At 66.9% G+C, this 44,431-nt stretch carries 39 protein-coding genes; 29 read left to right on the forward strand and 10 right to left on the reverse strand.

Features of this window, described 5'->3' with window-relative positions; genetic code table 11:
- Positions 1 to 414: polysaccharide biosynthesis/export family protein (locus EK403_RS16225; RefSeq protein ID WP_206659566.1), on the reverse strand; the 414-nt coding region annotated here is incomplete at its 3' end.
- A gap of 327 nt (positions 415 to 741) precedes the next feature.
- Here EK403_RS16225 and EK403_RS16230 point away from each other — a divergent pair.
- The 4 genes from EK403_RS16230 to EK403_RS16245 all read left to right on the forward strand — a co-directional run bounded on the left by EK403_RS16230 (position 742) and on the right by EK403_RS16245 (position 5,159).
- Positions 742 to 1,725: a UDP-glucuronic acid decarboxylase family protein gene (locus EK403_RS16230; protein WP_128778517.1), complete on the forward strand. Its 984-nt coding sequence runs from the start codon at positions 742 to 744 to the stop codon at positions 1,723 to 1,725.
- Positions 1,722 to 2,513, forward strand: coding sequence for a WecB/TagA/CpsF family glycosyltransferase (locus EK403_RS16235; protein ID WP_128778518.1), 792 nt, complete (start codon positions 1,722 to 1,724; stop codon positions 2,511 to 2,513). The genes EK403_RS16230 and EK403_RS16235 overlap by 4 nt, the downstream gene beginning before the upstream one ends.
- Before the next feature lie 76 nt (positions 2,514 to 2,589).
- Positions 2,590 to 3,597 (forward strand): NAD-dependent epimerase/dehydratase family protein, encoded by a 1,008-nt coding sequence (locus EK403_RS16240; RefSeq protein WP_128778519.1) that lies wholly within the window; start codon positions 2,590 to 2,592, stop codon positions 3,595 to 3,597.
- 71 nt (positions 3,598 to 3,668) lie between these two features.
- Positions 3,669 to 5,159 carry a sugar transferase gene (locus EK403_RS16245; protein ID WP_128778520.1) on the forward strand — a complete coding sequence of 497 codons (1,491 nt, stop codon included), beginning with the start codon at positions 3,669 to 3,671 and terminating at the stop codon, positions 5,157 to 5,159.
- Positions 5,160 to 5,189: 30 nt separating this feature from the next.
- Here EK403_RS16245 and EK403_RS16250 read toward each other — a convergent pair whose 3' ends face one another.
- Positions 5,190 to 6,656, reverse strand: a complete 1,467-nt coding sequence (locus EK403_RS16250) for a DegT/DnrJ/EryC1/StrS family aminotransferase (RefSeq protein ID WP_245479741.1) — start codon at positions 6,654 to 6,656, stop codon at positions 5,190 to 5,192.
- Between the two features lie 153 nt (positions 6,657 to 6,809).
- Here EK403_RS16250 and EK403_RS16255 point away from each other — a divergent pair, with 153 nt between their 5' ends.
- The 3 genes from EK403_RS16255 to EK403_RS16265 all read left to right on the forward strand — a co-directional run bounded on the left by EK403_RS16255 (position 6,810) and on the right by EK403_RS16265 (position 12,826).
- A complete protein-coding gene (locus tag EK403_RS16255) occupies positions 6,810 to 9,929 on the forward strand; it encodes a CheR family methyltransferase (protein WP_128778521.1) in 3,120 nt (1,039 codons plus the stop codon).
- A gap of 735 nt (positions 9,930 to 10,664) precedes the next feature.
- Positions 10,665 to 11,024: a hypothetical protein gene (locus tag EK403_RS16260; RefSeq protein WP_128778522.1), complete on the forward strand. Its 360-nt coding sequence runs from the start codon at positions 10,665 to 10,667 to the stop codon at positions 11,022 to 11,024.
- Positions 11,025 to 11,665: 641 nt separating this feature from the next.
- Positions 11,666 to 12,826 carry an acyltransferase family protein gene (locus EK403_RS16265; RefSeq protein ID WP_128778523.1) on the forward strand — a complete coding sequence of 387 codons (1,161 nt, stop codon included), beginning with the start codon at positions 11,666 to 11,668 and terminating at the stop codon, positions 12,824 to 12,826.
- A gap of 205 nt (positions 12,827 to 13,031) precedes the next feature.
- Here the strand turns inward: EK403_RS16265 and EK403_RS16270 are convergent, their stop codons facing one another.
- The 3 genes from EK403_RS16270 to EK403_RS16280 all read right to left on the reverse strand — a co-directional run bounded on the left by EK403_RS16270 (position 13,032) and on the right by EK403_RS16280 (position 15,813).
- The gene (locus EK403_RS16270) at positions 13,032 to 13,787 is read right to left on the reverse strand and encodes an SDR family NAD(P)-dependent oxidoreductase (protein ID WP_128778524.1); all 756 of its coding nucleotides are present in this window, start codon (positions 13,785 to 13,787) and stop codon (positions 13,032 to 13,034) included.
- Between the two features lie 50 nt (positions 13,788 to 13,837).
- The gene (locus EK403_RS16275; protein ID WP_128778525.1) at positions 13,838 to 14,617 is read right to left on the reverse strand and encodes an IclR family transcriptional regulator; all 780 of its coding nucleotides are present in this window, start codon (positions 14,615 to 14,617) and stop codon (positions 13,838 to 13,840) included.
- 62 nt (positions 14,618 to 14,679) lie between these two features.
- Entirely contained in the window at positions 14,680 to 15,813 is a 1,134-nt protein-coding gene (locus EK403_RS16280; protein WP_128778526.1) for a mandelate racemase/muconate lactonizing enzyme family protein, read from the reverse strand.
- Positions 15,814 to 15,987: 174 nt separating this feature from the next.
- Here EK403_RS16280 and EK403_RS16285 point away from each other — a divergent pair, with 174 nt between their 5' ends.
- The 10 genes from EK403_RS16285 (at position 15,988) to EK403_RS16330 (ending at position 24,448) form a co-directional block, all read left to right on the forward strand.
- A complete protein-coding gene (locus EK403_RS16285; protein WP_128778527.1) occupies positions 15,988 to 16,941 on the forward strand; it encodes a tripartite tricarboxylate transporter substrate binding protein in 954 nt (317 codons plus the stop codon).
- Between the two features lie 33 nt (positions 16,942 to 16,974).
- Positions 16,975 to 17,505, forward strand: a complete 531-nt coding sequence (locus EK403_RS16290; protein WP_128778528.1) for a tripartite tricarboxylate transporter TctB family protein — start codon at positions 16,975 to 16,977, stop codon at positions 17,503 to 17,505.
- 15 nt (positions 17,506 to 17,520) lie between these two features.
- Positions 17,521 to 19,047, forward strand: coding sequence for a tripartite tricarboxylate transporter permease (locus tag EK403_RS16295; protein WP_128778529.1), 1,527 nt, complete (start codon positions 17,521 to 17,523; stop codon positions 19,045 to 19,047).
- Positions 19,048 to 19,239: 192 nt separating this feature from the next.
- Complete coding sequence (locus EK403_RS16300; RefSeq protein WP_128778530.1) at positions 19,240 to 20,316, forward strand: amidohydrolase family protein; 1,077 nt, start codon at positions 19,240 to 19,242, stop codon at positions 20,314 to 20,316.
- Positions 20,317 to 20,320: 4 nt separating this feature from the next.
- On the forward strand, positions 20,321 to 20,686 hold the full coding sequence (locus tag EK403_RS16305; protein WP_128778531.1) for a Rieske (2Fe-2S) protein: 366 nt from the start codon (positions 20,321 to 20,323) through the stop codon (positions 20,684 to 20,686).
- Positions 20,683 to 21,729 carry a 2Fe-2S iron-sulfur cluster-binding protein gene (locus tag EK403_RS16310; RefSeq protein WP_128778532.1) on the forward strand — a complete coding sequence of 349 codons (1,047 nt, stop codon included), beginning with the start codon at positions 20,683 to 20,685 and terminating at the stop codon, positions 21,727 to 21,729. The genes EK403_RS16305 and EK403_RS16310 overlap by 4 nt, the downstream gene beginning before the upstream one ends.
- Positions 21,713 to 22,042 carry a Rieske (2Fe-2S) protein gene (locus tag EK403_RS16315; protein ID WP_128778533.1) on the forward strand — a complete coding sequence of 110 codons (330 nt, stop codon included), beginning with the start codon at positions 21,713 to 21,715 and terminating at the stop codon, positions 22,040 to 22,042. Before EK403_RS16310 ends, EK403_RS16315 begins: the two co-directional genes overlap by 17 nt.
- A gap of 10 nt (positions 22,043 to 22,052) precedes the next feature.
- The gene (locus EK403_RS16320) at positions 22,053 to 23,042 is read left to right on the forward strand and encodes a quinone oxidoreductase family protein (RefSeq protein ID WP_128778534.1); all 990 of its coding nucleotides are present in this window, start codon (positions 22,053 to 22,055) and stop codon (positions 23,040 to 23,042) included.
- A 24-nt stretch (positions 23,043 to 23,066) separates the two neighbouring features.
- Entirely contained in the window at positions 23,067 to 23,699 is a 633-nt protein-coding gene (locus tag EK403_RS16325; protein ID WP_245479742.1) for a glutathione S-transferase family protein, read from the forward strand.
- Positions 23,700 to 23,704: 5 nt separating this feature from the next.
- Entirely contained in the window at positions 23,705 to 24,448 is a 744-nt protein-coding gene (locus tag EK403_RS16330; protein ID WP_245479743.1) for a sulfite exporter TauE/SafE family protein, read from the forward strand.
- A 105-nt stretch (positions 24,449 to 24,553) separates the two neighbouring features.
- Here the strand turns inward: EK403_RS16330 and EK403_RS16335 are convergent, their stop codons facing one another.
- Positions 24,554 to 26,266: an ABC transporter ATP-binding protein gene (locus EK403_RS16335; RefSeq protein WP_128778535.1), complete on the reverse strand. Its 1,713-nt coding sequence runs from the start codon at positions 26,264 to 26,266 to the stop codon at positions 24,554 to 24,556.
- 113 nt (positions 26,267 to 26,379) lie between these two features.
- On the opposite strand from EK403_RS16335, the gene EK403_RS16340 reads away from it, so the two are divergent.
- Entirely contained in the window at positions 26,380 to 27,171 is a 792-nt protein-coding gene (locus tag EK403_RS16340; RefSeq protein WP_128778536.1) for an ATP-binding cassette domain-containing protein, read from the forward strand.
- A gap of 21 nt (positions 27,172 to 27,192) precedes the next feature.
- On the opposite strand, the gene EK403_RS16345 is transcribed toward EK403_RS16340, so the two are convergent.
- Complete coding sequence (locus tag EK403_RS16345) at positions 27,193 to 28,053, reverse strand: helix-turn-helix transcriptional regulator (protein ID WP_164919639.1); 861 nt, start codon at positions 28,051 to 28,053, stop codon at positions 27,193 to 27,195.
- A gap of 228 nt (positions 28,054 to 28,281) precedes the next feature.
- Here EK403_RS16345 and EK403_RS16350 point away from each other — a divergent pair, with 228 nt between their 5' ends.
- The 3 genes from EK403_RS16350 to fhuB are packed head-to-tail and all read left to right on the forward strand — an operon-like array spanning position 28,282 to position 33,402.
- A complete protein-coding gene (locus EK403_RS16350; RefSeq protein WP_245479744.1) occupies positions 28,282 to 30,543 on the forward strand; it encodes a TonB-dependent siderophore receptor in 2,262 nt (753 codons plus the stop codon).
- A gap of 5 nt (positions 30,544 to 30,548) precedes the next feature.
- Positions 30,549 to 31,466 (forward strand): ABC transporter substrate-binding protein, encoded by a 918-nt coding sequence (locus tag EK403_RS16355; protein WP_128778559.1) that lies wholly within the window; start codon positions 30,549 to 30,551, stop codon positions 31,464 to 31,466.
- The gene (gene fhuB, locus EK403_RS16360) at positions 31,459 to 33,402 is read left to right on the forward strand and encodes a Fe(3+)-hydroxamate ABC transporter permease FhuB (protein ID WP_128778538.1); all 1,944 of its coding nucleotides are present in this window, start codon (positions 31,459 to 31,461) and stop codon (positions 33,400 to 33,402) included. The genes EK403_RS16355 and fhuB overlap by 8 nt, the downstream gene beginning before the upstream one ends.
- Positions 33,403 to 33,447: 45 nt before the next feature.
- Here the strand turns inward: fhuB and EK403_RS16365 are convergent, their stop codons facing one another.
- Complete coding sequence (locus EK403_RS16365; RefSeq protein WP_128778539.1) at positions 33,448 to 34,338, reverse strand: LysR family transcriptional regulator; 891 nt, start codon at positions 34,336 to 34,338, stop codon at positions 33,448 to 33,450.
- Between the two features lie 303 nt (positions 34,339 to 34,641).
- On the opposite strand from EK403_RS16365, the gene EK403_RS16370 reads away from it, so the two are divergent.
- The 6 genes from EK403_RS16370 (at position 34,642) to EK403_RS16395 (ending at position 40,574) form a co-directional block, all read left to right on the forward strand.
- Positions 34,642 to 36,036 carry an MFS transporter gene (locus EK403_RS16370; protein WP_128778540.1) on the forward strand — a complete coding sequence of 465 codons (1,395 nt, stop codon included), beginning with the start codon at positions 34,642 to 34,644 and terminating at the stop codon, positions 36,034 to 36,036.
- A 238-nt stretch (positions 36,037 to 36,274) separates the two neighbouring features.
- Entirely contained in the window at positions 36,275 to 37,441 is a 1,167-nt protein-coding gene (locus EK403_RS16375) for an LLM class flavin-dependent oxidoreductase (RefSeq protein WP_128778541.1), read from the forward strand.
- Between the two features lie 5 nt (positions 37,442 to 37,446).
- Entirely contained in the window at positions 37,447 to 37,998 is a 552-nt protein-coding gene (locus tag EK403_RS16380; RefSeq protein WP_128778542.1) for a flavin reductase family protein, read from the forward strand.
- A 163-nt stretch (positions 37,999 to 38,161) separates the two neighbouring features.
- Entirely contained in the window at positions 38,162 to 38,665 is a 504-nt protein-coding gene (locus tag EK403_RS16385) for a flavin reductase family protein (RefSeq protein ID WP_128778543.1), read from the forward strand.
- An 8-nt stretch (positions 38,666 to 38,673) separates the two neighbouring features.
- Positions 38,674 to 39,861 (forward strand): CaiB/BaiF CoA transferase family protein, encoded by a 1,188-nt coding sequence (locus EK403_RS16390; protein ID WP_245479746.1) that lies wholly within the window; start codon positions 38,674 to 38,676, stop codon positions 39,859 to 39,861.
- Positions 39,828 to 40,574, forward strand: a complete 747-nt coding sequence (locus EK403_RS16395; RefSeq protein WP_128778544.1) for an enoyl-CoA hydratase/isomerase family protein — start codon at positions 39,828 to 39,830, stop codon at positions 40,572 to 40,574. Before EK403_RS16390 ends, EK403_RS16395 begins: the two co-directional genes overlap by 34 nt.
- Before the next feature lie 21 nt (positions 40,575 to 40,595).
- On the opposite strand, the gene EK403_RS16400 is transcribed toward EK403_RS16395, so the two are convergent.
- Both EK403_RS16400 and EK403_RS16405 read right to left on the reverse strand, forming a co-directional pair.
- Positions 40,596 to 41,012, reverse strand: coding sequence for an aconitase X swivel domain-containing protein (locus EK403_RS16400; protein ID WP_128778545.1), 417 nt, complete (start codon positions 41,010 to 41,012; stop codon positions 40,596 to 40,598).
- Positions 41,012 to 42,259 (reverse strand): aconitase X, encoded by a 1,248-nt coding sequence (locus EK403_RS16405; RefSeq protein ID WP_128778546.1) that lies wholly within the window; start codon positions 42,257 to 42,259, stop codon positions 41,012 to 41,014. The genes EK403_RS16400 and EK403_RS16405 overlap by 1 nt, the downstream gene beginning before the upstream one ends.
- Before the next feature lie 214 nt (positions 42,260 to 42,473).
- Between EK403_RS16405 and EK403_RS16410 the strand changes: the two genes are divergently transcribed.
- Both EK403_RS16410 and EK403_RS16415 read left to right on the forward strand, forming a co-directional pair.
- Positions 42,474 to 43,451, forward strand: a complete 978-nt coding sequence (locus EK403_RS16410) for a Bug family tripartite tricarboxylate transporter substrate binding protein (protein WP_128778547.1) — start codon at positions 42,474 to 42,476, stop codon at positions 43,449 to 43,451.
- A gap of 80 nt (positions 43,452 to 43,531) precedes the next feature.
- On the forward strand, positions 43,532 to 44,383 hold the full coding sequence (locus EK403_RS16415) for a GntR family transcriptional regulator (RefSeq protein ID WP_164919640.1): 852 nt from the start codon (positions 43,532 to 43,534) through the stop codon (positions 44,381 to 44,383).
- Positions 44,384 to 44,431: the final 48 nt, after the last annotated feature.

Here is a 44,431-nt window from a genome sequence, read left to right on the forward strand (position 1 = left end):
GCCATAGCGGAAGGGATAGCTTCCGGGCGTGCGCACCCCGCCCATGACGTAGACCGGCCGGAACTCGACGATCCGCACGGTCACGATGGGCCGCTCGAGATAGCCTTGGCTGAGCTGGCCGGTGATCAACTTCTCGGCTTCGAGCGGCGTCCGATCGCGCAGATCGATCGCGCCCAGAAGCGGCAGACCCACGCCGCCGCCGTCGCTGACCAGCACGTCGCCGGACAGCTCCGTCTGACCGAGCACCACGACGCTGATCCGGTCGCCCGGAGCCAGACGGTAGGGCGCGGACGCGGTCTGCGCCCTCGCCTGACCGGGAAAGACGGTCGCTGCGGGGGCCGCCAGCATGACGGCGGCCGCAAACGCCGCCATCGGCCTCGTCGCGCCATTCAGGCGATGTCGCTCCCGTGTCATCGATCCTCCGTCGGCCGGACGGAGCGCGCGGTCGCGGCCGGACGATCCGGCCCGACCGGGCGCCGCCCGTTCGCGAGGGAAAGACTAATTCTGCCGACGCGATCGGCCCCGCGCCCATCGGGAAGGCGGCGGCGCGCTTTGGGATTACTCCAAAGCTCTCAGACGGGACGAGCCGGGCAGGTCTGTCCGGCGTCCAGGACCAAACGGCGCGACGGGGAGGGGTAATTCGAGCGTCTTCGCCGGCGAGGCGCGACTGTCCGCATGAGCAATTGAGGCGCGCCGGCCCGCATGCGCCTGCTTCAGTCCTAATCGACGTGGAGCCGTGCCATGCAGAAGCGCATTCTCGTCACCGGCGGCGCCGGCTTCATTGGCTCGCATCTGTGCGGGCGGCTGCTGGGCGAGGGACACGACGTCCTGTGCGTCGACAATTTCTTCACGGGCTCGCGCCGCAACGTGCAGCCTTACATGCAGTCGAGCCCCGGCTTCGAGCTGCTGCGGCACGACATCACCCTGCCGCTCCATGTCGAGGTCGACGAGATCTACAATCTCGCCTGCCCGGCCTCGCCCATCCATTACCAGCACGACCCGGTCCAGACGATCAAGACGAGCGTTCTCGGCGCCATTCACATGCTCGGACTGGCGAAGCGCCTGCGCTGTCGGATCCTCCAGAGCTCAACCAGCGAGGTCTATGGCGATCCCGAGATCCATCCGCAGACCGAGGACTATCGCGGCCGCGTCAGCGTCTTCGGGCCGCGCGCCTGCTACGATGAAGGCAAGCGCTGCGCCGAAACGCTGTTCTTCGACTATCGCCGCCAGCACCATCTGGCCGTGCGCGTCGCGCGCATCTTCAACACCTACGGCCCGAACATGCATCCGAACGACGGCCGGGTGGTGTCGAACTTCATCGTCCAGGCGCTCAGGAACGAGCCGATCACGATCTATGGCGAGGGCGAGCAGACCCGCTCGTTCTGCTATGTGGACGACCTCGTCGAGGGCCTCATGCGCCTGATGAACGTGCCGGGCGACGTGCCCTTGCCGGTCAATATCGGCAACCCGACCGAGATCACCATCGGCGAACTCGCGCGGCTCGTCATTGACCTCACGGGCTCGCGCTCGCAGATCGTCCGCCGGCCGCTGCCGGAAGACGATCCGACGAGGAGGCGTCCCGATATCGAGCGGGCGCGCGAATTGCTCAAATGGCGGCCGAAGGTGTCGCTCGAAGACGGCCTCGAGCACACCATCGCCTATTTCGACCGGCTGATCGCCGGACAGGCGGACCCGGTCCTGCCCTTGCCGAGCCTCGCGACATGACGCCCGCACGCGTCGACCTGCTGGGCGTGCATGTCAGCCTCATCCGCATGGACGACGCGGTCGACGCCATGGCGAGCTGGATCGCGGAGCGGAGCCGGCGCTACGTCTGCATCACCGGCGTCCATGGCGTGATCGAGAGCCGGCGCGACCGATTCCTGCAGGCGCTGCACAATCGCGCCGACATGGTGACGCCGGACGGGATGCCTCTGGTGTGGCTCGCCCGGCGCCTCGGCCACGACCACATCGAACGGGTCTACGGCCCCGATCTCATGCTCGCGCTGACCGCGCTCTCGCCGGCGCGCGGCTACCGCCACTTCTACTATGGCGGCGCGCCCGGCGTCGCGGAGCGGCTTCGCGACCGCCTGAGCGAAGCGCATCCCGGCCTCCAGGTCGTGGGCCTGATCTCGCCTCCGTTTCGGGAGCTCAGCGCCGAGGAGGACGAGGAGACGGTGCGCACGATCAACGAAGCGCGTCCGGACATCCTGTGGGTCGGCCTCAGCACGCCCAAGCAGGAACGCTGGATGGCGGCGCATCGCGAACGCATCGAGGCGCCTGTGATGGTCGGCGTCGGCGCGGCGTTCGATTTCCTCGCGGGCGTCAAGAGCCAGGCGCCGGAATGGATGCGGAAGCGCGGCCTCGAATGGCTGTTCCGGCTCTGCTCGGAACCCCGCCGCCTGTGGCGTCGCTACCTTCACATCGTGCCCGCCTTCCTGGTTCTGGCGGCCGCCCGTCTGGCGTCCGCCAAGATCGGCCGGCAGAGCCAAAGGGAGGACCCCCGAGCGGCTTGAGTTACCCCCATATAGTATTGGAGCCCTCATCACCTCCTGAATATGCTGCTATTTGCTCTATATACGGGAGATAACGATGAGTAAAAAGCGAGCACTGGTGACGGGGGCCGGCGGTTTTATCGGTCATCATCTCGTCAAATACCTCGTTAAAAAAGATTATTGGGTGCATGGCGTCGACATCAAGGCGCCTGAATACGAAGCCTCGGCGGCCGACAAATTCACCGTCTGCGACCTTCGTCTCGCAGAGAACTGCCGAGCCGTGATCGGCGGCGTTGACGAAGTCTACCACCTCGCGGCCGACATGGGCGGCATCGGCTACATCAGCGGCTCGCACGCCGAAATCTCGATCAACAACACGCTGATCAACGCCCATATGATCCACGCGGCGCGCGAGGCGAAGATCCCGCGCTTCCTGTTCTCGTCTTCCGCCTGCGTCTACCCGATGTACCTCCAGCATGAGCCGGACGTGACGCCGCTGAAGGAGGAGGACGCCTTCCCGGCCGAACCGGAGGAGGGCTACGGCCTCGAGAAACTCTTCATGGAGAAGCTGTGCCAGTACTTCCATGAGGATTATGGGATCGAGACCCGCTCGGTCCGGTTCCACAACGTCTACGGCCCGCTCGGAACCTATGACGGCGGTCGGGAGAAAGCGCCGGCGGCAATTTGCCGAAAGGTCGCCGGCGTGAAGGACGGCGACACGATCGAGATCTGGGGCGACGGCAAGCAGACCCGATCGTTCATGTATATCGACGACTGCGTCGAGGGCATCTACCGCATCATGCAGTCGGACCACGCCGCGCCGCTTAATCTCGGCACGGATGAACTCGTCAGCGTCGATCAGCTGGTCGACATCGTCGCCGGCGTCGCGGGCAAGACGGTCGTGAAGACCCACGACGTCTCCAAGCCGCAGGGCGTGCGCGGCCGCAACAGCGACAATTCGCGGCTGCGGTCCGTGCTCGGCTGGGAACCCAAGACGCTGCTGCGCGACGGCCTCGTCTCGACCTACGCCTGGATCGAGGCCTGCGTCTCGCAGGACGCCGAGCGCGGCGCGCCGCCGGCTACGCCCGCCATCGCGGCCGAATAGCGGTCCCGGATCCGCCTGGCCGCATCCATCGCGGCCGGGCGCCCCCATCCTGATCAGGTCCGGAGCCCCTCATGGACATCGCTTCGCAGCGACTGGCCATCCCGCCGACCGCCGCTCCTCTCACGACGTCGGTCGCGGCGCTCGCCGCAGGAGATGGGCTGGCTCGGGCGCGCGCGATCGCGGCGCGAGCCGGGCGGCGCGCGGCCGTGTTCACAGCCCTCGTGGCCGGCGACCTTGCGATCGCCTTAAGCTGCGAAGCCGCCGCGCTTCGACTCCTGCCTGCGCTCGGCTTGTCGGAGGCGTCGGAGGCGCTCCCGATCCCGGCCGCCGGCTGCCTGGCGGCGTTCCTTGCGCTCAACCTCTACGCCGAATGGGGACTCGATCCGGTCGCCCGGCTGAGGCTGCGCGGCGTCGGCATCGCGCTGTTCGCCTGCGTCAGCCTGACGGTCGCGGCCGGCGGCGGATCGTTCTCGCTCTGGGTCGCGCTCGAGGTGGCGTGCGTCGGCCTATTGATGTTCGTGGTCGGACATTATGGCGAGGAGCTTCTTCGCGGGCTGCTCAAGACGCGGTGGTGGTGGGGCGTTCCGACCGCCTTGATCGGAGCTGGCCCCGCAAGCCGCGACCTCGCGCTCGCGCTTCTCGCCCATCCGGAGTTCGGACTGCGGCCGATCGGGCTCATCGGCGCGCCCGACGGCGCGGACCCGGCGTTCCCGCTTCCTTTGCTCGGCGACCTCGGCGACGCCCCCCGGCTTTGCCGCAGCGTCGACGTCGCGATCGCGCCGGCGAGCGAGAACGGACATGGCGCGCACGCAGACCTGCTGCGCCTTCCGTTCCGCCATGTCGTCATCTCACACGGCGTAGGTCCAGGCTCGATCTCCTGCCCGCGGATCCGCGCTCTCTACGGCGCGATCGGCTTCGACGTCCGCCGCGACATCTATCGACGCTCAAGCCTCGCGCTAAAGCGGGGACTCGACTGCCTGATGGTGGCGCCGATGCTGCTCGCGGCGGCGCCCATCGTCCTGATCCTTGCGATCGCGATCAAGAGTCTGAGCCCCGGGCCCGTCTTCTTCCGGCAGGTCCGCGTCGGGCGAAACGGCAGGACGTTCAGCGTGCTGAAGCTGCGGACGATGTATGTCGACGCCGAACGCAGGCTTCAGGAGCACCTCCTTCTGCACCCGGAAGCGCAGATCGAATGGTCGCGTTTCTTCAAGCTGCGCGACGACCCGCGCACACTTCCCGGCATCGGCGCCTTCATGCGCCGCACGAGCCTCGACGAGCTGCCGCAGCTCCTCAACGTCGCGCTGGGACAGATGAGCTTGGTCGGACCCCGGCCGTTTCCGGACTACCATCTTCAGAGTTTTGACAAGGAGTTCCAGGAGCTGAGGTCAAGCGTGCCCCCCGGCCTCACCGGCTTTTGGCAAATCTCGTCGCGCAGCGACGGCGATCTGGCCGTCCAACAGATGCAGGACTCGTTCTACATCACGAACTGGTCGCTTTGGTTCGATCTTTACATCATCTTCCGCACGCCGCTTGCCGTACTTGGCGCGAAAGGCGCCCGCTGATCCGGCGCAGCCACACATCCTGGGCTCATCTCACAGTCCGCGACGCGCCGTCTCGATCGCTGACTTGAGCGCGACGGCGACGCGTCTCTGCAATCGTTCGGACATGGTGGCGAACAGCGGCAGCCGAAGGCAATGACCCGCCGTATTTCTTCCAGCCGGCGAGGCCCACGGGTCCGCCGCATGGGCGTAGGTCTCGCCAAGATCGACGCGCGGCGTGACGAAATGGCCCGTCGTCACGCCATGCGCCTTCATGGCTGTCACGACGACGGCGAGCGAGACGTCCTCAGGCAGGCGCACGCAGTAACCTTGCCAGTTCGATTGCGCCCAGGCCTGTTCGTCGGGACATACGACCTCTAGGTCAGCCAGGAACACTTTGTATCGCGCCGCGAGCGTGCGCCGGGCGATGACGACGGCGTCAAGCCGGCGCAATTGCTCTCGTCCGATCGCCGCCTGCAGATCGGTGAGGCGATAATTGTAACCGGACCAGCGCTGCGTCTCGACCGGCGGCGCGCCGACCACGTCCTCGACGCCGTCTTCTGCGCCAACGGCGTGTCCGCGCAACAAGCGAAAGAGGCGGTCCCATGCCGACCTCGCCGTCGTCAGCATGCCTCCTTCCCCAGTGGTCAGAACTTGCTGGAGATTGAAAGAGAAGCAGGCGATGTCGCCATGCGGCCGTCCGACCAGCTCCCAGTCACTGTCGATGAGGATTTTCGAGCCGAACGCGCATGCCGCGTCCTCGATGACCAGTATGCCGGCGGCTCGAGCCATCGGCAGAATGCGCGGAAGATCGCAGGGCATGCCCATCTGATGCACGCAAAGGATCGCTCGCGTCCGGGGCGTCAGGGCTGCGGCGAGAGCAGTCGGATCCATGTTGCATGTGGGCTCGGTTTCGACGAACACCGGCTGGCCTCCGCACATCCGGATCGTGTTCGCGCAAGCGATGTGGGTCTCGCCTGGCAGGACGACTTCGTCCCCCGGCGTGATCCCCGCGGCCAGAAGCGCCAGGTGGAGCGCAGCCGTGCAGTTGGCGACGGCGCATGCGTGCAGCGCCCCGACGCGTTCCGCGAACTCGCGCTCGAACGCCGCCACTTCGCCGCCCTGCGGCAGCCAGTTTGAGCGGATGACGCCGGCGGCGGCCGACGCTTCGGCGCTGCCGAGGAGCGGCCGGCTCACCGGAATGATCGACGGTGAATGTCGGATGCCGGGCCCTCCCCCTGGAAGGAGCGGTGGGAAGCTACGATCGTCCCTCATGGCGAGCCGGCGAGACCACGTCTCGACGTAGCGCGGGGCGCTGGCCGTCACGGCCTTCCTAGAGAGAGAACGGATCGCGTCGTCGGCACAAGACCGGCAAATGGCGATTGAGGGAGTAGCGCCTTTTGAGCGGCGATCTCCCATGATCCCATGAGCGCCGATCGACGCGATGTGGGCCTCGCCCGCCCGGTGGCGCATGGCCGCGCGGGATCCGACGCTCGCCCGGCCGCGGCTGGCCAGTCCCATTGTCCCAAGCGCGCGGTAGTTCTACGTTGGTACGCGACTTAGCGGACGCTTCCGGCCTTTGGCGTTCCTCGGCCGCGAGCGGCCCTAGACGACCATCTACAGGTCGATCAGGTCCCGCCCATCCGCAGTTTTTTGGCGGCCGGGAGTCGGATCATGGCGTCAGAAGCGCACCTTTTTCCGATCGCGGGCATCGGCGCGTCGGCTGGAGGCGTGGAAGCGCTGCAGGAGTTCTTCGAGGGGATGCCGGTCGACACAGGCGTCGGCTTCGTCGTCGTCACGCATCTCAGCCCCGACCACGAAAGCTTGCTTCACGAGATCATCGCGCGCCGCACGTCGATGCCCGTCCATGTCGCGACAAACGCCGCGGAGGTGCTCCCCGACAACGTCTACGTTCTTCCCGCCGGCGCCTTCCTCGGTTTCCGCGCGGGTCGCCTCCAGCTCCGGACGCCGGCGAACGGCGAACGGGAGCGCCGGCCGATAGACATTTTTCTATGCGAACTCGCTAAGGACCGAAGGGACTGCGCGGTCGGCGTCATCCTGTCCGGCGGGGACGCCGATGGCGCGCTCGGCGTAAAGGCGATCAAGGAACATGGCGGCCTGACGATGGCCCAGATCGTGACCGGCAGCGCCCACGACTATTCCGAGATGCCGGAGAGCGCGATCCTGACGGGCATGATCGACCTCGCTGTTCCGGTCGGAGAGATGGGTGGAAGGATCGCCGAGTTCAGCCGCAGCTTTGCGGCGGTCGAAAGCCTCGCCGCCGCCGGCGAGTCCGGTCAGGAAGACGGAGGCGAATCCCCGCGGAGCGAGATCTGCGCTCTCCTGAGAAGTCAGACGGGACACGATTTCAGCGGCTACAAACCGAAGACGTTCCTGCGGCGCGTCCAGCGGCGCATGCAGGTGACGCATCTCGAAGCGCTGCCGGAATATGTCGAACTGCTCCGCAAGGAGCCGAAGGAGGTTTCAGCGCTCTTCCGCGACCTTCTCATCAGCGTGACGAACTTCTTCCGCGACCCGGAAGCATTCGAGGCGCTGGGCAAGGCGGTGATCCCGAAGCTGTTCGAGGGCCGTGGGGCCGACGACGCCATCAGGGTCTGGGCGCCAGGCTGCGCCACCGGCGAGGAGGTCTACTCGATCGCGATGCTGATGCGCGAGCACATGGATGGCCTGCGCAACGTGGCGCGCGTGCAGATCTTCGCGACCGACATCGACGAACGGGCGCTCGCCGTGGCGCGGGCCGCGCGCTATCCGTGCGCCCTGCTGGAGGGCGTTTCAGAGAAACGGCGTAACCGCTTCTTCGCGCGTGACGGCGCCAGCTTCGTGGTTTCCAAGGACGTCCGGGACCTCTGCATTTTCTCGCCCCACAGCGTGCTCCGGGATCCCCCGTTCTCCCATATCGACTTGGTGTCGTGCCGCAATCTGCTGATCTACTTCGGGTCCGACGCGCAAAAGCAGGTGATCCCGACCTTCCGATATTCGCTTCGCACTGGCGGCTATCTGTTTCTCGGATCGTCCGAGAACGTCGCGCAATTCAAGGAGCTGTTCGCGCCGGTCGACAAGAAGAACAGAATCTTCCGGACGCGGGACGACGGCGCTTCGGTCCCGCGGCCGAATTTGCCTGGGCTCTACTGGCCGTCTCAGGTGTCGGCGAGATCGCCGCGCACGCTCCCGCCGGGGCTATCGCCGCTGCGCCAAACCGTGGACGCCTGGGTGATCGAGCACCACTCGCCGCCACATGTCGTGGTGAACCAGGATGGCGACATCGTTCATTTCTCAACGCGCACCGGAAAGTATTTTGAGGCCCCGGCCGGGGCGCCCATTCGCCAGCTCATTCCGATGGCGCGAAAAGGTCTTCGTCTCGCCCTTCGCGCCATCTGTCAGGAAGCCGCCAACAGCAACGAGCAGGCGCGACGCGACGGCGTCGAGTTCGAGAGCGACAACGGTCGCGTCCAGAGGGTCTCGATCGCCGCCGAGCCGCTGCCGGTCGGTCCGGAGGAGCGGCTTTTCCTCATCACTTTCACAGACAACGGGCCTCCCATGTCGCTCGAAGAGGCGCAATCCCGCCCCGCCGACAAGGATGGCTCCGGCGCCGAGTTGGAGGGCGATCTGCGCGAGACGCGCGAACGACTTCAGTCAATGATCGAAGAATACGAGACCGCGCTCGAAGAGCTGAAAGCGTCGAACGAGGAGTTGCTCTCGGTCAACGAGGAGATGCAGTCAACCAACGAGGAGCTCGAGGTTTCGAAAGAAGAGCTCCAGTCGGTGAACGAAGAGCTCCACACCGTCAATGTCGAGCTGAACGCGAAGGTCGAGGCGCTCGATCACGCCAACTCGGATCTACACAACCTTTTCGAGAACACGGACGTCGCGACGATCTTCCTGGACAGGAACATTACGATCCGAAAATTCACCCCAGCGGCGACGGAGATCTTCAAGATCCTGCCGTCCGACGTCGGTCGGCCGCTGACCGACCTGTCGAGCCGGCTCGCCTATCCTGAAATGGGCGACGACCTCCTGAACGCCCTGGGCTCCGACGACGTCTTCGAGCGACGGACCGACGCCGTCGAGAACGACGCTCACTATCTCACCCGGATCGCCCCCTACCGCGACAGCGACGGTCGTAAGGCCGGCGTGGTGATGACTGTGATGGACGTCTCCGCGCTCGCTCAGGCGGAACTTCATCAGCGCATGTTGATCGCGGAGCTAAATCACCGGGTCAACAACATGCTCACCGTGGTGTTGGCGATCGCCCAGCGCACCAAGCGCACGTCGCCGTCGCTTGACTCGTTCTATGAAACCTTCTCGCGACGGCTCGAAGCGATGTCCCGTTCGTACGCGCTGCTGTCTCACGAGAGCTGTGGCACGGCGGCGCTTGAGGACGTCGTCCTCCAGGCGCTGTCGCCTTTTGGGATGGAACGGGTGGAGCTGAAACTCGAACCCATCCGGCTCAACCCGCGGCACGGGCTGTCGATCGGCATGATTCTGCACGAACTCGCGACCAACGCCTGGAAGTATGGCGCGCTGACTGGCGAGGAAGGAAGGATCGAGTTCCACGCCGCTCGCGAAACCACCTCGTATGGAGATGAGATCGCGCTCGTCTGGCGGGAGATCGGGGGACCTCCGGCCGAGCGGCGGAGCAGCAACGGCTTCGGACTTCAGCTTATTGAGCGGGAAGCGTCCTACAATCTACGAGGCGGAGCTTCGCTCGAGTTCCTGACGAGTGGGCTCGTCGTGCGCCTCCGGTTCCCAGTCGGTCCAGACGCCGGCGGATGACGATCAAGGACGCGCGCCGTTCGCCTGCTCATCGTCGCGGACGAACAGGTCGTCGCAGCCGTGATCGACGCGCGCCGGGACTAATCCGCCATAGCCGTAGCCGGCTGAAGTCGCTTATGGCGGAGCGCCCGGCTGGGCGCGCGGCGTCCGACCTGACGCGCGAGGCCCCGGTGAGGCCGACGACGAGGAGGCGGCGGCCGCGGTCGCCCTGACCGGGGCCGGACGTCACGGCCCGAGGATCGCGGTTCCGCTGCGCCCGTCAGGCCGGATCGCGCATGTCAAGCGATCGAATGGATCTGGCCACGCCAGCGCCTGAATGCCGCCACAAACAGATGTCCGAGCCGTTTGGCTGGTGATCTGCCGACCACGAGAGACAATCATGGGCCCTATTGAAACACGCACTAACTTATGTCACATTTTTAATTACAAGAGTTGGAGTTTGATATCTCGCTCGTTGCTCGGCTTCTGGGGCTGCTCTTGCCTGCGCCTGTATATCTGAATCTATCGGTTGCTTAGCAAGCGCCTCGCCGACGTTGGCTCCTAGCTGTCTGCCGACAGCGCAACGTGTGGTTGATCATGGTTGAGCGATGTTGCGCCACAATATACCGTCGGGTTCTCGAATGGAAACCAGGCTGCGACAAGCCTGAAAGTTGGATTCTGAAAGGCTATCGCTGTGGGCGGTTAGCTGGAGAAACCGGCAGGTGCTGGCAACATGCAGACGTTGCGGATCATAAGATGGCGACGCTCTCGCCGTCTCGACGAGGCGTGAACCTGCGGCCCGCCGATCTGGATATGACAGACGAATTTGCTCCAACGATCGAAGAGATCGTGGACGACCGGTTGAACGGCGTGACGTCGCCTCGCGATGACAGGCCATCTGTCAACCGCACGTTTTCCGATTTCGCGCTAGTTTCGGATGGGCGCGAGGCGGAAATCCGCGCGCTGTACGAGACTGGTCAGCAAATTTTCGCCAAGAACGAACGATTGCGACGCGTTGCTCACGTCTTGTTGAGCGATATAGCACAAACGAGATCAGAAATGATGAATGTTATTCGAGACACACGGATGGCGATCGCTCAATCTCGAAGATTTTGATTGACGTCTCTGCGGTGAGTATGAATATTTATTGTTATTGATTTCGACGATACTATGTATATTTTGGACTTTTTGCGAAGAACTCATGCACTCAGCCGGGGAGCGCGCGAGCTGCGCCCTCGTTGAGATACAAGTCTCCTCCCCCAGATCGTCGAGCACGCCATTGGCGTCGAACGCCCTAACGGGGGTCCGCGCCAGCCTCGAATTCGTCGCAGGCCGTCATCGCCGCGATTGGCGCGGCACGTCGTAACGGGTCGAAGACGCCCCCCCGTCGGCCGGCGTTCTCGCCCCGACATACGAGCCGAGGGTCGGCGACCACAGAGATAAGCGCTTTCGACCACGGCGCGGTTCGAAGCACCAGCTGTGGGAAGTCGAGTTCAAGCGCTCCTCAGCCGACGAGGCGTTCAAGCGCGGCGATCCCGGCCTCGCGCATCCGCACCGGCCCGAGGGCGCCCGATGCACCGACATCGGTCGGCGTCCTCGCCACAGCGGAGGCGCGCGATCCGACTGACGATTTTCGAAGAGGAGTACTCAACTTTCCTCCATTGCCGCCTCCTCCATGACGGTCGATCCTTGATGGGAAGAAACAAGACCGGCGGCATGCCCTGTCTAGGAGCCCACTGGCGCACGAAGGGAACAGCATGCCCATCCTGGCTCATCCTCGCGTATCGCAGATCGATGCTTTGACATCACTCCGATTCGGAGCAGCCTTATATGTCGTCTATTTTCACTATTCCGTGCTGTTTTTTGAACGCGACGCCTCGCCGCCAGCGGCGTCGCTCGGATATACCGGCGTCACTTTTTTCTTCATGCTTTCAGGATTTATTCTTTCATATAATTATAAATCAGCGGACTTGTCAAGTATATATGGCTATCTTTTGGCCAGAGTTGCGCGAATATACCCGGCTTTCTTGTTTTCACTGCTGATCGGCTTGCCTTTTTTTATCAAGGCCGTCGCGCAGATCGACGAACCTGATCAAAAATTGCTGGCGGCGAGCGCTGTCCTGCTCGCGCCGCTGGGACTACACGCCTGGGTTCCGGGCGCGGCATGTTCCATAAATTGTCCGAGTTGGTCGGTCTCGACGGAGTTCTTCTTTTATCTGCTGTTCCCGTTCATCTTTCTGAAAATCCTGAAGCGCCCCACGAGATGGCTCGTCGCAACGACCCTCTGCTGGGTCGTGACGGTATACGCTCTTGACGTGTTATGGTCCCTGAAAGGTCATGGTTTCGCGCTGACCAGCCACGAAGCCCATGTCAACCCCGCCACAGATCTATTGTCCCAATTTATAATGTATTTTCCGCCGTTGCGGATCTCTGAATTCTTATTTGGCATTATTCTCTTCGCCTACTGGTCGCGTGACAGGCGGCTCAAAAGGCCTTTGATATTTTTTGTAACTTTTGTTTTATTGATAACGATCGTCGTCCTGATGGAGGGGGAGATATCGGACGTCGTCTTGCACAATGGCCTGACCGTCATCGTCTGGGCTCCGCTCATATTGGCCGGAGCGTCTATGAATCGCGGCCCGTTGAACTGGCCTCTGTTCGTCTTTCTCGGCCGGCTGTCATTCTCGTTTTACTTAACGCACATACCGGCCGCGCAAATAGTCCTCGCTTTGAATAAATATCTTATCGGCAGTGATATCTCGTCATCTCCGTGGTCATGGGCTTTGGGAACGACTATTTTAGCGCTCGCATTGTCGGTCGCGATGTACGTTCTGATCGAAGCGCCGGGGCGCCGTTACATCATGTCCCGCTGGAGCGGAAGACGTAGCTTGGCGCAAGGAAACGTCGTGTTACGATAGAAGCGCGCAATGGCTTATAATGGTTAGATGGTACTGATCGGGACTGTGACGACAAGCGAGCTGCAACGAAACGTGCGACGGCACGCCGATCCCACCGCCTCTCGTTGCGCCAGCGCCGCGGCGCGCGCCCGGAGTTTCTCGGCCGTGATCGAGCGCCGTCAATAGGCGCTTGCGCGTTGACGGCTCGCAAGGATTTCCGGAGGCGTCAGGCGGCGATTTCCCCGGCGCGCGCCTTGGTCGAGACCCAGCCGCCGTCGACCTTGATCTCGGCGCCGGTGATGTAGCTCGACTCGTCGAGCGCGAGGAAGATCGCCGCGTTCGCGACGTCCTCCGCGCGCCCCCAACGGCCGACGGGCGTTTCCTTGCCCCAGTCGTGTTCTTCGTCCGCCGCATGGGCGGAGTTCATCGGCGAGTTGATCGAGCCCGGCGCGAGCGCGTTGACCGTGATGCCTGAGCCGCCGAGGTCGATCGCCATCGCGCGCGTCATGCCGAGCAGGCCGGCCTTCGCGGCCACATAGGCGACGCGGTTGGGGCGTCCGACGAAGCTCGCGATCGAGGCGGTGTTGATGATGCGGCCGGCGCCGACGCGCTGCATGAAGGGCACGACGGCGCGCGAACACAAGAACGGGCCGGTGAGGTTGGTGGCGATCATGACGTCCCAGTCGGCGTCGGTGTGATCGAGGAAGGGCTTGACCACCCGCACGCCGACATTGTTGGCCAGCACGTCGATCCGGCCGAACCTGGAATGGACCTCTTCGGCCATGGCGTTCGCCGAGGCCGAACTCGTCACGTCGGTGCGGACATAGATTGCGCCGAGCTCATCGGCGACCGCCCTGCCCTTGTCCTCGTCGCGATCGGCCACGGCGACGCGCGCTCCTTCCGATGCGAAGGCGGCGCACATGGCCCGTCCGATACCGCTCGCGCCGCCCGTGACGACGACGACCTTTCCCTGCAGCCGCATAAAAGCCTCCCGATTGTTTTTCGGCTTCCGCTAGGGCGGCGAGCCGTTCCTTAGTCCCGAAGCCCCGCCTCCTCCGCGATCTCGACCGCAGCGCGCTGGAGAAGGGGAAGATGGCCAAGCGCCGCGTCCGCCGACATGCGGAAGACCGGAGCGTGGATCGAAACGGTCGCGACCACCGCGCCGTCCTTGTCGGAGATCGGCGTTGAGACGCCGATCAGCCCGCGGTGATATTCCTCGCGGTTGATCGAGTATCCGCAGGCGCGGATCGCCGCGCATTCCGCCTCGATCGCCTCGGGATCCGTGATGGTGTTCGGCGTGAACTTCTCGAGGCGCAGGCCCTGCAGCAGTTTCTGGCGCTGCCGCGGGGTCAGCTGCGCGATGAGCAGCTTTCCCGAAGCCGTCGCATGGATCGGAACGCGCGAGCCCGCCGAGAGCTGCATGCGCAACGGCCAGTCGCACTCGACGCGCTCGAGATAGAGCACCTCGTCGTCGTTCAGGATCGAGAGATTGCAGGACTCGCCGATCTGATCGACGAGCCTGCGCATGATGGACCGGACCTGCGGTTGACGCATGCGCGCCGACAGCGCTTCGACCGCGAGCCGCACGCCCGACGGGCCGACCGTATAGCCCCGGCCGGCCAGGTCGCGCTGAACGACGCCAACCTCCTCGAGCTGATTGAGCAGCCGGTGGACCGAAGGTTTGGGCATGTCGAGCTGCTCGGCGAGGTCCGACAGCGGCTGAGGGCCGGGGGCCGAAAACAGGACATGCATGAGACGGAACGCCTTCTGGATCGCGGTGCCTCCGCGCTCGCCATCCGTCTCGATCGACATGTCTTGACGCTCCTCAAAGTCGGCGGAGGCCGTCGCATGTCCTCCAATCGGAGCGTGCAATATCACGACGTCGCCTCAACCGACCACTGTGGGGCGGAACTCCGGCCTGCCGGCGCGTCGCTGCGCCAGGCGCCCGCGGCCGCGACCGTATGGGACTGCAGGACGGTCTCGTCGATCTCGGGCGCGTCGCCTGTGACGACGATGTCGGCGCCCTCGACCACGAGGGCGGGACGCAGGACGCGCGCCGGCGTCTTGAGGAAACCGTTCATCTCTCCGGCCGAGCGCACGCCGCCGAGCGCGCAGCAGGCCTCCATCCAGCATCCGAGATCCGACGCGACGCCGTTGCCCAGCACCGCCTTCATGCCGCGGTCGGCGATCATCCGGAGCCCGGCCTCGAGCGTGTCGAGATCGCCGAGCTTCATGAGCTTCAGCTTCACGTAGTCGGCGCAGCCGAGCGAGGCCGCCCGGTCGATGTCTTCCAGTCCGTAGATCGACTCGTCGAGCATCATCGGAGCGCCGGAGGCGCGCTTGGCGGCGACCGCCGCGTCCCAATCGCCGGCGGCGCAGGGCTGTTCGACAAGTTCGACGTCCGTCGGGTCGAGCCGCGTCAGGAATTCGACCGCCTGGCCGATCGAATAGCCCTGATTGGCGTCTATCCGCAGCCTCGCGCGCCCCGCTGCGATCGACCTCACGGCCGCGACCTGCCGAAGGTCTCTTGCGACGTCCCAGCCGACCTTGATCTTCAGGGTGCGATAGCCGTGGGCCAGGAGCGACTCGATCTCGGCCTCCAGCGCGGCGAGGTCGTCGACCTTGCCATTGACGGTTCCAAGCAGCTCCACCCGTCCCGCTCGACGCAGAGCGGGGCGCCGATCGAGCCAGTCGACAGCCGTGAGAAAAGCGGTGGCCGTAAACGGAGTTTGGGTTTTCGCCACCCTCCCAAAGGCGCGCGCGCCGGCCGTCGTCCGGACGGTGGAGACCGCCTCGCGCGTCAGCGCCCAGCCCTGCTCGACCGTCTCGTCGGTATAGCCGGGCAGGATCGTCGCTTCGCCCCAGCCGCATGCGCCGTCGGCGTCCCTGACGCCGACGAGGATGACGTCGAAATGCCTCAGATCGCCGAAGACAAGGCGATAGGGCACGGTGAGCGGGAGGCGCATCAGATGCGCGCGCAGCTCGATCGGACGATCGGTTTGGCTCATCGAATATTCATTTTCGAAACGAACGGTACCATTTTTTGTAGATATACCAGTTCGGCTGTGTCAAGCTCGCAACATCGGCAGGCGCTTTTGAGGGGGTCAGCCGCATCTGAACAAAGACCGGGGCGGCGTCCCTCCAAACGCCGGAACCTTGGCTTGAACACTGGGGAGAACGTCATGTCGAAGCGTCTTCTTGCGCTTGCCGCCTGCATTGCGGCCACTTGGGTCCTTGGTCCGGTTCCGGCGACCGCGGACGCCTACCCGTCCCGGCCCATAACCTTCATCGTGCCCTGGGGACCGGGCGGCGGCGCCGACCAGGTCGCCCGGATGGCGAGCAAGCTGATGGAGCCCGAGCTCAAGGTCTCGGTGCCGGTCGTCAACATGCCCGGCGCGACGGGACAGACGGGCCATCAGAAGCTGCTGACCTCGCCTGCCGACGGCTACACGATCGAGATCATGACCGCCGACACCTTCGCGACGCTGGCGGCGCCGAATTCGCGCTTCAAGATCGAGCAGTTCATTCCGGTCGCGGTGCTCATCCAGCAGCGCTCGGGCCTGTTCGTGAGCGCTTCGGGGCCGATCCAGGGCTGGGAGGACATCGCCAAGGGCGACAAGGAGCTGAAGGTCGCGATCACCGGCTACAACAGCCCGGATGACCTCAGCACCAAATTGCTCACCAAGCGCGGCGCGAAGCTTCAGGGCATTCCCTTCGCGGAGCCCGGACTGCGCTACGCGTCGGTCATCGGCGGACAGAGCGACGTCGTCTACGAACAGGCCGGCGACGTCCGCAGCTTCCTCGACGGCAAGCAGATCAAACCGGTGCTGTTCTTCAGCGACAAGCCCGCCGCCGGCTTCGAGGACGTGCCCTATTCCGGGAAGCTCGGGATCGACGTCAGGCTCTCGCAGTTCCGCATGGTCGTGGTGCGGGGCGACACCGATCCGGCCATCGTGAAGCGGCTCTCGGAAACGCTGAGCAAGGTCGCGCAGAGCGCCGAATACAAGGCCTATCTGAGCCAGCAATACGCCCAGCCGGACAGCTACGTCGCGTCCGACCAGGCCTTGCCCTTCATCAAGGGGTGGCTCGCCGAGTTCGCAGCGCTGATGCCGAAGCCCCAGTCCGCCAGCCAGTAACGCTCCGCGCAGAGCTCAGCGAAGGACCAAGACATGTCCGTGGCGACGCGGCTCAGGCGACTTGCGCCTTACGTGATCATTCTGGCCGTCGGCCTCGCGCTCTACGTGGTCGCCGGCCGCATCGCCTACATGGAGATTCCGGGCCAGATCGGCCCGGATCGCTGGCCGAAGCTCATCATCTCCTTGATGATCGGAGTCTGCGTCTTCGAGATCGGGCGCCGGTTGCTCATGAGCCCGGCGGCCGACGAGCCCGCGCAGGACGCCGAGGGCTGGGAGGACGACGAGGCCGGTCCGCCATGGGCGGTGTTCGGCGCGGTGGCGATCACGGTCGCCTACCTGCTTTCGCTCAACACCGTCGGCTTCGTCATCGGCACGCTTTTCTACGTCGCGGGCCTGATGTGGCTCGGAGGCCCCCGCCGGCCCGGCCTGGTCGCGATCATGTCGCTGGCGATCGCCGCCGTCTTCGCTTTCGTTTTCATGAAGCTGATCTTCGTCGCTCTTCCCACTGGAAGCCCACCGTTCTCGTGGGTCTCCTTCGCGGTGATGAAGCTGTTCGGCGTGTAATCGACGGACCGGAACATGGACACTCTCCACCTGCTCGGGCGCGGCTTCGCCGAACTGTTCCAGATGAACGAGCTCCTGGCTCTGTTCATCGGCCTGATGTTCGGAATGCTGGTCTCAATCCTCCCGGGGCTCGGCCTCGTGATGGGCGTCGTGCTCGCATTGCCCTTCACCTATTCGATGGAGCTCGGACCGGCGATCATTCTGCTCACCGCGATCTACATGTCCGGCACCTACGCCGGCTGCTTCACGGCGATCCTCTATCGCATCCCCGGCGAGCCCATGGACGTGCCTCTGCTCTGGGACGGATGGGGCATGACGAAGCGCGGCGAGGCCGCCAAGGCGCTCGGCTGGGCGCTGGTCGCGGCGCTGACCGGCGGCCTCGTCTCGACCATCGTCATGATCGCGCTCGCGGCGCCGCTCAAGAATCTGGCGCTCAGCTTCGGCGCGCCCGAATATTTCGCCGCCGTCTTCTTCGGCCTGACCACCGTGGTCGCGCTGGCCGGCAACTCCCTGCCGAACGCGCTGATCAGCCTGTGCCTCGGCCTCCTCGTGTCGACAGTCGGCATCGACGGCACCTACGGCGCCGAGAGGTTCACCTTCGGCTTCACCGAGCTCATGAACGGCGTGCCCTATGTGATGGTGCTTGTCGGCATGTACGGCTACGGCGAAATTCTCTCAAAGCTCAGCCATGGATCGTCGCTCAAGGCGATTCCCGCCCAGGACAGCTTCACGACCCGGTTTCCAAGTTGGAACGAGCTCTGGGGCCTGCGCGCGACCTTCGCCCGCAGCACGGGCCTCGGCACTCTGCTGGGCCTCATTCCCGGCGCGGGGGCGACCATCTCGTCCTTCGTGGCCTACGGCGTCGAGAAGCAGTACGGCAAGCGTGGCGACAAACTCGGCACCGGCATTCCCGAAGGCATCGTCGCTCCGCAGATCGCCTCGACGGCCTCCGTCGCCGGCCACATGGTGCCGCTGATGACGCTCGGCCTGCCGGGCAGCGGAGCCACCGCGGTCATCCTTGCGGCCTTCCTGCTGCAGGGCGTGCAGCCCGGGCCGTTCCTGTTCCAGAGCGAGGCCACCACACTCATCGTCTACACGATCATGGCGTCGATGTTCGCTTCGGTCATCGGCATGTGCCTGCTGGGTTATCTGTGGATCCCGCTGGTGGTGCGCGCGCTGCTCATCCCGACCGGCGTGCTGGCGGCGATCATCGTGATGCTGACGCTCGTCGGAGCGTTCGCGGACCGCAACAGCCTTTCGGACGTCTGGATCGTCGTCGTGTTCGGCGTGCTCGCCTGGATCCTCGACCGCTTCAAGATCCCGATCGCCCCGATGGTGCTGGGCGCGGTCCTCGGTCCGATGGCCGAGGACTCCTTCACGCGCAGCATGATCACGTTCCACGACGACTGGACGATCTTCTTCCGACAGCCGCTGAGCGGCACGCTCATGGGCCTCGCGCTGCTGTCGCTGGCGTTCCCGCTGCTCCGGGATCTGCTGACGCGGCTCTCGCGGTCCAAGCCGAAGCCGTTCGGAGCCGCTTAAGCCCGATCGATACACCGCAAGTCTCTGAAAGACAAACGGAACCGGCGTTTCGACGCCGGTTCCGCAAGACGCCGTTGCGCCTGCGAGCGGCAGTCAATTATATAAAAAATGGAACTTGAAGTTCCGTTTTTTGAAGTTAGTATTGCGCCAGACAGCGGATACCGATCCGCGCCAGCAGCCCGGAGGGAGCCCATGAAAGTGCTCGACGCCGATGTCCACGAGAGCTTCGCGAGCATCAAGGATCTCGCTCCCTATCTGCCGGAGCCCTATCGCGGCTGGATCGCGGGCGGCGCGTGGCGCGGCTTCAGCCAGCCCTTCGCCTACACCTCGCCCGGCCTCGGCAACCGTGCGGATGTGCGAAGCAATGACGGGTCAGCCTCGGTGTCGGACTACGGGCTGATGCGCGACCAGCTGCTCGACGCCTACGATCTCTCGCACGCTGTGCTGACCGGCTATTTCTATCCGACCGGCCTAAAGCTCCAATACGGCTTCGCGACCGCGCTCGCGGCCGCCTACAACGACTACGTGGCCGAGCACTGGCTCGCGAAGGACCCCCGCTTCATCGGCAGCGTCCAGGTCAATGCGCGCGACCCCGAGGCCGCGGCCCGCGAGATCGACCGGATGGCCGCCCATCCGCAGGTCCGGCAGGTGCTGCTGCCGGTCGTCGACGACATCGCCTATGGCCACCCGGTCTACCGACCGATCTTCGAGGCCGCCGACCGCAACCGCCTGATGGTCGCGTTCCACCACACGACCTTCGCCCAAGGCCCTTATGGCATGGGACTGCATTACATGGAGCGGCACGCGCTGCTGCCGCTCGCGATGATGCCGCAGGTCATCAGCCTGATCGCGAACGGCGTGTTCGACGCCTATCCCAACCTGCGCTTCATGATCCTTGAGGGCGGCTTCAGCTGGCTGCCCCATGTGATGTGGCGGCTCGACCGTGAGTATCGGCAGGGGCGGGTCGAGGTCCCCTGGATCAAGAAACTGCCGAGCCAGCACTGCCGCGAACGGCTTCGCCTGTCGACCCAGCCGACCGAGGACATCTCCGGCGACCAATGGATGAAGCTCATCGATCTGATGGGCACCGACGACGTGCTGGTGTTCTCGACCGACTATCCGCATTTCGACTTCGACGACCCGAACGCCGCGATCCCACGGGTCCTGCCGGAGTCGACGCGCGAGAAGATCCTCTGGAAGAACGCGGCGGAGTTCTACGGCGTCAGCGACGACCCGCGCTCCGAGCGCTCCCTCGAAGCGGCGGAATAAGGCCGTGGCGCGTCATTCCGTGTGCAAGGTCGCCGACGTCGCGGTCGGCGCCCTGACCGAGGTCAAGGTCGGCCGCTCGCCGATCGTGCTGTCGCGGCTGCCCTCCGGCGAGATCCGTGCGGTCGGGGGCCGTTGCCCCCATCAGGGCGCGGCGCTGCGCTTCGGCTGCGTGTCGGGCACGACCGGCTCGGACACGCCGAACGAGCTCACCTATGGCTGCGAAGGCGAAATCCTCCGCTGCCCGTGGCACGGCTTCGAGTTCTCGCTGCGCGACGGCCTGCCGACCACGCCGGACTCCGAGTCTCTCACGTTGCGGCTCAGGATGTATGAGGTCGAGGTGGACGGCGACGAGGTCGTGGTCGTCACATGATCGAGGTCACGGTCGAGGATCGGGCCGGCGGGCGCACCCGCTTCGCCGCGCGGCCCGGCGAGCGTCTGCTGCACGCCGGATTGGCCGCCGGCCTTGGCCTGCCTTACGAATGCGCGACCGGCACCTGCGGAAGCTGCAGGGCGACGGTGACGGAGGGCGACGTCGGGAGCCTGTGGGCCGACGCGCCGGGCCGCCGGGTTTGCCGCCGTCCTGGCGAAATCCTGATGTGCCAGAGCGCGGCCGCCGGCGGCGCGCTTTCGCTCAAGCTTCCGACGGCGTTCCGTGACCGTCGCGAGCCGGAGTGCCGCTCTCTCAGCGGCCGGCTGTCCTCGTTCCGCCGCTTCACCGCGGAGATCGGGACCTTTTCCGTCGAGCTCGACGAGCCGGTCGAGCACCTGCCGGGACAGTTCGCGCTGATCTCGGCGCCCGGGGTCGAGGGGCCGCGGGCCTATTCCATGACCGGCAATCCGTCGACCGAGCCTCGTCTCGATTTCCTCGCACGACTGAGCGGGCCGGGGAAATTGACGCCGCGTCTGTTCTCGAACGCCCTCGAGGGGCGCGAGGTCGAAGTGTTCGGCCCGCTCGGCCGTGCAGCGCTTCGACCTGAGGATGACAGGCCCTTCGTCGCGATCGCCGGCGGGTCCGGGGTCGCGGGCATGCTTTCGATCGTCGAGGCGGCGCTGGCGCGGGGCCATTTCGACCGTCACCCGTCACGGCTGGTGTTTGGCCTGCGCAGCATGGAGGGCAGCTACCTGCTCGACCGGCTGTCCGAGTTCGTTCGGCTGTCCGGCGGCCTGTTCCGCACGACGGTCGCGTTCTCCGACGAGGCGCCGGACCCGGAGTTCGAGGCGATCTTTCCCGACCTCGAATTCACGACGGGGTACGTGCACGACGTCGTCCGGTCGGGGCTCAGCTCGATCTCGGCCGATCGGCCGATCTGCTTCGTCGCCGGCCCGCCCCCGATGGTGGACGCGACGATGCGCATGCTGGTGGTGGAGGGCAAGGTCAGCCCGGCGGAGATCCGGTTTGACCGCTTCGGATGATTTCGCCTGGGAGCCGCTCGACGACGTCGACGATCTCGAGGTCGGCGACCGCAGAGAGCTCAGCCTCGCAAGCGGCAAGCTTGTCCTGGTGATGCGCACCGAGACGGGCCTCCACGCCTCCTGCGCCGACTGCCCGCATCAGGACACGCCGCTCGCCGAGGGCATGCTCGACGGCTCCGTGCTGACCTGCCCGCTGCACTTCTGGCAGTGGGACGTGACGACGGGCGAGCCGCTGGGCGTCGCGGAGCTGCCGCTCGAGATCTTCGAGCTCAAGCAGGAGGACGGCCGATGGTGGATTGGAATGAGACGTTGAGGGACGCAGCATGAGAGCCGTCCAGATCGCGGCCTTCGGCGGCGCGGATGCGCTCACGCTGACGGAGACCGAGGCGCCCCGTCCGGGACCGGGAGAGGCGCTGGTCCGCGTCTCGCGAGCAGGCGTCAATTTCATAGACGTGTATATGCGCAGCGGGGTCTATGCGCGATCCGACACCTACCGGACGCCGCTCCCCATGACGATCGGCATGGAGGGCGCGGGCGTCGTCGAAGCCGTCGGCGACGGCGTCTCCGACTGGGCCTCCGGCGCGCGCGTGGCCTACTGCCTGTCGCGCGGCTCCTACGCGGAGTACGCCGTCGTCCCGGCCTGGCGGCTCGTTCCGGTGCCCGAATCGGTGAGCTTCGAGCAGGCCGCGGCGCTGATGCTCCAGGGCTCGACCGCTCATTACCTGACGCATTCGGCCTATCGGCTCCGCCCGGGCGACGTCTGCCTCGTTCACGCCGGCGCCGGCGGCGTCGGGCAGATCCTGATTCAGCTCGCGAAGCTCCGGGGCGCGACGGTGATCGCGACGGTCGGCTCCCCCGAGAAGGCGAAGATCGCGACGGCGCGCGGCGCGGATCACTGCATCCTCTATCGCGAGGAGGATTTTCAGGCGCGCGTGAGGGAGATCACCGGCGGTTCGTGCGTCCATGTAGCCTACGACTCCGTCGGCAAGGACACGATCCACAGGAGCATCCGGTGCGTCAGGCGTCGCGGGCTCTGTGTTCTGTTCGGGGCGAGTTCTGGGATCGTGCCATCGATCGAGCCGATCGAGCTCGCCGAGGCCGGGTCGGTCTTCTTCACCCGGCCGCACCTCGCCGACTACATGGCCGACTCGGACGAGATCCGCGGGCGCGCGCGAGACCTGTTCGCGGCCGTCGAAGCAGGCAGGCTCGATCCCGTCATCCAGGAGGCGCTGCCGCTCGAAGCCGCAGCGCGAGCCCACCGAATGCTCGAGGCGCGGGAGACGCGAGGCAAGATCGTTCTCGCGGTCGCATGACGCGCGGATCGGGATCGCCTCGGGATGATGGAGATGACGATGAAGCTGCTGGGACGGGCCGACTCGCTGAACGTTCGCAAGGCGCTGTGGGGCCTTGCCGAGCTCGGCCTCACGGCGGAGCGCGAGGACCGGGGCGGCCCCTTCGGGGGGACCGACACGGAAGACTATCTGTCGCTCAATCCGAATGGCCTGGTTCCGACCCTGATCGATGGCGAGACCGTCGTCTGGGAGTCCAACACGATCCTGCGCTATCTCGGCGAGCGCTCCGGGCCGACGGTCTTTTCGGGGCGCGATCCGGCGGAGCGCGCGGCGATCGGCGAATGGATGGACTGGCAGCTCGGCGCGCTCAATCCGCCGCTTCAGACCGTCTTCATCCAGTTGGTCCGGTTGAATGAGGATCGTCGTGACGCGGCGAGGACCGCCGCGGCTCTCGACGACGTCCACAAGCAGCTCGCGGTGCTCGGCCGGTCGCTGCCGTCCGACGGCCCGCTGCTGGGCGCCGACGTCACCGCCGCCGACGTCGCCCTCGGCGTGATGCTGCACCGCTACTATGCCCTCGTCGCAGAGCCAAAGGCGGACGATCGCGTCGCGCGGTATCACGCGAGGCTTGCCGGCAGGCCGGGGTTCGCTGCGCATGTCGCGATCGGAAAGCCCTGACGGCCGTGACGATCCCGTGGGAATTAGCGGCGGCCGGCGGCCTGTTTGTCGCGATCGCTTCCTTTTTCCGCGGACTGACGGGCTTTGGGTTCGCCATTGTGGCGACGCCATTGCTCGCGCTCGTACTGCCGCCGGCTCTCGCCGTCCCCATAGTCCTCGCGCTGCAGATCCCGGCCGGAATTCAAACCGCTGCGTCGGACTGGCCTGACACCGACCTTCGCGCCGCCTCGCTCGCCTGTCTCGGCGGGCTGCCCGCCATACTGCCCGGCCTCTGGCTTGTCTCCGCCCTGCCCGCCGAGACGATGCGTCTTGTCGTCGGCGTCGTCGTCATCCTTTCGACCGTCCTCCTGTCCTTCGGCTTCCGCCTCGGCCGCGGTCCGCGGACTCACGAGCTGCTCGGGTCCGGCGCTATGAGCGGCTTCCTGATGGGGGCCGTGGCCATGGCGGGGCCGCCGGTGATCGTCCTGCTGCTCGCGTCCGACTGGGCGGCGAGACGATGCCGCGCGACGCTTTCGCTGGTGTTCTTCATGCTCGGCTGCGCGACCTTCGCGCTCGGTCTCGCGAATGGCGTCGTCACGCTTCAAAGCCTCATTTTGGCCGCGCTCTACGCTCCGGGCCTGTTCGCGGGTCAGTCGCTTGGCGGAACGCTGTTCTCCCGGATCGATGGCCGCCGCTATCGCGCGGTCTCACTCGCGACCGTGGCCGCGACCGGTTTCTTCGTGGTGATCCGAGGGCTCGCCGGGCATTGAAGCCGATCGAGCGAAACGCGTCGAGCCGCCTTTCGCGATCCTCACGCCAGCGCGCGGGTCATCGATCAGCGCCTTCCCCGCGCCTCGTCGCGGACGCGCCCTGCCCTAGGAAAACTGCGCGTCGTGGAGGGTCCGGTAGCGGCCCGCGGCGGCGACGAGGTCGCGGTGGCTGCCCTGTTCGGCGACGCCGGAGCCGTCCACCACCACGATCCGGTCGGCGTTGCGGATCGTCGCCAGCCGGTGGGCGATGACCAGCGTGGTGCGGCCGCGGGCGAGCTCGGCGAGCGCGCCCTGGATGGCCCGCTCGGTCTCGGTGTCGAGCGCCGAGGTCGCCTCGTCGAGGATCAGGATGGCGGGATCCTTGAGAAACATTCGCGCGATCGACAGGCGTTGCTTCTGGCCGCCGGAAAGCTTCACCCCGCGCTCGCCCACGATCGTGTCGAGCCCGTCGGGCAGCGCCGCGATCATGTCGTCGAGCCGCGCGCGACGCGCGGCCTCGGCGACTTCGGCCTCGCTCGCGTCGAGCCTTCCATAGGCGATGTTCTCGCGGATCGTCCCGGCGAACAGGAACACGTCCTGCTGCACGACCCCGACCTGGCGCCGCAGCGAGTCGAGCGTCAGGTCGCGGATGTCGATCCCGTCGATCGTGATGCGCCCGGCGTCGACCTCGTAGAAGCGCGGCAGCAGCGCGCAGATCGTGGTCTTGCCCGAGCCCGACGGGCCGACGAACGCGACGGTCTCGCTGGCCTTGATCCTCAGGTCGAGGCCGCGCAGCACCGGGCGGCCCTCGACATAGGCGAAGTCGACGCCCTGATAGGCGATCTCGCCCTTCAGGCCCTCGACCTCCCGCGCCCCGGGCCGGTCGACGATGTCGGGCCGCGTGTCGAGGAATTCGAGGTAGCGGCGGAAGCCCGCGACGCCCTTCGGATAGGTCTCGATCACCGCGTTGATCTTCTCGACCGGCCGGAAGAACACGCCGATCAGCAGCAGGAACGCGACGAAGCCGCCATGGCTGAGCTGGCCGGCGATCACGAAATAGCTGCCCGCGATCATCACCAGGAGCTGGATCAGCCGCATGCTCATGTAGCTGAGCGAGGTCGAGGCGGCCATGATCCGGTAGGCCATCAGCTTGGTGGCGCGATAGCGCGCGTTGTCCGCGGCGAACAAGGCGCGCTCGTGGTCCTCGTTGGCGAAGGCCTGCACGACGCGGATGCCGCCGACATTCTCCTCGATCCGGGCGTTGAAGTCGCCGACGCGGCGGTAGAGGTCCTGCCAGTTGCGCGTCATGCGGCCGCCATAGCGGCTGGGGAGCCATGCTGTCAGCGGAACGACCGCCGCAGTGACGAGCGCGAGTTCGACATTGACCGTGAACATCAGCGCGAAGGCGCCGATCAGCGTCATCACCGCGATGAACAGGTCTTCGGGACCGTGATGCGCGACCTCGCCGATCTCCTCGAGATCCTTGGTCAGCCGACCAACGAGATGGCCGGTCTTCTGGTTGTCGAAATAGCCGAAGGAGAGCTTCTGCAGATGGTCGAACGCCTTGCGGCGCATCTCGGTCTCGATGTTGATCCCGAGCATGTGGCCCCAATAGGTGACCACCGCCATCAGCCCGGTGTTCGCGACATAGACGAGGAGCAGGCCGAGCGACGCGAGCAGAATGACGTCCCATTGCTGGGTCGGCAGCAGCGTGTCGACGAACACCTTCACGGCGATCGGAAAGCCGAGCTCGAGCAGGCCCGACAGCACCGCGCAGCCGAAATCGAGGAGGAAAAGCCCCCGGTGCGGCCGGTAATAGACGAGGAAGCGCTTCAGCATGGGTCCTGCTCGCATGGCGGACGGACGTCGTCCAGCCGGATTGCGGACGCGTTCGCCGTCGGACTATGGCTTCGCGTCGAACCGCAAGACCGGAAGAGGACGCGCGCGAGCCGATGACCGCCGAACAACCCGACGCCGGCTACGAGCTTGCCAACGCGTCCTTCGCGATCGCCGGCCGCACGCTGCTTCAACCGCTCTCGGCGCGTTTTTCGCCCGGCGCGGTGACCGGCCTCATCGGCCACAACGGCTCCGGCAAGTCGACGCTGCTGAAGCTTCTCGCGCGCCAGCAGGCTGCGACCGGAGGGGCCGTGCTCTATGGCGGACGGCCGGTCGAACGCTGGCGGGCCCGCGACCTCGCCCGCGAGGTGGCCTATCTGCCGCAGCAGCCACCTGCGGCGGCGGGCATGAAGGTCAGGGAGCTGGTCGCGCTCGGACGCTATCCGTGGCACGGCGCGCTCGGCCGTTTCACCGCTGCGGACGCCGAGGCCGTCGCGGAAGCGCTGACGCTCGCCGATGTCGAGGTCTTCGGCGACCGGATGCTCGAGGAATTGTCAGGCGGCGAACGGCAGCGGGTCTGGATCGCGATGCTGCTGGCGCAGCAAGCGCGCTGGCTGCTGCTCGACGAGCCGACCTCGGCGCTCGACATCGCTCACCAGCTGGAGGTGCTGGCGCTCGTCAGGCGGCTGTCGCAGAGGAACGGTCTCGGCGTCATCGTGGTGCTGCACGACGTCAACATGGCGGCGCGCTTCTGCGACGACATGGTCGCGCTCAAGAGCGGCCGCATGATCGCGCGCGGCGCGCCCCAGGACATCGTCGCGAAGGACCAGCTTCGCTCGATCTACGGCGTCGCGATGGAAGTGCTGAAGCATCCGGTCACCGGCGCCCCCCTCGCCTTCGCCGACTGAGGCGGCGGAGGGCCGATCGCCTCATCGCGACTGCGCTCTCCAGGCCGCCGGGGTGCGGCCCGCGAGTTCGCGGAAGACCCGGGTGAAATGCGGCTGGTCGGAAAATCCGACCGCGCCCGCGATCTCGATCAGCGGGACCGCGCTCCGCGCCAACAACTCCTTGGCGCGGCGCACCCGCGCCTGGAGCTGCCAGCGATGCGGCGGCATGCCGCTGGCGGCCTTGAAGGCGTGGCTGAAATAGGTCTCGGACAGGCCCGTCAGCGCCGCGAGATCGTGCAGCCTGACGGTCTCGGCGCAATTGTCCTCGATGAACTCGATGGCGAGCCTCAGCTGCGCGTCCGAAAGGGCGCTGCGGCGCCCGGCGGCGTTGGACGGCGCAAACACCGCGGCGATGAGTGCCGCGACCAGCCCGTCCCGGTAGAGGCCGACCCTGCTTCCGCCGAACGCCGTCTCCAGCAGCCGGGCGAAACGCTGGACCCGCCCGTCGGCGAACATCAGGCGGGGCGTCGCCGCTCTGGCTTCGTCGAGACCGTCGACCGGTCCAAGTCGATCGGCGTCGAAATGGATGTCGAGGTGCCGGATCTCGGTCGCGTCGGCCAGGCTCATATGGAGGGGCGCGCCCGCCGGGACGAAACTCGCCGAGCGCGTCCTCGAAGCCGCGCGGCCGCCCGACGGTCCGCCGTCGAGCGCCATCTCGGCGTCGAGCGGGTCGAGGACGATGAACAGGCGTGGGTCGCGCGAGACGTAGTCGCCATTCGCGCCGGCCGCGCAGCGCGCCCGCCAGATCTCGACCAGGCCGATCTCGGAGGCGTGCGAGAGCGGCTCGCCCAGGACCTCGATGCCGCTGCGCCGCGCCTCCATTCTGGGCCGGAATGACGACACCGGACGCGCTCCTTGTTGCGCTGCAACCTCGCCGCATGATGCGCGTAAGGCACACACGGCCTGACGAGTATTGTCGAGCCAAAAATCGACAAGACCCAAGCACTGCATTGAAGTCTTAGTGACCCCATCAAGCCCGTCAAGATTCAGCGGATCAGATTAGATTATATCTATTCTAACCTGGATGGTTGTCTTGGCGTTTTACGGACGATCGGGAGTCGGGGACGTAGCGTGATCTACCTGTCGAAGTTGAATGCGGCGCTTCTCGCAGGCGTTGCGCTGGGCGTCATGGCGCGGGCGCCGCACGCTGCGGCGCAGCAAGCGGATGCAGTGACCGCGCTCGAAGCGATCGAGGTTCAGGGGAGAGGCGGCGGCGCAATAGCGTTCGACGGGTCGGGCGTCGCTCCGGTCCAGGGCCATGTTCCTGCCGCCACCACGACGGGCACGAAGACCGACACGCCGGTGGTGCTGATCCCGCAGTCGGTGGGCGTCGTCGGGCGCCAGCAGATGGACGACCTCGGCGCCCAGAAGACCGACGAGGCGGTGCGCTATTCGGCCGGCGTCTTCTCGCAGCCCTTCGGCGAAGACGCCGACACCAACTGGTTCTTCATCCGCGGCTTCGACGCGACGCAGACCGGCGTCTATCGCGACGGGATGCAGCTCTACTCCTTCGCCTTCGGCAACTTCTTCCAGGACTCCTGGCTGCTCGAACGCGTCGAAGTGCTGCGCGGCGCGTCCGCATCGCTCTACGGCGGCGGCAATATCGGCGGCATCATCAATTACGTGTCGAAGCGCCCGCTGGACGCCGACTTCAATCAGATCGAAGTTGGGATCGACAACTATCCGACGGCGTTCGCGGCCTTCGACGTCAACAAGGTCATCGCGAACGATCTCGTCACCAAGGGCGATCCGCTGCCGCCCGTCTGGAAATACCGCGTCACCGGCAAGCTGGAAGGCGGCGACGGCTACGCCAAGCATGAGGACGGCATCCGCGGCGTCATCCAGGGCGCGGCGACCTATCAGCCGGACGCGGGCACCGACGTCACGGTCTACGCCAACTACACGCACGCCGACCAGAACCACGGCTCCAGCGACTTCCTGCCCTATTACGGCACGGTGAAACGCGCGACCTCCGACGACGGCTCCATCGACCTTGGCCGCATCAGCCGGAAGACGAATTTCTCGGATCCCGACATCGACGACCATGACCGTCGGCAGTTCATGGTGGGCTACGAGCTCAACCACGACATCGACGACGTGTGGACGGTGAACACGAAGGCGCGATTCGCCTACAGCCATCTCGAGGAAGCGCTGCTCTATCCCTTCGGTTATGGCTTCGCGGCCAGGCCGAGCGCCGGCAACACGCAGCTTGCGCGCATCAACTTCGCCCACGACACAGAAACGTTCAGCTTCACCACCGACAACAACCTCGTGGGCAAGTTCTCGACCGGCGGGATCGACCACACTCTGCTGCTCGGCGTCGACTACAAGATGTACTACATCGACGAGGTGCAGGCCTCGAGCACCGGCACGTCGGTGGACATCCACCACCCTGATCTCAACCAGCCGCAGCCGGCGCCGATCCCCTATCTCGACGAGACGTCGAAGCTGCATCAGGCCGGCGTCTTCATCCAGGACCAGGCGCGCTTCGGCGGCGGCTGGATCGCCACGCTGAACGGCCGCTACGACCGGATGTGGCTCGATGGCGATTCCAAGTTTCTTGGCAAGGTCGAGCGGAACGAGGGCAAGTTCAGCGGCCGCGCCGGCCTCGGCTACGAGTTCGAAAACGGCGTCGTGCCGTATGTGAGCATCGCCACCACCTTCAATCCGCTCGTCGGCTTCAACAACACCCCTAACGGGATCGAGTCCTACAAGCCCGAAACCGGCCTGCAGTATGAGGCGGGCGTGAAGTGGTCGCCGACCGCCTTCCCGGCAATCTTCAGCGCGTCTGTGTTCGACCTCAAGAAGAAGAATTATCTCTCGGGACCGTTCAACGCCCAGACCCAGATCGGCGAGGTCCGCTCGCGCGGCGTCGAATTCGAGGCGCAGGCGAACCTCTCCGAGAACTGGAAGCTCCTCGGCGCCTTCACGGCTTACGACCTGGAGATCCTGAAGGGCGACAGCGCCCGGCTAGATCCGCTCACTGGCTTGCCCTTGTCGCTCAAGGGCCAGCAGCCCTATCTCGTGCCGGAGGTCATCGCTTCGGCCTTCCTCGACTACACCTTCACCCAAGGCGGACTGAAGGGACTGAGCCTTGGCGGCGGCGTACGCTATGTCGGCAAGTCGGAAGCGACGCAGGACCCGAACACCGTGACGGTTCCCTCCGCCACCCTGTTCGACGTCGCCGTGCGCTACCAGTGGGACAACTACAAGATCAGCCTCAACGTGACGAACCTGTTCGACAAGCGCTTCGTCTCAGGCTGCCAGGGCATCAACGTCTGCTCCTATGGCGAGGCCCGCAGGGCGCTCGTGAAGGCGAACTATACGTGGTGATCGACATGCGGGCGGGAGACGCCTCCCCCGCCCGCGACATCTGCCGGACGACCCGCCGCGCCCTCCTCGCAGCGGGCGCGGCTTTCGCGTCTCTCGGCCTGTCGCGCGCGGCGGCGGCGCAGACCGCGCCGCGGCTCGCCGCGATCGACTGGGCGATGCTGGAGACGGCCCTCGCGCTCGGCGTCGCGCCGGTCGCCGCGACCGAACTGCTGCTGTTCAGGAAGACCGCCGTCGAGCCCTTCGTCCCCGAGGCCGTCGCCGATCTCGGCCTGCGCGGCGCTCTGAGCTACGAACAGCTTTATGCCTCTCGGCCGGATCTCATCCTGAGTTCGCCCTGGTATGAGAACCGCGCCCACGTCCTGTCGCGCATCGCGCCCGTCGCGAGCTTCTCGATCTATGAGCCCGGGCGGCCGCCCTATGACCTCGCGGCAGCCGCCACCCGCGCGCTCGGCGAACGGATCGGCCTGTCCGACGAGGCGTCGCGCGTGGTGGCGGAGGCCGACGCCGAGCTGGATGCGGCGCGCGCCAGGCTGCTCCCCCTCGCGGGACGGCCGGTCCTCGTCATGAATCTCGCCGACGCGCGGCATTTCCGGGCGTTCGGCGCCGACAGCATGTTCGGCGACGTCGCGCGGCGGCTCAGGCTCGGCCTCGCCTGGGCGGAGCCGACGCGCTTCGGGGCCTATCCGACGGTCGGGGTCGAGGCGCTCGCCGGCATGACCGAGGCGATCGTGGTCAATGTCGGCCCGACCTCCCCCTCGGCGCTCGCCGAGATGCGCGCGAGCCCACTGTGGCGCGCCATGCCGCCGATCGCGAAGGGACGCTTCATCGACCTCGAGCCGGTCAACCCCTACGGCGCGCTGCCGGCCGCGAGACGCTTCGCCCGACTGGCCTCCGAAGCTCTTCAGCCGCTCGCGGATGGCTGAAGCCGTTCGACGACCGCGGGCGGCGCCCTGGCTCCTCTGGCTCGCGCTCGCGGCCGCCGCGGCCGCGCTGTCGCTCGACGAGATCCTCGCGCGGCTCGGTCCCGGCGCGACCGGAATCGACCACGCGCTGCTCGCCTATAGCATGCTGCCGCGCAGCGCCGTGGCGCTGCTCGCCGGCGCCGCGCTCGGCCTGTCGGGGGCGCTGCTGCAGCAGGCGCTCGACAACCCGCTGGCCGAGCCCTCGACGCTCGGCGTGTTCGCTGGCGCGCAGCTCGCGCTCGGGATAGCCGCCGTCCTCGCCCCCGAGCTCGGGCCGTTCGGGCGCGAGGGCGCGGCCTTTGCGGGCGGCGCAGGCGCGACCGCGCTGGTGCTCGCGCTTGGCTGGCGGCGCAAGCTCGATCCGGTCACTGTCGTGCTGTGCGGCATGGTGGCAGCGATGGTCGCGAGCTCGCTCACCGCGGCGCTCATCCTCGCGCGGGGGGAGTACCTCTTCGCGCTGCTGATCTGGGGCGGCGGGTCGCTCACGCAGGAGGGCTGGCGGGCGAGCCTCGCGATCGCCGCCGCGCTCGCCTTCGGCGGCGTCGCGGCGTTCGCGCTATCGAGGCCGCTTGCGACGCTCGCCACGGGCGAAGCGACCGCACGGAGCCTCGGCGCGCCGGCGCCAGCGATCCGGATCGCGGCGCTCGGCGTCGGCGTCCTGCTCGCCACCACGGTCGCCGCGGAGGTCGGGCTGATCGCCTTTGTGGGGCTCGCAGCGCCGACCTTGGCGCGCCTCGCCGGCGCCCGCGCTCCGCGCCACGTGCTTGCCGCGGCGCCCGCGACCGGCGCCGTCCTGCTCTGGCTGACCGACGGGATCGTCCAGCATGTCGGCTCGGGCGAGACCGTGCCGACCGGGGCCGCGACCGCCTTCCTCGGCGCGCCGCTGCTGCTCTGGCTGCTCCCGCGGCTTTACCTCGCCGATCGCCCGGCCGCGACGGCCTCGCCGCGGCGGCGCGATCCTCGGGTCGTGCTGGCGGCCCTCGCCTTGCTTGCGATCCTCGCGGTCGCGGCCTCGCTCCTCGTCGGGAAGGACGCGTCCGGGTGGCGGATCGCGACCGGGCGCGAGTTCGCCGAACTGCTGCCGTTCCGCGCTCCCCGCGCGGCGGCGGCCGCTGCGGCCGGCGCCATGCTCGCGGCGGCGGGCGTCATCCTGCAGCGCATGACCGGCAATCCGCTCGCGGGACCCGAGGTGCTGGGCGTGGGCGCAGGCGCGGGCGTCGGACTTGCGATCGTCACGCTGTCGGTCGGCGCCGCCCCCCTGTCGCTGCAGATGGCGGGCGCCGCGCTCGGCGCCTTCGCGGCGCTCGCCGTGATGCTCGCGATCGCGGGCGGCGGGCGGCTGGGGCCGGAGCGGATGCTGCTCGCGGGCGCCGGGATCTCGGCGCTCTGCCTCGCGGCGCTCAACGCGGTCGTCGCGACCGGATCGCGCGGCGCATTCGCGATGCTCGCGTGGATCACCGGCGCGACCGACGCGGTCGGTCCGGCGCAGGCCGTCGCCGCCTCGGTCGCGGCCGTCATCCTCGTCGCGCCGATCATCCTGCTGCTCCGCTGGCTCGAGGCCTTGCCGCTCGGCGCGCCGACCGCCCGGTCGCTCGGCATGAACCTCGCCGCGTCGCGGATCGCGCTGACGGCTCTGGCCGCCTCGCTCACCGGCGCCGCGGCGCTGATCGCCGGTCCGCTGAGCTTCGTCGGCCTCGTCGCGCCGCACGCCGTCCGGGCCGCGGGCCTGGCGCGGCTCGGCCCTCACGTCCTCGGCGCGGTTCTCGCCGGCGCAGCGCTGATGACCACGGCGGACCTGCTCGCCCGTACGGTGATCTTCCCATACCAGCTGCCGCTTGGCCTGTTCGCCTCGCTGATCGGCGGGGCCTACCTCATCGGCGCGCTCGGCCGGCGGTGAGCGCATGGCGACGAGCCCGGCGAATGGCCCCGCCCTCCCCCGGTCCTATCGACCGTCCCGGCCGAAGCTGCTGACCTCGATGGCGATATCCGCGACCGCGTCCTGCAGCGCCGTCGTCCTGCGGCCCTTGCACACCACCGAGAACGGCATCGCGGCGGGCACGGGACTGGACTCCAGGACCTTGAGCTCGCCCGCGGCGATCTCCGTCTCGTAGCAGGTCGGCGGCAGCAGGCTGACGCCGACGCCGGTCGCCGTCAGCATGGCGAGCACCGTCATGCTGTTGCAGAGGTCCGGGCGCTGCGTCGAGCCGCTCTCGGCGAGCCAGGCCGAGACGGTCTCGAAATGGATCGAGTTCTCGCCGAGCGACAGGATGCGGATCGTCGAGAAGTCGGCCGCGACGAGCGGCCTGTCGGGGGCGACGAAGTCCCGCCCCGCCATCCACCGGAACTGGACCGCTCCCACCGGACGGGCGGTCAGCCCGACGTCGAAGGCCGGCCCGGGAATCAGCGCGATGTCGAGGTCGCCCGAGACCAGTCGCGACCTCAGCGGGCTTGTGAGCGCGATGTCGAGCTCGAGCATGATCTTCGGATAGCGCTCGCGCAGCGTCGACACGAGCTTCGGCAGCCAGGTCATCGCGACGAGCTCGGCGACGCCGACCCGGACCAGCCCCGAAAGCCCTTCGGACGGCGCGATCTGCTGGCGGATCTCCTCCTGCAGCGCGAGCGCGCGCTCCGCATAGCCGAGCAGTTCGCGGCCCTTCGCGGTGACGGTCGCCTTGCGCTGGCTGCGGTCGAACAGCGCGACGCCGAGATCCTGCTCGAGCTCCTGGATGCGCGCGGAGATCGTCGACTGCGTCGCGTTCAGCTTGTTGGCCGCGGCCGCGAAGCTGCCGAGCCGGACGATCTCCACGAAGGTCTGCAGCTGTCGGAAATTCATCGGCGCCTGTGGGTTCGATCGAAGTTCCCGAAGCCTAATGATCGAAAATTATCGATTTCAATCGAAATTTTTGGACCATAGGCTCTCCGAAGATCAGGCGCCGAAGGACCTGATCGCGACAAGAAGATCGCCCGTGCTTCCAGCGAGCATCGGAACGCCCGCCCTGTCCCGCATCGCGTGACGGCGTGCGTCCGTGCGTCCGCGGTCCGCGCCTCGTCAGCGCGACCATCGAGCGGCGCCTTCGGAAGTCCGTGCGGCCGGGTGTGGAAACGACGGTCCCCGCTGGGACGCTAGGAGGACTTCATGGCCACTCGTGTGGGGACGGCAAGCGCCGCCGACGCCGACAACGCGCGCCACGCCAAACGCGCCGTCATCGCGTCGACCGTCGGCACGATGATCGAATGGTACGACTTCTATCTCTATGGGCTGGCCGCCGCGCTGGTGTTCGGCAAGCTCTACTTTCCGGGGAGCGACCCTTATTCGGCGACGCTGCTGTCGTTCTCGACGATGTTCGTCGGCTTCGTGGCGCGTCCGCTCGGCGCGCTGATATTCGGCCATTACGGCGACCGGATCGGCCGCAAGACGACGCTGGTCGTCACGCTCATGCTCATGGGCGTCAGCACCGTGCTGATCGGCCTGCTGCCGACCTATGAGAGCATCGGCATCTGGGGCGCGGTCGGCCTCGTCGTGCTGCGCGTCTTCCAGGGCATCGGCGTTGGCGGCGAGTGGGGCGGCGCGGTCGCGGTCGCGACCGAATGGTCGAAGTTCAACAAGAGCCGCGGCTTCGCCGCGAGCTGGCCGCAGTTCGGCTCGCCGCTCGGCATGCTGATGGCCGTCGGCGCACTGACCCTGACCGCCCAGTTCGGCGACGCCGCCTGGTTCGAGAGCATCGGCTGGCGCATTCCCTTCCTGATCAGCGCCGTGCTGATCGCCGTCGGCCTGTACATCCGCCTCGGCGTGCTCGAGACACCGGTGTTCCAGAAACTGCAGCAGGAGAACAAGGTCGCGCAGGCGCCGGTCATGGACGCCATACGCGGCTACTGGAGGCAGATCCTGCTCACCTGTCTGATCCGCACCGGCCAGCAGGCGCCCTTCGTGATCTTCACGACGTTCCTCTTGTCCTACGGCACCAAGACCCTCGGCTTCGAGAAGCAGTTCCTGTTCAACTGCGTTCTCGTCGCCTGCGCGTTCTCGCTGTTCGCCAACCCGTTCTTTGGCTGGGCGTCCGACAAGATCGGCCGCAAGCGGATGTACATGATCGGCGCGGCCACGATGCTGGCCTTCGCCTTCCCGTATTTCTGGATGCTCGACAGCAAGATCCCGGCGTTGGTCGTGCTTGCGATCGTGATCTCGATCCCGATCCACGACATGCAATGGGCGCCGCTCGCGGCCTTCACGACCGAGAGCTTCCCGCCGAGCGTCCGCTACTCGGGCTCCTCGATCGGTTACCATCTCGCCTCGCTCACCTCGGGCGGGCCGGCGCCGCTGATCTGCGCTTATCTGCTGCACACCTACGGTTCGTCGACGGCGATCAGCGTATACCTCGCGGTGATAGCGGCGATCAGCTTGACCTCGGCGTACTTCCTGAAGGACCGATCGCGCAGCGACTACGCGACGAACGAGGGTTGGGCGCGCGGCGAAACCGAGAAAGGTCTCGGCGCTGCGACCCCGAAGCCGGTCCCGGCGGCTTCGAGCTGAGCGACGGCGCGTCCGTCCTCAGGCCTGCGGGCCGGCGTCCTCGGCGCCGGTCCGCAAAATCCCGAGTGAGCCGCCCATCGAATTTATCGAAGGCTCTCGATCGGAAAGTCTCGTTTTCAATCGAGTTTATCGACGCTTAGCGTCCTGAAAGACGCGGGGGGCGCCCTCGCATCGACCGGAAAGCAGCGGCGGAAGCCTTCCTGGGCCAGCCCGTCCCAACGTCACAGGGAAAGCCATCATGTCGGATCAAGCCCAACGGACGAAGCCCGGCCTGTCCCCGCTCGACGCGGTCAAGGCCCAGCCGATGATGCTCGGGCTGTTCCTGCCGATCCAGTCCGGCGCCTGGAGTCCCTCGACGGCGCCGCGCTCGACCGACTGGACCTTCGACTACAACGCGAAGTGCACGGTGATGGCCGAGAATCTCGGCTTCGACCTCGTCTTCGGCCTCGCCCAGTGGATGGGCAAGGGCGGCTATGGCGGCGAGATGCGGTTCCGCGAGAACGCCACCGACCCGCTGCTCGTGACAGCCGGCCTCGCGGCCCTGACCAAGCGCATCCTGCTCGTGTCGACGGTGCACATCCTCTACGGCTGGCACCCGCTCCACCTCGCCAAGTTCGGCGCGACTATCTCCGAGATGAGCGGCGGGCGCTGGGGCCTCAACATGGTCACGGGCTACAAGAAGAGCGAGTTTGAGATGTTCGGGCTCGAGCAGATCGAGCACGATCAGCGCTACGTCATGGCCGATGAGTTCGTGACAATCATGAAGCGGCTTTGGTCGGAGGACGAGAACCTCACGATGGACGGCCGCTTCTGGAAGCTGAAGAACGCCTTCGTGGCGCCGAAACCCGCCGGCGGCAAATGCATCCTGGTCAACGCCTCGTCGTCCGGCGCGGGCCTCGCCTATGCGGTCAAGCATTCGGACCTGATCTTCGTGACGAGCCCGGCCGGCGCCGATCTCGACAAGGCCTGCGAGGCGCTGCCCGCGCACACCGCCAAGATCAAGCAGGCGGCGAAGGAGATGGGACGCGACATCCGCATCCTGATCAACCCGCACGTGATCTGCCGCGAGACGGAAGCCGAGGCGCGGGCGCAATACGACGCCATCCTGCGCGGGGCCGACCCGGTCGCGGCGCAGAACTTCTACCAGACCTTCACCGGCGGCGATCAGACCTCGTGGAAGGCGGCGACTAAGGAGCAGTGGACGATCGGCGGCAACGTCCACATCGTCGGCACGCCCGAACAGGTCGTCGACGGCTTCAGGCGGCTGCGGGCCGCGGGCTGCGACGGCATGCAGGTCAATTTCTACGATTTCATCCCGGACCTCGCCTTCTTCGGCGAGCGCGTCCTGCCGTTGATGCGCCAAGCGGGCCTCAGGCTCGACGGGCCGCTCGCCGCGGCCGCGTGAGACGGATGAGCGACGCCGAGTTGGCGGAGCCCGGCGTCGAGGCGGCCGGGCTCCGCGCCGAGTCCAGACCCGTCAGCCCCGACGAATTGAGGACCTTCGCCGGCCATTTCGCGACCGGCGTCGCGGTCGTCACCTCCCGGAGCCCCGACGGGACGCTCTGCGGCGTCACGATCAACGCGGTCTCGTCGCTGTCGCTCGACCCGCCGCTGTTCCTCGTCTGCCTCGACCACCGCTCGAACACGCTCGGCTCCGTGCTCGAAAGCCGGCGCTTCGGCCTGCACTTCCTCGCCAGGGATCAGGCCCGGCTCTCGCAGGTCTTCGCCTCCAAGGTCACGGACAAGTTCGCGGCTGTCGACCACGAGATCAGCGCGAACGGCGTCCCGCTTCTCGGCGGCGTACTCGCGGCCGCCGAGTGCCGCGTGACCGAGGTCTGCCCCGGCGGCGACCACACGATCGTGCTCGGCGCGGTCGAGGCCATCCGGGCGAATGGCGGCGAGCCTCTGCTCTACCATCGCGGCGCCTATGCGGCGCTCAAACCCGCGACGCCACACGCGTGACGCCGGCAATGCCCAATAATCGTCTTTTTCGAACCAACCAGATCGAAAAGTCTTGTTTTCAATCGAATTTCTCGACGAGTAGGGTCATGGTCAAGCCGGGCGACAAGTCCCGCGCCAATGCCATGCCCGGGCCAGCGAGCCCGCCGTTCCGGAGGACGTCCTGATGTCAGCCGCCGCCCCGATCACCTCGACGGATCTCCGCGCCTTCGCGGGCCATTTCGCGACAGGCGTCGCGGTCGTCACCAGCCGCAGCCCCGAGGGCGACCTCGCGGGCGTCACGATCAACGCGGTGACGTCGCTATCGCTCGACCCGCCGCTCTTTCTGATCTGCCTCGACCACAAGTCGAACACGCTCGGCACGCTGCTGGCGAGCGGACATTTCTGCCTCCACTTCCTCTCCAAGGGGCAGACCGAGGTCTCGAAGATCTTCGCCTCGAAGCGAGAGGACAAGTTCACGGAGGCCTCCTACCGGATCGGCGAGACCGGCAGCCCGGTGCTCGACGGCGTGCTGGCGGCCGCGGAATGCCGCCTCGCGGAGATCTGCCCGGGCGGCGACCACACGATCATCATCGGACAGGTCGACAAGGTGCATATCCACGGCGGCGAACCGCTGCTCTATCATCGCGGCGCCTATGCGGCCCTCGAGCAGGAAAGGCTGGCGGCGTGAGCGCACCCATGATGGCGAAGCCCCTCGAAGGCCTTCGGGTGCTCGAATTCGCGCAGATCGCCGCCGGCCCCTTCACCGGGATGCTGCTAGCCGACCTCGGCGCCGACGTCGTGAAGATCGAGCGGCCCGACGGCGGAGACGGCATGCGCGGCTGGCCGCCGCTGCATCCGGGCGAGGGCGGGGAGGAGGACGTCTACAGCGGCAACTTCACCTCGCTCAACCGCAACAAGCGGTCCGTCGCGCTCGACATCAAGGACGAGGCCGATCTCGCGAGGCTCTACGAACTGGTCGCGAACGCCGACGTCTTCATCGAGAACTTCCGCCCCGGGGCGCTGAAGCGCGCGGGCCTCGGCTACGACCAGCTGAAGGCGCGCAATCCGCGGCTGGTCTATTGCTCGATCACGGGCTACGGCCAGACCGGGCCTTATGCGCTCAAGGGCGCGTTCGACGTCACCGCGCAGGCGATGAGCGGTCTGATGAGCGTGACCGGCGAGGAGGGTCGCCCGCCCGTGAAATGCGGCGTGCCGGTCGGAGATTTCGCGACCGGGCTCTATGCAGGCTACGTGATCCTCGCGGCCGTCATGCGGGCGCGCCAGACCGGCAAGGGCGCGCATGTCGACTGCTCGATCCTCGGCTCGCTGCTCGGGATCTCGGCGCTCCAGACGAGCGAATATTTCGGCACCGGCAAGCCGCCTCGTCGCCTCGGATCGGCGCATCCGCGCAACGCCCCCTATGCGGGCTTCCAGGCGTCCGACAAACCGTTCACGATCGCGGCCGGCAACGACAAGCTCTGGCGGGACACCTGCGCGATCGTCGGCCGTCCCGACCTTCCGGACGACCCGCGCTTCAAAACGCAAGGCCTGCGCGCCAGGAACCAGGACGCGCTCGCCGAGATCCTGCAGCCGATCTTCGCGACCCGCACCGCCGAGGAATGGCTCACCGAGCTCGACGCCAAGGGCGTGCCCTGCGCGCCGATCAACGACTTCGCCGAGATCCTTGCCGACCCGCATGTGCGGCAGGCCGGCTGGGTGCGGAACGTCACGATGCCGAACGGCGCGACGGCGGAAACCGTCGGCTTCCCGATCGCGATGTCGGATTACGCCTTCGAGATCACGCGGACGCCGCCTAAGCTCGGCGAGCACAATGACGAGGTCATCAGCGAATGGACGGAACCGCGCTTCGCGAAGGCCCTGTAAGGGTCCGGCTCGACGGCCCGGAAGGGCTGCGCACGATCGCGATCGACCGGCCGGCCAAGGCGAACGCGCTCGACGCCGAGACCGTTGAGGCGCTCGCGCAGGCGGTCGCGGAGGCGGCTCAGGCCGGCGCGCCCTTCGGTTTCGGGAGCGACGGGCGCGTGTTCTGTGGCGGGTTCGACTTCACCGGCGTCGACGAGCAGAGCCAGGGCGATCTGCTGCTGCGTTTCGTCAGGATCGAGGCGCTGCTACAGGCCGTCGCTCATGCGCCAACCGCGAGCTTCGCCTTCGTCGGCGGCGCGGCCTTCGGCGCGGGCGCGGATCTCGCCTCGATCTGCGCCTATCGCATCGGATCGCCGGAAGCGAAGTTCCGCTTTCCGGGCTTTCGCTTCGGCGTCGCGCTCGGCACGCGCCGGCTCGCCGTGACCGTCGGCCCCGACGCCGCCCGCTCGATCCTGCTCGAGAACCGCACCGTGGGAGCCGAGGAGGCGCTCGAGCTCGGACTGCTCACCCATCTCGTCGACCGCTCGGAGTTCGACGCGACGGCGGCCCGGCTGCTTGAGGCGCATCGCGGCCTCTCCGAGGGGGCGGCGGCCCGAGTCCTGGGCCTCACCATTCCGGACACGCGCGACGCCGACATGGCGGAGCTCGTCCGCTCGCTCGAACCCGACGGGCTCCACGACCGCATCGCGCGGTACCGTTCCGGACACCGCTGAAGTCTCGGACGCCTCGCGGCGTCAGTCGCGATTCAGGATCGTCACCTCGCCGGCGGCCGGATCGACCCGCAGCCTGTCGCCGGTGCGGACCTCCCTGGTGACGTCGGGGCAGTCGAAGCGGTCGACCATCGTGACCTCTCCGAAGGCCGCGCCCTGGGCCAGGATCGTGTTGACCGAGTTGAACAGAAAGGCGAGCGGCGTGACGCCCGACTGCTTCATCTCGCGCAGCATCCAGGCCGAGGCGACGCCGCCCTTGGCGGTGTTCAGCACCAGGATGCGGTCCCGGTAGCTCTGGCCGTGAAGCTTGTGCGCGGGGCGCGAGAAGACGCCCTGCTTGCGGTCGAGGTCGTAGCGAGCGCTGAAATTATCCTCGGCGACGAGCGCCTCGCCCTCGACGGCCGGGCCGATGCCCGGATGGCAGCGCAGAACGATCGGCATCAGAGGATCCTCCCGGCGACCGCGCAGTCGACGCAGCGCTCCATGGACGCGAGCGTCGGCTTGTAGCCATAGCCGCCGATGATGTTGACGAGCTTGGCGGAGTTGGTGAGCAGCCGGCTCCAGCCGTTCGCCTCCGCCATCTCGCGCGCATAGCTCTGGTAGAAGCAGACGCCTTCGAGCACGATCCCGCCTGACGCCTCGATCCGGTGGGTGAAGCCCATGCGGTCGGCCGCGCCCTTGATCTCGGGCGAGGTGATGGCGATCAGCGTCGTCTCGGGGTGCACCGCGCGGCCGTCGACCAGTCCCGCGACCATCTCCATCTCGAGCAGCGAGAGCTGCGGCGCCGAGAACACCACGACGTCGACCTTGTCGCCCCTTGCGGCGTAGGTCTCGTAGAAGGCCTCGAAATCGGCATCCGTGATCGCCTCGGCCTTCGGCGCCGGACGGCCGCCGAAGGCGCTCGCGAGGTCGGGCGCCTCGGGCGTGACGCCGGGCATATGGAACAGGGCGACCGAGCCGAAGCTCGCGGCGGCCGCGCCGAAATGCTTCAGCTCGTCGGAGTTCGGCGCGCGGTCGAGCCCGGTGATCACCGGCACGCGCCAGTAGCCGTCGGTCCGCCGCCCGACAATGCCGCCGAGCGCCCCCCACTCGCTGAGGTCCCGCGGCCGGCGCTTGAGCTCGAAATGCAGCGTGCCGACGCGATGCCGGTCGAGGTGGTAGCCGTAGCGGGGCGTCTTGCCGGTGAGCGCGGCTGCGAGCGCCGAGGGGCCGCCCTCGAAATTGCTGCGGGCGCCGAGCACCGAGTTCGAATAGATCACCACGCCGGTGTCGCCGAAGGCGAGATGCTCGCCTTTCACGGGCGGCAGGATGGTCTGGTAGTTGATGCAGGTGTTGGTCATCATCACGCCGAGCGCCTCGAAGGCCTTGATGAGGCGCGCCTCGAGGCCGACCATCTCCTCGGTCTGCTTCAGCCGCTCATAAGCCTTGAAATCGACGCCGCGCGGGTCCGTGATGGTGGGGATCCGCACCCGCCGCTCGGCGAGCGGGGCGCGCGCGAGCTCCTCCATGAAGGCGACGCCGGTCGGCCCGGTCGCCTCGGTGTCGGCCATGATGTGGGCCTGGCCGACGGGCACGAGGTCTTCGGCGTCGAAGAAGCGCCCCACTACGACCTGATGCTCGGCCGCCCAGCGCCGGACCGGCCCCTGCGAGCCGGCGAGCATCGCCTCGGTCTCCTCGTCGAGCCTCATGGGTCCTCCAAATCGTCTGACGGCCTGTCGAGCGTCTGCCCTCGGGGCGGCGGCGAGCCGTTTTGAATTATTCCTATATAGCTATATAGATTATTGACGGCCCGCAAGCCGGCTCGGCGGCCTTGTCCATAAGCTAGATAGCTATATAGTTTTTAACCGATCAAAGTCGCCCAGCCGCTCCCAGAAGGCGGCGGGCGCAAGGGGGGAGAACCTGATGCGATCGATCAAAGGCTTAACCGTCGCGCTGCTCGCGCTGCTGGCCGGCCTGACGCCGGCGGCGGCGAAGGACGACTATCCCAACCGGCCCATCACCATCGTCGTGCCCTTCGCGGCCGGCGGCCCGACCGACGTGCTCGCGCGCGTCCTCGCCCAGCATATGGGCAAGACGCTCGGCCAGCAGGTGCTGGTCGAGAATCCCGGCGGGGCGGGCGGCACGATCGGCAGCGCGCAGGTCGCCCGCGCCGCGCCCAACGGCTACACGATGGTCATGGGCAATCTCGGAAGCCACGCGGCGTCCGTCGGGATCTACAAGAACCTGGCCTACGACCCCGTCAAGGACTTCGAGCCGGTGATGCTCGTCGGCACGACGCCGATGATGGTGGTGGTGAAGAAGGACCTTCCGGTCAAAACGCTCAAGGAGCTGGTCGAGTATGCGAAGGCGCATCCCGGAGAGGTCGGATACGGCACGGCCGGGAAAGGCTCCATCGGCCATCTCGCCGGCATCTCGTTCAATCAGCAGACGGGCGCGGGGCTCAGCCACATCGCCTATCGCGGCCTGAGCCAGGCCATGACGGACGTCATCGCCGGCCAGATCGAGATGATGTTCGACCAGGTCGTGAGCGGCGCGCCGCATGTCAGGAACGGTTCGGTCAGGGCGCTCGCGGTCGCGGCCCCGAAGCGCGTCGAGATCCTTCCCGACGTCCCGACCTCAGCCGAGGCTGGCGTGCCGGGCTTCGTCACCCTCGCATGGTCGGCGCTGTTCCTCCCGAAGGACACGCCGCGGCCGGTCGTGGACAAGATCGTCGGGGCGCTCGAGGCGGCGTTCCGCGACGAGGACATTCAGAAACGCATGAAGGAGCTCGGCAACGACGTCCCGCCGCCCGAGCAGCGCACGCCGGAGGCGCTGCGCGGCTTCGTGGCCGCGGAGATCGCGAAATGGACGCCGCTGATCGAGGCCTCGGGCGAACAATAGGCCAGCCGCGGTCGGCGCGCTTGCGCAGCGCCGGCCGTCGTCTATTGAAGACTGATGTCCTCTGCAGCGGAGCCGACTTGTTGAACGCCGCGCGCAGCGATCCACGGGGCGGCGAGGCGCTCGCCGAGTTGAAGCGGCGCGTGGACGACCCGGCCCACGCCGGGGAGCCCCGCCACGTCAGGCTGCGGGCGGCGATCCTCGGCCTGCTCGCGGACGGCGCATGGGCGCCGGGCGACAAGCTGCCGCCCGAGATGGAGCTGGCGCGGGCGAGCGGCCTGAGCCTCGGCACCGCGCAGAAGGCCTTGGGAGCGCTGGCGCGTGAAGGGGTCTTGGCGCGCCTGCACGGCCACGGCACCTTCGTGGCGGGCGACGCCAGTCAGGCCGACCGGCTGCTGCATTTCCGTTTCATCGGCGACGGCGACGACGCGATCGCGCCGGTCTATGCGGAGGCGATCGACCGGCGCGTGATCAAAGCGTCCGGCCCATGGTCGAAGCTGCTCGCCGGCGCCGAACGTTTCATCCGGATCCGGCGGCGGATCAACGTCGCGCAGGAATTCGACTGCCTGAGCGAGTTCTATATCGACGCCGACCGGTTCGCCGCGATCCTCGACCTCCCGATGCAGGAGCTCCATCGGGTCGTGATCCGCGCCGTCCTGGCCTCGCGCTTCAACACGCCGACCTTCGCGGTCGACCAGCGAGTCTACGCCTCCCGCTTTCCGGCAGCGATCTGCAAGCTTCTGAAGCTCGAAAAGGATCCGTTCGGCCTGGTGTTAGAGGTGCGCTCCTACACCCATCACCGGCAGCCTTTCGCGTTCCAGAACATCTTCATCCCGCCAAACGCGCGGCGGCTTCAGCTGACCAGCCCGCTGGATCCGGCGGCGGGTCGGGGAAAGGAAAAGGACCTCCCGAGCCTTCGACGCTCATGGTCCTAGGGTCCGGACTCAATTGCACCAGTAGGTGACGGTGGCCGCGATGATCGC

Source organism: Hansschlegelia zhihuaiae, assembly GCF_004103825.1.
In the GTDB taxonomy this organism is placed as follows: domain Bacteria; phylum Pseudomonadota; class Alphaproteobacteria; order Rhizobiales; family Methylopilaceae; genus Methylopila; species Methylopila zhihuaiae.

Excerpts from the sequence above, each read along its gene's own strand:
- EK403_RS16270 (WP_128778524.1), bottom strand. The coding sequence starts at position 13,787 with ATGCGGCTGCAGGGAAAGGTCGTCGTCGTCACGGGCGGCGCGAGCGGT.
- EK403_RS16400 (WP_128778545.1), bottom strand. The coding sequence starts at position 41,012 with ATGCCGATCGTTCTGCGCTGCCATCCGGGCATCGGCCCGGCCGTCGAG.
- EK403_RS16395 (WP_128778544.1), top strand. The coding sequence starts at position 39,828 with ATGGACGGAACCGCGCTTCGCGAAGGCCCTGTAAGGGTCCGGCTCGAC.
- EK403_RS16310 (WP_128778532.1), top strand. The coding sequence starts at position 20,683 with ATGATCGAGGTCACGGTCGAGGATCGGGCCGGCGGGCGCACCCGCTTC.
- EK403_RS16250 (WP_245479741.1), bottom strand. The coding sequence starts at position 6,656 with ATGGGACTGGCCAGCCGCGGCCGGGCGAGCGTCGGATCCCGCGCGGCC.
- EK403_RS16230 (WP_128778517.1), top strand. The coding sequence starts at position 742 with ATGCAGAAGCGCATTCTCGTCACCGGCGGCGCCGGCTTCATTGGCTCG.
- EK403_RS16385 (WP_128778543.1), top strand. The coding sequence starts at position 38,162 with ATGTCAGCCGCCGCCCCGATCACCTCGACGGATCTCCGCGCCTTCGCG.
- EK403_RS16235 (WP_128778518.1), top strand. The coding sequence starts at position 1,722 with ATGACGCCCGCACGCGTCGACCTGCTGGGCGTGCATGTCAGCCTCATC.
- EK403_RS16245 (WP_128778520.1), top strand. The coding sequence starts at position 3,669 with ATGGACATCGCTTCGCAGCGACTGGCCATCCCGCCGACCGCCGCTCCT.
- EK403_RS16300 (WP_128778530.1), top strand. The coding sequence starts at position 19,240 with ATGAAAGTGCTCGACGCCGATGTCCACGAGAGCTTCGCGAGCATCAAG.
- EK403_RS16355 (WP_128778559.1), top strand. The coding sequence starts at position 30,549 with ATGCGGGCGGGAGACGCCTCCCCCGCCCGCGACATCTGCCGGACGACC.
- EK403_RS16370 (WP_128778540.1), top strand. The coding sequence starts at position 34,642 with ATGGCCACTCGTGTGGGGACGGCAAGCGCCGCCGACGCCGACAACGCG.
- EK403_RS16325 (WP_245479742.1), top strand. The coding sequence starts at position 23,067 with ATGATGGAGATGACGATGAAGCTGCTGGGACGGGCCGACTCGCTGAAC.
- EK403_RS16240 (WP_128778519.1), top strand. The coding sequence starts at position 2,590 with ATGAGTAAAAAGCGAGCACTGGTGACGGGGGCCGGCGGTTTTATCGGT.
- EK403_RS16375 (WP_128778541.1), top strand. The coding sequence starts at position 36,275 with ATGTCGGATCAAGCCCAACGGACGAAGCCCGGCCTGTCCCCGCTCGAC.
- EK403_RS16340 (WP_128778536.1), top strand. The coding sequence starts at position 26,380 with ATGACCGCCGAACAACCCGACGCCGGCTACGAGCTTGCCAACGCGTCC.
- EK403_RS16390 (WP_245479746.1), top strand. The coding sequence starts at position 38,674 with ATGATGGCGAAGCCCCTCGAAGGCCTTCGGGTGCTCGAATTCGCGCAG.
- EK403_RS16285 (WP_128778527.1), top strand. The coding sequence starts at position 15,988 with ATGTCGAAGCGTCTTCTTGCGCTTGCCGCCTGCATTGCGGCCACTTGG.
- EK403_RS16260 (WP_128778522.1), top strand. The coding sequence starts at position 10,665 with ATGGCGACGCTCTCGCCGTCTCGACGAGGCGTGAACCTGCGGCCCGCC.
- EK403_RS16405 (WP_128778546.1), bottom strand. The coding sequence starts at position 42,259 with ATGAGGCTCGACGAGGAGACCGAGGCGATGCTCGCCGGCTCGCAGGGG.
- EK403_RS16410 (WP_128778547.1), top strand. The coding sequence starts at position 42,474 with ATGCGATCGATCAAAGGCTTAACCGTCGCGCTGCTCGCGCTGCTGGCC.
- EK403_RS16380 (WP_128778542.1), top strand. The coding sequence starts at position 37,447 with ATGAGCGACGCCGAGTTGGCGGAGCCCGGCGTCGAGGCGGCCGGGCTC.
- EK403_RS16320 (WP_128778534.1), top strand. The coding sequence starts at position 22,053 with ATGAGAGCCGTCCAGATCGCGGCCTTCGGCGGCGCGGATGCGCTCACG.
- EK403_RS16365 (WP_128778539.1), bottom strand. The coding sequence starts at position 34,338 with ATGAATTTCCGACAGCTGCAGACCTTCGTGGAGATCGTCCGGCTCGGC.
- EK403_RS16275 (WP_128778525.1), bottom strand. The coding sequence starts at position 14,617 with ATGTCGATCGAGACGGATGGCGAGCGCGGAGGCACCGCGATCCAGAAG.
- EK403_RS16265 (WP_128778523.1), top strand. The coding sequence starts at position 11,666 with ATGCCCATCCTGGCTCATCCTCGCGTATCGCAGATCGATGCTTTGACA.
- fhuB (WP_128778538.1), top strand. The coding sequence starts at position 31,459 with ATGGCTGAAGCCGTTCGACGACCGCGGGCGGCGCCCTGGCTCCTCTGG.
- EK403_RS16335 (WP_128778535.1), bottom strand. The coding sequence starts at position 26,266 with ATGCTGAAGCGCTTCCTCGTCTATTACCGGCCGCACCGGGGGCTTTTC.
- EK403_RS16280 (WP_128778526.1), bottom strand. The coding sequence starts at position 15,813 with ATGAGCCAAACCGATCGTCCGATCGAGCTGCGCGCGCATCTGATGCGC.
- EK403_RS16295 (WP_128778529.1), top strand. The coding sequence starts at position 17,521 with ATGGACACTCTCCACCTGCTCGGGCGCGGCTTCGCCGAACTGTTCCAG.
- EK403_RS16290 (WP_128778528.1), top strand. The coding sequence starts at position 16,975 with ATGTCCGTGGCGACGCGGCTCAGGCGACTTGCGCCTTACGTGATCATT.
- EK403_RS16255 (WP_128778521.1), top strand. The coding sequence starts at position 6,810 with ATGGCGTCAGAAGCGCACCTTTTTCCGATCGCGGGCATCGGCGCGTCG.